Genomic DNA, 57671 nt, shown 5'->3' with positions numbered 1-57671 from the left:
TAAAGCAGGAATTTTCATTTGGTGTAAATTGCCCAAAGGGATTCATGCTTCAAAGCTTTCACAATTATGCTTAAAACAAAGCATCATTCTTGCACCTGGTAATGCTTTTAGCCAATCTGAAGGTGCAGAATGTTATATGCGTTTTAACGTTGCACAATGTATAGATCAAAAAATATTTGATGTACTTGAAAATGCTATTGATGAATTGAAGCAAGAAAATACAAGAGTAAATTAATTATCATATTCAACATAATCCCAAAGGTTTAATCGCGCTTTAATTTCTTTACGTAAATTTGGAAGCATTGCTAAAAGTGTTCCATCAAGCCATAAAATTAAGGCTTGTGTTGAAAGTTTTTGTTCTGCTTCATCAACTAACTGAGCACCTTTAACAATAACTAATGTTTCATTATTCGCAGGAGTTTCTATACCTTTAAAGAGTACTTGTAATTCATGACCAGTATCTTGAATTAACCATTCCAATTCAATTTGAATATTATGATTAGACTTTAAGATGACTTGTCCTTCGAGTATTTCATTATCACTTTCACAATCATGATCTACTCGAACTTTAGATAAAAACCATTCTTGCCGGCTTAAATCATTTAAAGTTTGGAAGGGGGTTAAGATATTACTTAAATTGAATTGGCGACTTAAATCAAAAAATTGCATTACAGATAAACAAATGGGGAGATATAAAATGTGAATTTTAAATTATTTCTACTTTCAACGAAATACAAAAATAAAATTTGCTTATATTTTAACTAAAACACTTATAAAGAATAAAAATGTGTATTTGTTGTCATTACATTAGCCATTCAATAGGTAGGTATGAGACAGCTTTAAAGGCAAAACGCTGAAATTTAGTGGTTTCAGGTTCTGTTTGATAAATGACGGTAGAGCCATCTAATTTGTATTCTAACCAAATTAACTCACCATTTTTATCAAGTTTTAATTCGTATGCAATTTTAGGTAAGTATTCATTTAATTTGTGTTGGACTTCTTGTTGTAATGGATCAGATTCAATCACTAAACCAACTTCAGTATTTAAGTGAACGGATCTTGGGTCAAAATTAAATGAGCCAATAAAGACCATACCATCAATATCAAAAAATTTTGCATGCAAGCGAGATGCATTCTTATTTTTAGCTGGAATAACATTACCTGTCGCGACTTCATACCATGTACGCTTTTTTCGCTCTATATAAGGTTTAAACTCATATAATTGTACGCCAGATTGTAATAAGCTTTTTCGATACTTTTGATAAAAAGCATGAACAACAGGAACATCATTAGCCAAATAGGAGTTGGTTAAAACACGGGTAGCAATATTATTTTTCTGAAGATTTTGTAAATATTCCAAGCCTTTTTGCTGTGGAACAAAATAGGCTGAAACTAAGTCTAGATGCTTTTGAGGTTGTCCCATAATATTGAAAATTTGTGTAGAAATAAGTTCTTCTTTCTTTATTGTCCCTCTTATTTTATTGGGCGAGTCTGCGACTAAATGTACTTTAGCCCAGCGAATAGCACTACTTTTTAATGTGTTATGAATTAGTTTTTCAGCATTATAAATTTTTTGTTCTTGTTGTGTTTTTCTTAAACCATCTAACTCATATTTTTTACGTAAAACTTTTAAATCTTCAGATGAACTTTCACCCAATAATTGTTGAACAGAATAGCTTAAATGATCATTCCAAAAGCTGTTAAATAAAGAATTTGCTTCTAATACTGGTGTGCCATAAAACATAATATCAAGATCTGTGAATTGAAACTGATCGCTCGCATCGAAATATTCACGGCTAATGTTACGTCCACCTGTTACAGCAATAACACCATCACCAATAATCAATTTATTATGCATACGATGATTGATCTTTTTTAATCTAAATAAATAGTCTATTGCGCGTAATTTTCTAAACTTATATGGGTTGAATAATTTAATTTCAAAATTTGGATGTTGAGCAAGTTTCTGTAATGTCGAATCTAATTGTGTACCATTCTGATCATCAATTAACAGCCTTACTTTTACACCTCTATCCGCTGCTTTTAAAAGCTCTGAAAGTAATAGGCGTCCAATACTGTCATTTTCCCAAATGTAATATTGTAAATCTATGCTGTGTTTGGCTTTATTAATAATATGCAATCTAGATGCAATACTTAAAAAAGCATCATCTAAGGCTAAATATGCTGTTAAATTTTGCTCAAGTTTTGCATTAAAGTTTTCCCCATGTAGCCAATAATCGCTGTTTTCTTTTAAATCCATAGGCTGAATATGTTCTTTTTCGACCGCTTGATTCATGGGTACATCACATCCTGTAAGTAATATGAATAATATTTTAATTTTAAGCGTTTTTTTAATTTCCATAGAAAGTAGATTCATGTGAATCATTAAATCTCATTTCTCTTTAATATAACGTATGTTAAAGGTTGAAACTGAGAATAAAATAACGATACTGTAAATTATCTGTAAGTCAGTAACTCAATAAAGGAATGCATTACATGAAATCTCGTGCAGCTGTCGCATTTGCTCCAGGTCAACCATTACAAATTGTTGAAATTGATGTAGCACCACCTAAAGCTGGTGAGGTATTGGTCAAAATCACCCATACAGGGGTTTGTCATACGGATGCTTTCACTTTATCTGGTGATGATCCTGAGGGTATTTTCCCTGCAGTTCTTGGTCATGAAGGAGCGGGTATTGTTGTCGAAGTTGGAGAAGGTGTCACAAGCGTTCAAGTTGGTGATCACGTTATTCCACTTTATACCGCAGAGTGTGGTGAATGTTTATTCTGTAAGTCTGGTAAAACGAACTTATGTACATCTGTTCGTGCAACACAAGGTAAAGGTGTAATGCCTGATGGCACAACACGTTTCTCTTATAATGGTGAACCTATCTATCATTATATGGGCTGTTCGACATTCTCTGAATATACAGTTGTTGCGGAAGTTTCTTTGGCAAAGATTAATCCTGAAGCAAATCCAGAACATGTGTGTTTATTGGGTTGTGGGGTAACGACAGGTTTAGGCGCTGTTAAAAATACAGCCAAAGTTCAAGAAGGTGACACAGTTGCAGTCTTTGGTTTAGGTGGTATTGGTCTTGCTGTTGTACAAGGTGCTCAAAAAGCTAAGGCAAGTCGTATTATTGCGGTCGATACAAACCCAGAAAAATTCAAACTAGCTGAAGAGTTTGGAGCAACTGATTTTGTAAATCCAAAAGATTTTGACAAGCCTGTTCAAGAAGTTATTGTTGAAATGACAGGTTGGGGTGTAGATCATTCATTTGAATGTATTGGTAATGTGAATGTGATGCGTTCTGCACTTGAATGTGCTCACCGTGGTTGGGGGCAATCTGTCATTATTGGTGTTGCAGGTTCTGGACAAGAAATTTCAACCCGTCCATTTCAACTTGTTACAGGTCGTACTTGGAAAGGTACTGCATTTGGTGGTGTAAAAGGTCGTTCACAACTTCCGGGTATGGTTGAAGAAGCAATGAAAGGTGATATTAAACTTGAACCTTTTGTTACGCATACAATGGGTCTAGATAAAATTAATGAAGCATTTGATTTAATGCATGAAGGTAAATCCATTCGCTCTGTTGTACATTTTTAAAATAAGTATTGATTGTAAAAAAGCCTAATTTATTAGGCTTTTTTACTTTTATGAAAGGTATATTTAAAAAATGTAATGGTTGAACGCAATCATCGAAGATTTGTCTTAATTTTAAGATTAAACAAAAAATAGCTTGTCAAAGCCTTTAACTACAGGTATTTTGTTGGAAAGCTTATTTTTAATTGATGAAAAGATGTTAAAGCAACCTGTAATTTCAAACGCAACTTATTATTTTTGGCAATTTAGATAATTGCCTGAACGCGTTTGGGCTAACAAAATAGGTTGCCCACAAGTTTATACCTGATTGGGGCAACCCAATCGGGTTTTTTTATATCTTTTGATTTATATTTTGGAGAATTTTAATGAATACATTTACTTTGTCATATTTTAGCAACTCTTATTGGTTTTACTTTAGTCAACTTATGACGCAATCCACAAGACCCAATATGCTCAAATAAATGATCGGACTGAAAAATGCAGTCCAAAGGAATGAAGAATGAATGCTTTAGTAACGACATTAGAAAAAGAAATAAAGAAAGAAACGACTTTAAGTTTACCAACAGCACTAAAGGCTGCTTTACCACTATCTGCAAAATTAGCACAGCAAATTTTAGAACATCGTCAAACTGTGCAAAACATCTTAGATGGGAAAGATAAACGCTTAATGGTAATTACAGGACCATGTTCAATTCATGATCCTATTGCAGTGCTTGAATATGCTGAAAAACTATTTGAATTACAAGCACAAGTATCTGATCAAATTTTCCTGGTTATGCGTGCATATATTGAAAAACCACGTACCACTGTGGGATGGAAAGGCTTTTTATATGATCCAAACTTAGATGGATCTGCAAATATGCAATTGGGCTTAGAAAAATCTCGTCAACTATATTTGCAGCTTATTGAGATGGGGCTACCTATTGCTTCAGAGATATTAAGTCCAATGGCAACAGCATATTTTGATGATTTATTGGCTTGGGGTGCAATTGGTGCAAGAACAAGTGAGTCACAAATTCACCGTGAAATTTCAAGTCACATGCCATTTAGCATTGGTTTCAAAAATGGTACAGATGGTTCAATTCAAATTGCATTAGATGCCATTCAATCTGCATCAAATGAACATCAATTTTTAGGCATGAGTCAATCTGGATTACCTTCATTAATTGAATCTAAAGGTAACCCACATGCACATTTAATTTTACGTGGTTCAAATACAGGCGTTAACTTCACACTTGCTGAAATTGAGAAAATTAAACAAAAAGCAAAAGGTGAATTACCCGCATTAGTCATTGATTGTAGCCATGGTAATAGTGCTAAAAATCCGTTAAATCAACCTGAAGTGTTAAAAACAATTGTAGCGGAAAGATTACAAAGCAATGTACGTGGTGTAATGCTTGAAAGTCATTTAGTTGATGGTAATCAAAAAATTTCATGTGATATGACTTATGGACAATCGGTTACAGATGGTTGTTTAGGCTGGGAAAAAACAGCACAACTTCTAAACGAGGTTGCTGAAAATTTAAGATGTAATGAAATTAAATTAAGTGCTTAAATTATTGTTTGTCCAAAAAAACCTCTAAAATTTAGAGGTTTTTTTAATTTTAAGATAAAAAACAATGCAAAATATAAAATAATTATCATTTATATGAATAAATGTGAATTAATTCAATTAATAACATATTGTAACATGATGAAAATTATAAGAATATGATTTCAGATAAAAGTTAAAATGTTGTTTATTAAGGCAATATTTAAAAATACTTCATATATTTTAAAGTGAAACTACTTAATGTACACCACAGAATTGCTCGACGAAGCGCGTAAATTTATGTTTCATATGCTCACAAAAGTTGTTGAGTATGGTGGATCTGATTTATTTATTACCGCAGATTTCCCACCTAGCATTAAACATCAAGGTTTAATGAAAGCATTTGGTCAGCAAGAGTTAACGGCGGAAAAAACAAAGTTATTTGCTTACAGTTTAATGAATGAACGTCAGCGAGCAGAGTTCGAATCTGAGCTTGAGTGTAATTTTGCGATTAGTATTCCCAATGTTTCTCGTTTTCGTGTAAATATTTTTCAACAGCAACTTAATGTTGGTATGGTAATTCGTACGATTACCGCAGAAATTCCAAATTTTGAAAAACTAAAGCTTCCTGAAACCTTAAAAAGCGTAATTATGGAAAAGCGCGGTTTGGTCTTGGTGGTAGGTGGTACTGGTTCAGGTAAATCTACATCTTTAGCTGCAATGATTGACTATCGAAATGAAAATTCGGCAGGGCATATTATTACTGTAGAAGATCCTGTTGAGTATGTACATAAGCATAAAAAATCGATGATTACGCATCGTGAAGTAGGTGTAGATTGCCACTCTTGGCACAATGCTTTAAAAAATACATTACGCCAAGCGCCAGATGTAATTTTAATTGGTGAGATTCGTGATACAGAAACCATGGAACATGCAATTGCTTTCGCGGAAACAGGGCATTTATGTTTAGGTACACTTCACTCAAATAACGCCAACCAAACACTTGACCGTATTATTAACTTCTTCCCAGAAGAACGCCGTAATCAATTGCTTATGGATTTATCAAGTAATTTAAAAGGCATTATTTCGCAGCGTTTAATCCGAACTCAGGATGGTAAGGGACGTCGAGCTGCTGTTGAAATTATGCTGAATACGCCATTAGTTTCAGATTTAATTCATAAAGGCAATTTCCATGAATTAAAAGAAGTGATGTCTCGTTCACGTGAATTGGGTATGCAAACCTTTGACCAAGCATTATTTGATTTATATAACTATGGCGAAATATCATATGAAGAAGCATTACGTAATGCAGATTCATTGAATGAATTACGCCTACAGATTAAATTGAAATCTACACGTCAAGATTCAGCTATTCCTGCAGAATCCTCATCATTCACAATGAATAAATCTGATGATGCTTAATTTTTATAATTTTAAGTAGTATTTGAATAAAAAAGGCATCTAAATAGATGCCTTTTTTATTGAGTATTCACTTATATTTTAATTATAAGCCAGCTTCATATTGTTCAGCAGAAAGTAAGTTTTCAATATCTGCAATATTGTCAGGTTTGATTTTATAAATCCAACCTTTGCTATATGGTGCATCATTTACAAAATCGGGATCATCTTCTAAGTCAGCATTCACTTCTACAACTGTACCTGAAATAGGCGCATGAATATCTGAAGCAGTTTTTACAGATTCCACTACACCTGCTTGTTCACCCGCAGTAATATGCTGACCTACTTCAGGTGCTTCAACATAAACTAAATCGCCTAATGCATCTTGTGCATGGTCTGAGATACCAGTAACAACAAGATCACCTTCAATACGAACCCATTCATGCGTAGTCGCATATTTTAATTCAGCAGGGTGATTCATTGTGGTAACTCCTTAAAAGACGGCAAAATAACATGTGCTATGATTTATACATGTTTTTACAACAAAACAAAAGATGAATTGGTAAAGAGATATAGATCAATTGCTTAGACTTCATCCACTTCTATAATTTATTGAAAATACAGTATAAGCTTATGCAAGATGTCGTGCTCATTCGACTTGAGTGCTAAAAGACTATATTCATACTCTATTTTAGATGAATGATCTCTATAAATTTCCCTCTATTATTTTATATAGAGGGTATTTTTATTCAAGAATAAAGCCACCTGTTTGACGTTGCCAAAGTTGAGCGTAAATTCCATTTAGAGCGACTAATTCATCATGTGTACCTTGTTCAACGATATGACCTTGATCAAGTACAATTAAGCGATCCATTTGTGCAATTGTTGAAAGACGATGTGCAATTGCGATAACTGTTTTACCTTTCATTAATTCATCTAAGCTACTTTGAATAGCAGCTTCAACCTCAGAATCTAATGCGCTTGTTGCTTCATCTAAAATAAGAATAGGCGCATCTTTTAGAAATACTCGAGCAATGGCAATACGTTGACGCTGACCACCTGAAAGTTTAACACCACGTTCTCCTACATAAGCGTCATAACCTTTTTTGCCACGCAAGTCAGTTAAATGTGGAATAAATTCTTCAGCTTTTGCTTTACGTACAGCTTCAAACATTTCTTCATCTGTTGCATTTGGACGACCATATTTAATATTTTCAGAAACAGTTCGATGCAATAAAGAAGTATCTTGCGTTACAAGGGCAATATTTTTTCTTAATGTATCTTGAGTTACATCTTCAATATTTTGACCATCGATTAGAATTTTGCCTTCATTTAATGTGTAAAAGCGAAGAAGAAGTTGAATAAGTGTGGATTTACCTGCACCTGAACGTCCTACAATTCCAATTTTTTCACCAGGTTTAATGGTTAAATTAAGGTGATCAATCACATTTTTATCGTTATATGCAAAAGTGATATTTTCAAAGCTAATTTCACCATTTTTAATGCTAAGTTCATGGGCATTTTCTTTATCTTGAATGCTAATAGGGCGACCAAGTGTTTTCATACCATCTTGAATCGTCCCGACATTTTCAAATAATGCAGATGTTTGCCACATAATAAACTCAGCAATACTATTTAATTTTAGGATCATTGCCGTTGCAGCAGCAATAACACCTAATTCAGCTTTACCAATTGTCCAAAGCCAAATAGCAGTTCCAAGTACACCAACATATAAAACAATACTGAGTAAGTTAATGCTTATTTCATACATTGTGCCTAAACGCATTTGCTTATAAACCGTAACCATGAACTCTTTCATAGAGGCTTTTGCATACTGACTTTCACGTCCAGCATGCGCGAAAAGTTTGACAGTTTGAATATTTGTATAGGCATCTGTTACACGACCAGTCATGACTGCTCGAGCATCTGCTTGTGCATGTGAAACTTTGCTTAATCGTGGAATAAAATAAAGTGCAGCACAAATGAAAAGTATAAACCAAACTAAAAGTGGCACAATTAATAACGGTGAGATTGAACCTAAAACAATGATCATGGTGAAGAAATAGATAAATACATAGGCAAGTATATCGCCCAAAATAACCCAGAACTCACGTACTGCTAATGCAGTTTGCATAACTTTTGAGGACAACCGTCCAGCAAAATCATTGTGAAAAAAATCTAAACTTTGTTGCAGAAGTAAATTGTGAAATTTCCAGCGTAAACGCATTGGAAAAGTACTATATAAAATTTGATGTTTAATAATTGATTGGAAATTTGCAAAGAATATATTGGCAAATAAAATAAAGGTTAAAATAGTTAAATTAGCTTGATGATTAGCAAGAAAGGTATCAGGCTGACTTTTACTTAGCCAATTCACTAAGTCGCCAATTTTTGCATAAAATAAAGCTTCAAAACTGGCAGCGCCAGCAGTACAAATAATTAATATAAATAAATAAGGACGTACACCTTTAGATGCCTGCCAGACAAAAGGGAAAAACTTTGTGGGAAGTGGCTTATTAAGTCCTTCATTTGGATAAGGATTCAATAGTTTTTCAAACCACTTCAACATATTTAAACTCACTTAGTTATGGAATCTTGTAAATCATGCTATTAGAAAACATGATCTAAGCTTATGAATGTCATTTTAGCATGAAAACAATAGCAACTATGGGATGTGAGAATATCTAGCATTTCATGTGAAATTTATTGTGTACACATGAATGTAACAATAAAAAAATATAAATTATTTAGAATTACTAATAATAAAAATTAAGTTTTATTCCTAATGAGAGATATTTATGAAAACTATAATTTCATTTTTTGTGATAAATGTATTGGCTATTACATCCGTAGTTTATGCGGATACAAATGTTAAAAGTAAGCTTTTTATTCAGAAAGATCATCAGAATACAATGCCAGATACCAATTCATCCAAAGAGAAAGTTGATTTTTTTGAGCTAGCTAAAAAAAATGAAGTACCGACGCCTACACCCAATTGGGATGCTTCTTCAACAGTTAATATGAGCGCTTATGACCGTGCACAATATTATATTGGTCAAAATGATATTGTAGGTTTAAATCAGGAAGTGAACTCTCAAAGAGCGCAAACATTAAATAACGCACTTAAACGAGGAGAGATTACAAAAAAAGAATATGATGCCCAAAGAAACAGTAATACTAATTTCATGATCCCTGGGCGAAAATCAAATAGTGCAGGTTTTACAATAGATTTTGATTAATTCTTTGAATAAGTTTGCCCTAAATTTAGAGCAAACTTATTACCACATTAAATCATCTGGAATAACATAAGCAGCATACGGATCTTCTTCATCGGTTGTTGCTTCGTTTGTTTCAGAATTATTTACAATGATAAAACCTTCTAATTTGCTATTGATACGATCTGCAAGTGCTTTAGGTAAAAATGCATAACTTTCACCATCTTTAGCAATGACAAGGCTACCTGTAACCAAAGCATTATAAATTTGCTGGTTGATATATACTTTTTTAATCTTACTTTCATCAATAAATTGATAAACAACATCACCATCTGTATCACGGATTTTGTGCTGCTTAATCATTTGAACAATCGCGGCATGTAATTCTTTTTCTTGCAACGCTGCTTTTTTCTCTAGTTCAATTGCTTGATCTTTTGCAAATTTTGCTTGTTTATCTTGTTCAATTTTAGCTTTGATTTCCACATCTGTACTTTCACCTGTACGTTTTGCATGTACAGCTTGTTTAGATAGCTTTTTAGCTTTTTTATTATCGACTAAACCTGCTTTAAGTAGTTGAGCTTGAAGTGCATTTTTAACCATGAGAAATTAAGAACCTATAATTTATGTCGATAACGGAAATAAACGCCCCAGTAAATGATACTTAAAATAAAACTTAAGCATGCAGGTACAAGGAAAGCATCTAATTTTAATCGTGGATAAATCGCTGCTGCGAGAATCCCGCCAATTAAAAAACCAATGAGGATGAATAAATGTAGCGTAATACGCTTTTTATCAACATCTAAACCACGAAGGAAGTAGCCTAAAACCAGACCTAAATCTGTCAGTACGCCAGATAGGTGGGTAGTACGAATGATTGTGCCTTTATAATGGCTAATCATTGCATTTTGCATACCCATCGCTACGCTTGCCCACAATAGCGCATATTGAGGATAGTAGGGTAAAACTGCCCAACAGAAAAAAATAAATAATGCGACTAGGCTTAGTGGTAAACCATAACGGCGGCTTAAGCTAAAATAGCTGTTTGCTAAAATAAGCCCACTATAAAATGAGCCTATTACATAACAAACAATAATTAAGAATAAATAGAAAAGCTGTGCGAAATTCCAATCAAGAAGGGCTAAAGCGAACATACTGACATTGCCTGTCATATGTGAAATAGATTGGTGAAGCACAGTCACAAGACCAAGTACATTCACCATTCCTGCATTAATCGCTAGAAAAAAAGTCCCAAATTGTAGCCAATATGGCAAAGTTTGAAATGGCATAGCTCTCTAATTAAGTTAGCTTTTTAATAGCTTATCTTAAACCACGATCTACAGCTGCTGTAAATAATACGTCAGTCGAAGAGTTAAGTGCAGTTTCAGTTGAGTCTTGTAACACACTAATGACCATACCTACTGCAACAACTTGCATTGCGATATCTGTACTAATCCCAAATAAGCCACAAGCAACAGGAATAAGAAGTAAGGATCCACCAGCAACGCCCGAAGCACCACAAGCAGAAACAGTTGCAACAACAGATAAAATTAGCATTGTTGTAAAGTCTACAGAAATACCTAAAGTATTTACTGTTGCTAATGTTAGAACGGTAATTGTTACAGATGCCCCAGCCATGTTAATTGCAGCACCTAAAGGAATTGCAACACTCGCAGTAGATTCTGGAACACCTAAACGTTTTGCTAAATCTAAGTTTACAGGAATGTTTGCAGCAGAGCTACGTGTAAAGAAAGCAGTAATACCACTTTCACGTAAGCATTGAAAAACCAATGGGTACGGATTAGATCGAGTCATAATCGCAACCATAAAAGGGTTAATGACCAATGCAACAAAGAACATAGTTCCAATTAATACAGCAAGAAGATGTACATAATTTGATAATGTTTTTAAACCTGCATCTGCAAACGTTACAGCAACTAAACCAAAAATACCTACAGGTGCAAATGAAATTACTAAGCGAATAACGCGGTTTACAGCATCGGCAGCATCTTTAAGCATTGTTTTTGTTGGATCTGAGGCATGGCGAAAAGCAATACCTAGAGCAACAGCCCAAGCTAAAATACCAATAAAGTTCGCTTCACTAATTGCTGTTACAGGGTTTGCTACAAAACTCAAAAGAAGGTTCTTTAAAATTTCAGCCAAGCTCCCTGGAGGTGCCATATCTGTTGCAGCAACTTTTAAGAATAATTCACTTGGGAATAGAATACTCACAATAACTGCACTTAATGCAGCCAAGAACATACCAACAGCATACATAACCATAATTGGCTTAATGTAAGCGTTACTGCTTCCGATTTTAAAGTTTGCAATAGATGCTAAAACCAAAACAAATACTAAAATCGGGGCAACCGATTTAAGTGCTTTAATGAATAAATCACCAAGTAGACTTAAATAATGTGCAGAAGTTGGGAAAACGATTGCAACGGCAACACCAAGAATAATGGCTAGAATAATTCTTTGTACTAAACTTAATCGCGTAAAAGCAGAAAACATAAGGGGGCCTTGTCAGAAACTACGAGGACATATATAAAATTAGTTGCGTATTTTATACCGAAAATAGATTTAGCTAAAAAAAAATTTCGATATAAAATATAAGCTCTTATTTTTACAGTCAAATTTTATTGTTTTACATCATATTTAAAAAAAATATAACACCATTTTTTACTCTATTAAAAAAATAAAGCTTTTTTTATGAGCAGTAATTTACTCGATATTTACATCCTTGGAAAGTACTTGCATTGCTTTATAGTGAGTCAGGAAAACTTGTCCCTTCAAATATGTTAAAAGCTTAGAGTTTTCTAATTTATCCATAACAGGTCCTTTGATTTCGGATAGATTTAAGCAGATATTGAGTTTTGCCAATTCTAGATTTAAGTCTTCTAGCATTTCTAATGCACTTAAGTCGATAGAACTAATACTTGAGCAATTCAAAACAACATGTTTTAAATTGTGATTTTTACTTACTTCATTAATTAGAAAGCCTTTAAGTGCATTTGCATTTAAAAAAGTTAAATTTTCATCTACACGTATAGATAAGATATGCGGGTTTGTTACCACATCATATCTTTGGATATTTCTAAAGTGATGTGTACCTTCAATTAAACCAATTACAGCAATATGGGGACGGCTAATACGCCACAGCATTAAAATAAATGTTGAAATAATCCCAATAATAAGACCGGTTGAAATATCAATACAAATTACACCAAAGAAAGTTACCCACATTGCAATACCATCGGCTTTGGAGTATTTCCATGTTTCAAAAAAAGGTTTGAATTCAACCAGTTTCCAAATTGACACGATAATTGTTGCGGCAAGAACAGCTAAAGGTAAATCACTAAAAAAGCCCGTAAAATATAAACTCACAACAATAATAAATAAAGATGAAAACACACCTGCCATTGATGTTTTTGCACCTGCATCGGCATTGACAACCGTTCTAGACAAACTACCTGTTACAGGAAATGAAGATGTTATACCTGCTCCAATATTTGCAAAACCTAAAGCAATTAATTCTTGATTACTATTAAGTTGGCTACGTTGTTGTAATGCTGTTGCTTGAGCAATAGCCAATGACTCGATAAAGCTGATCATTGCAATCATTGCCGCACCTGGAAGTAGTTTTAGAACTAAATCCCATGTCCAATAGGGCATATTTAATGGGGGAAAACCTGACGGAATAACTCCGACCGTTTTAATGCCATAATTTTGCAGGTTTAGGAAATAAACCAAAGCAATAGAGAGAACAACCAAAAATAAAGGAACAGCACGTGATAAAAATTTTGAAGAACTAAAAAACTTACGCACTGTTTGAAGATTAAAAACTTTCGGTACAAAGATTAAAAATAAGATTGCACATGTACCAAAGACAAGGCTTTGTATATGAATATAAGAGTAGTAATTGAAAAGACTGCTCAGAAATTCAGGAATGTTGTTTGCATTTAACGGAACATTAAATAGGAATTTAAGTTGCCCCAAGGCAATTAAAAGTGCAGATGCAATAATAAAACTTTTGATTACAGGGTGGCTAATTAACTGAATTAAAAAACCGAAACGAAATAAACCTAGAAATAAAGAGATAATACCAACAAGCAAAGCAAGGAGGCATGCTGCTTGAATATAGACTGGAGAACCAACTTCAAATAATGGATTTAGAGTGGCAAAAGTCATCATTGAAATAATTGCGACAGGACCAATGGACAAGGTTGGGCTACTACCAACCATGGCATAAATGATCATTGGAGCAATACTGGCATAAAGCCCCATAACGGGCGGTAGACCCGCAAGCATGGCATAAGCCATTCCTTGTGGTACTAACATTGCAATGACAATGAGTGAAGATAACAAGTCCGACTTAAAGGCATCTTGATTGTAATGACGCAACCATGACCAAGCAGGTATTTTTTCAAGAAGTGTAGACTTGATATTTCGCATAATTTTTTTTAAATCACAAATTCATATATATTATGCACAAAAAAAGCTAAGAAATCTTTTAAAGATTTTCTTAGCTTTTTTTATTGAGAAAAATAAATAACTTAAGCGCAATATAAGTGATCGAGGTTTTTCAATAATTCCACTATTTTATGATCTTTTATACTATAAAAAATCTGTTTACCTTCTCTACGGGTTTGTACCGCATTACTTTTTCTTAAAACCATAAGCTGTTGAGATAAGGTGGGTTGGTTGATCTTTGTCACAAGCTCAATTTGAGAAACATTAAGTTCTGCTTTAGAAATATGACATAAAATGAGAAGGCGATCTGTATTCGCAATGGCTTTTAAAACACCGACTAAAATCTCGGAAGAGTTCTGTATAGAATGAATCTTTAACCCGCTGTTCATCACTATTCCCATGAAATAAAGGATTCTAGTATATGATGCTAGAACCCTTTATTCATGGGCATTTAGTCTAATTTTTAATGGGTATTTATTATATACTTACAAATTTTATTTATAAGTAAATGTGATAGCTTTATTAAAAAATAGTAAATAATATTATATGGAAACCTATTTTTTAGTAGCTTCTTTAAACTGTTTTAACTCTTTGTCTGAAAACTGATTGGATATATAAATGAGTTCTGTGAGTTGAGGGTTGTACCAAGAAAAGTAGTTTGAAGTTTTCATTTCAAACTCAGCAATCGGTCGAATAATAGGATGGCTCGAGATAAGTAATTGATGCTGTTTTAAGGCATTTACAAAGCTACGTAATGTTGCGCTATCAAAATAATAACCAGACTTAAATTCTTCATGAGTTGATAAGTTTTTTAATGCAGATTTAGCCATTTTCTCTAAAGTTTTTAAATCCAAATCAATATTTGAGCTATATTTCGGAATGAGTTGAGAAATAAGAACCATATTATTCAAGCTTAATTCAGAAAGTGCTGCCAATGTCATTACAATATTGTGCGTATCACTTGAAGATGGCTTTATTTTTCCATTTTGAATGTGAATCGCATTTAGCTCAGAGAGTTTTTGTAATATTTTATCAATTTCACGATCTAATTCACTTTCATCCCACTTTAAGAAAAACTCCTCTTTGAAGAATGGATAAAGTTGAGTGATGCGATGTTTAATTATGTTTGTTGAATCTATATCTGACTGGATTAAGGCGCAAATAAGTGACGGTAAAATAAAGCAGTGTAAAATGTTATTACTAAAATAACTCAGTAGAATTTTTTGGCTTTCTGTAACACGAACAAGTGTTTCATTATTTTCCGTATATATTTCGACTTGCTTTAATTTATGTGCATATTCAATAATTTCATCATCAGATAAGTCTGTAATAATCATACGTGCATCATATTTTAAGGACTTCAACAAATCTCTGAATAGACCAATTTGTTGACTTAATTTGTTTTGAGAAAGCGTATGATTTTCTGTATTCAGCAGAATTAATGAAATAATAGAAATAGGATTAATAACAACTGCTTTATTGATATTCTCTAAAATTTCATTTGCTGTCTGATCAACTGTTTGGGCTACAGCCTCAGGTAGTTCATCGTTTAATTTGAGTTTGATTTCTTCAGCATTATTGTCTTTCAATACGTCATTTAGAAGAATAGGTTCTCCGAAGTTCACATAAACTTGTCCAAACACTTTTTCAATTTTACGAGCTGAATTTAAAATCCCCCATAAAGATTCTGCTTCTTTAGGTTTTCCATTTAGTTCATTTAAATAAGAAGTGCCTTCCATAAGCTTTTCATAACCAAAATACGTAGGTATAAAAGCAATAGGTTTAGTTGAACCGCGTAAATGACTTTCAATAGTCATTGCCAACATACCTTTTTTAGGTGGTAGCAATAAACCTGTACGTGAACGACCACCTTCAATAAAGTACTCAAGAGGAGTATTACGTAATAAAAGGCTATGTAAATACTCTTTGAACACTGATGAATAAAGTGCATTACCACTAAATGTACGGCGAATAAAATAAGCGCCACCACCACGCATAATTTGCCCAACAACAGGTAAATTTAAATTAATACCTGCTGCAATATGTGGAACCATGAGACCACGGTTAAAAATCACATAAGACAAGAGTAAATAGTCAATATGACTACGATGACAAGGTGTGTAGACAATTTCATAGTCTTTAGCAAGTTCACGTACAGTATCGAAGTTATGAACTTCAATGCCATCATAAAGTTGCGTCCAAAGTTTAGTTAATGCAAGCTCAGCAAAACGTAATGTTGAATATGAAAAATCGGAGACAATTTCGGTTAAATAACCTTTTGCTCGGTTTTCTGCTTCAAACATACTGACTTTTTTATCAATACTTTCTTTACGAATTGCTGTTTGTACAGCTTCCGTTTTCATTAGTTTATTAATTAGATTACGGCGGTCAGACAAGTCTGGACCTAAAATGGCTTCTTTATGTTTATTAAAATTTTCATCTAGCTCTTGAACAATTAAATGAGCAGGAGAGAAGTTGGGGTGTTCAGTTTTTGCTTTTTCAATGAGTTCGCGCAAAGAAAGTGCTTTATGAAACTCGATATAGTTATCGCGCCCATATAAAGAAATATTAATAGTTTGTTTTAGTTTGTTGGGTTTTGCCCAAGCATCTGCAAATAGTGCTTTAAACCATGAATTTTCATATTCAGGTGCGCGCCCCCACAACACAGTCACAGGAATAAGTTGAATATCGTATTCTGTATTTTTTTCTAAAGTTTCTATTAAGCGTATAAGTTTTGCTGAATAGTGATAATTTTCATCTGTTTGTTCTGTTTCGTTTAACGCTAGAATTGAATCGGATTCATTCAGTTTTGCAATTTCTAATGGAGAGAATAAAGAAGGTAATCCTCGCTCTAAAGCTTCTTTGTCTATAAGTACAGTGTTGCTAACAGAAGGATCTTCAATTACATAACAAATTTTTGTTTTATCTGAGCTTTGTGCAACATTTTGTTCAAGCTCGGCAGTATTCCCTAATACTTGAGGCGTCACAATTTTATCTAGAATTTTTTTTGTTAGATTGCGATAAATCTTACTATAGCGCGTGTTAGACATTATGTTTCCTAAATATTATGACTACGTAGATGGTTATATCGCATTAAATTCACATGAAGCTTTTTTACTTATTTTTCTTATATCTATAAATGACATATACATGTGGTGAATAGATAAAGATACGATTTTAAAAGGCTTTAAGAAAAAATTTAATTATCATCTTGATATAACTACATAAGTTTAACCTTATATTGGGTTTTTATAGCGGTATTTCAATTTTAATAGCATAAAAAATCGAAGTCTTATTCATATTTAGTTGAAAGTTAATCACATTTTCTTGTAACTATTATGAGATAAATTTTAAGCTTCTATATTCATAAAGATGTATGATAATTTCATCTTATAGATTCAATAATGATATAGGAATTTAAAATGACAACAGATTCAGCATTCACAACTCCCGATAATCTTGGAATTGCAGTTTATAGCAATAACGCAGAAGCGATTGGTAACACGCCGTTAGTTCGTATTAATCGCTTAGCAAATGGTGCAACTGTTTTAGCAAAAATTGAAAGTAGAAATCCTGCATTTTCCGTAAAAGATCGTGTTGGTGCCGCACTGATTGCAGATGCTGAAAAACGTGGTGTTCTTAAAGCGGGTATGCATATTGTAGAACCAACAAGTGGAAACACGGGTATTGCTTTGGCTTTTGTTGCCGCAGCAAAAGGCTACGACATTACATTAACAATGCCAGCAAGTATGAGTGTTGAACGCCGTAAAGTATTAAAGGCTTTAGGTGCAAATTTAGTTCTTACAGAACCTGCTAAAGGTATGAAAGGTGCGGTAGAAGAAGCTGAGCGTCTTGTTGCTGAAAATCCTGAGCTATACTTCTTGCCACAACAGTTTGCAAACCCTGCAAACCCACAAATTCATGAAGAAACAACAGGTCCTGAAATTTGGGCAGCAACACAAGGTAAAGTAGATATTCTTGTGGCAGGTGTAGGTACAGGTGGAACTATTACAGGTATTTCACGCTACTTTGAAAAAGTAAAAGGACAGGCACTTTATTCTGTTGCTGTTGAACCTGCAGAATCTCCAATTATTGGTCAAGCGAAAAAAGGACAAGACTTAACACCTGGTCCTCATAAAATTCAAGGTATTGGTGCAAACTTCATTCCTAAAAACCTAGATTTAGACTTAGTAGATGAAGTGATTGCCATTGAAAGTGCTGAAGCAATTGACTTTGCGCGTAAATCTGCAACTTCTGAAGGTTTGTTTGTAGGTATTTCAAGTGGTGCGGCTTTGGCTGCTGCTGCAAAATTGGCTGCACGTCCTGAAAATGCAGGAAAAACTATTGTTGTGATTCTGCCTGATGCTGGTGAACGCTATTTATCTTCTGTTCTTTTTGAAGATATTTCAGCCGATTAATTCTACAAATAAGCTGTTTTAACTATAAGTAAGAACTTATCTTGTATAGGTTCTTACTTTTTTATAAGTATAAGATTAAAATAAAAAGTAAATTGTATATTTTTCACATTGAAAATAACGCTAAAAAGCAGATGATATAGGTCTGTGTTGTTATAAAAAAAAGGAATTGGCTTAAGTGTTTGAACTCGATTGTAAGGTGCTCAATATATTCTTATATGTTTATAAGCATAAGAGTGTGTCTGTTGCTGCTGAACATTTAGGTATGAATCAACCTACAGTAAGTAATATTCTAAACCGTATACGTCAACACTATAACGACCCTTTATTTTTACGTATTGGTAATGAAATGGTGCCAACTGAACTTTCTAAGCAGTTGTTCCCACTCATTAGTGAAGCACTCAATAAAGTTGAAACGATTAATAATTTTAATGTTGCTTTTGATGAAACAACATCTCAACAGCAATTTACTTTAGCTATGACTGATGTTTCACATTTGGTGTTATTACCTAAAATTTCACAATATTTGAAACAATATGCACCCAATATTCGCTTAAATGTACGTCCAATCACAACTGAAACAACATATCAAATGGCCAATGGTGAAATTGATCTTGCACTAGGGTTCTTACCACATTTAGAAAATGGCTTTTATCAACAAAAGCTATTTGAACAATATTATGTCGTGATTGCATCAAAAAACCATCCAAGATTAAAAGATGTTGATATTACAACAGCACAATATTTAAAAGAGTCGCATATTGATATTGATGCAGGTATTGGGCACTACCATATTGAAAATGAACTTTTAAATTTAGATTTGAAACGTAATATTTTAATGCGATTGCCAAGTTATTTAGGTGTGGGGTTAGTTGTACAAGAAACGGATGCTATAGCCACTGTGCCTTATTATTTGAGCGAAGTGCTTTTATCGCGTGGTAATTTACAAATTTTTAATGCGCCAATTTCTTTTCCTACATACGCAGTAAAACAATATTGGCATATGTCATGTCATCATAAAACAAGCCACCAATGGCTCCGTAAAATGTTCCATGACATTTTAGTAAAATAGTCAGATGAACAACTTCTAAACATTTAAGTTTTTAACCAAAATATCTATTAGAAATGGCAATGTGAAAGGAGTACATTTGCCTGAATTTATAGGATAAGTCATCTTTCATGGCGATCAGCTGGATTCTCTTCACATTAATGGCTGCATTTATGCAGGCATGGCGTAATGCTTTTCAAAAACAGTTGAGCACTTCAGTAGATGGCTATGGCGTAACACTTGCACGATTTATTTTTGCATTTCCAATTGCAGGTTTATATTTAAATTTTCTTTATACAGAACAAACAGTCACGGCACATGTAAGTTTTCATGCAAAATTTTGGATATTTGTTTTTATTGCAGCAATGAGCCAAATTTTAGCGACTATTTTATTAGTTCGACTATTTCGTCAAAAAAATTATGCCATTGGTGTTGGATTAGCTAAAAGTGAGGCTATTCTTGCTGCAATTATTGGTGTGATTTTACTAGGTGAGCATTTAAGTTTATTGGCTTGGTTAGGTGTATTTTTAGGTGCTTTTGCTATCTTTTTATTAAGCAAAGGAGGTATTCAAAGCACTAAATTTTCTTGGAATACGCTCATTATTGGCACAGGTAGTGGTTTGTGCTTTGCGATCACATCTTTATTGGTACGCCAAGCCAGCTTACAACTTGATATGTTGCCTGTGTTACACCGTGCAGCTTGGATTTTATTTACAATTACAGGCATACAATGCGCGGTACTTCTTGTCTTTTTAATGATTTTTAAGCGCTCAACGCTATGGGCAATGTGGGATCGTATAGGTCTAGTTTTTAAAATCAGTTTTAGTAGTTGTATTGCATCTTTAGGATGGTTTACCGCTATGAGTGTGCAATCTGTTGCGATAGTTACAACATTGGGACAAATTGAAATTTTATTTAGCTTACTTATTTCTGTTTATTTATTTAAAGAAAAATTAGTCTCTACAGATCATTGGGGGCTTTTATGGGTTGTTGTTGCTGCAATGCTTGTGATTTGGGCATAAAACCATGTAAAAAAAGCCTCAAATATGAGACTTTTTTATGAGCATAATAATGAATGATTTAATTAACGCGTAACCAAGTTTGGTCACGACCTAGTGCTGAAATACCAATATAACCACGACCTGTTAAGGTTTTTCCATCTGGTGCTAACTGTGCATTAAAGCTATAAGTTTTACCGTTTTTAGGGTCTATAATTTTTCCATCTTCATATCTGTTGTTACCTTTATTTTTTAAACCCGTAACAATTTGGGCACCTTGAAGAGGTTTATTCTGAAATAAGCCAACACATGTTACGCATTTAGAAACATCTTCAGGCACTAAAATTTGAATAATTTTTGCAGAGAGTATGCCATTTGAGCTTTCATTAAATTGAACAATAGAAACCGATTTCTGAAGTTTATCATCAACAGTTTTCCATTTAGTTCCATGAAGTGGATCTGCTGCATTTGTTATATTAGACAAGATAAATATGCTTATTAATCCTAAAAATATTTTAATCATTTAAAAATCCCAATCCATTTGAGAAAGCTATTGTGTATACAAAATACACATAAAGTATGTGCTATAGAAGCTTAAATAAGTAGTTTTTTGAAATGAATTTTTAATTTACGTTTTATCTTACACAATCCCTTTTTCATGTGATATTGGTATATATAAATCGAGTGTATTTTTATTTATAGCCATTTTAGAAGATTAAAATTTTTGGAGAATACCTATGCCAATACAAGTCTTAGGATATGCAGCACAAACTTCATCTAGTCCACTCGCACCTTATACATTTGAGCGCCGTGATCCGCGTGAAGATGATGTTGTTATAGATATTGAATATTGTGGTGTTTGCCATTCTGACCTGCATCAAGCACGCAATGATTGGGGATTTAGTACTTATCCTATTGTACCTGGTCATGAGATTGTAGGTCGGGTCACGGCATTAGGTGCAAAGGCGACTAAATTTAAAGTAGGCGATTTAGTTGGTATAGGATGTATGGTGGATTCTTGCCGTACATGTTCATCTTGTGATGCAGGCTTAGAGCAATATTGTGAAAATGGAAATACAGGCACTTATGCCAGTATTGACCGTCATGATGGGCGTACAACGTATGGTGGATATTCAAAAACAATAGTCTGTAGCGAAGCATTTGTACTCAAAGTTCCTGAAAACTTAGATACTAAAGCTGTGCCGCCATTATTGTGTGCAGGTATTACGACATGGTCGCCATTACGTCATTGGAATATTGGTTCGGGTTCTAAAGTTGCCGTTATTGGTTTGGGTGGCTTAGGACATATGGCAATTAAATTGGCGCATGCTTTAGGTGCAGAAGTTACATTATTTACTAGATCTGCCGATAAAGAAAAAGATGCAAAAATCTTAGGCGCACATCATGTTGTTATTTCAACCGATAAAAATCAGATGAAAGAAGTACGTAATCAATTTGATTTAATTATTGATACTGTGCCTTATAACCATGATTTAAAACCTTATATCCCAACACTATCTTTAAATGGAACTATCGTTTTAGTTGGATATTTAGGTGAAATTAGTACAAATACCATTCCATTAATTATGGGACGTAAAGCTGTGGCTGGTTCTGTTATTGGTGGTATTGCGGAAACACAAGAATTACTTGATTTTTGTGGTAAGCATAATATTGTTTCAGATATTGAAATGATTGATATGCAAAGTATTAATGATGCATACGAACGTATGTTAAAAAGTGACGTTAAATATAGATTTGTGATTGATGTTAAAAGTTTTAACTAATAAATTATTTTAATTCAATAATTTAATGATATTAAAAACCATTAAGGAATCTACATTCGTAGGTTCCTTAATATTATAAAAAGTACAATTCATTGAAATTGTGAAATTAGCCAATCACGAACTTTAATCAAGCTTTCAGATTTTTTAGAATAGCGGGGTGATACCAAATAAAAGCCTGTTTCTAAACTCAATTCTTGTTCAATTACTTTTATTAATCTTCCATTATTAAGTTCGGTATCAATAAAAAGTTGATTTGTAAGAATAATTCCTTGTGCTGAAATTGCAGCATCAATTGCTAATGTTGTTTGATTAAATCTTAAGTTTTTAAGTGACCTAGGTCTAATCTTAGAATCTATGTGTTCTAAAAAAACACTCCATAAATTATGGGCATCGTGTAATAAAGGATATTCAAATAACTCATCTAAGTGCATATATTCGTGTTTGAGCTTAACTAAGTCGGGGCTCGCAACTGCAATAAAAGAATCTTGTATGAGTAATTCAACATTTAATCCTACGCTTGATGGCACATTCCCATAACGTATGGCTAAATCTACATGATCATTTTGAAAGTGAGATATTTTTTCTGTCGCTAAAATTTGCAACTCAATTTCTGGATGTATAGCTGTAAAGCTAGCAAGTCTTGGAATAAGCCATTTAGATGCAAAAGTTGGTGTTGTACTGATTGTAATATTCTGTTTTTCATCAATAAACGACTGTGTAGCTTCATGAATGATATTAAAAGCAAGCTGAATGCTATTTGCATAGTGATGACCATTTACGGTTAAGGAAACACCTTTCGAATGCCGATCAAAAAGTTGAACCGATAATTCTTGTTCTAGGCTTCGTATTTGTTGAGCGACAGCACTTTGTGTGACATTAAGCTCATTTGCTGCCAGTTTAAAATTTAGATGTCTACTTACGGCTTCAAATGCTTTCAAAGCATTGAGTGAGGGTAGTTTTTTTAATGATTTCATACAGTAGTTTTTCTACAGTTAATACACAGAAAAGCTCGGGGCAAATACAAAAAAATGCATGTTATTCTGTTTTAAATCTTAATAAATAGATATAAATCGAATTTGAGGATAGCACAAATGACTGTAGAAAAAGTAGCTTTAATTATGGCTGGTGGTAGCGGTATAGGTGCAGCAACAGCGTATCAATTACATGAAGATGGTTATCATATTGGTATTCTTTCATCTTCAGGTAAAGGTGAAGAAATTGCAAAAAGTCTAAATGGTATAGGTGTGACAGGTTCAAACCAATCTGTTGATGATATTCAAAAACTTGTAGATTTGGCTTACCAAAAATGGGGGCGCATAGATGTTTTAGTGAATAGCGCTGGTCACGGACCACGTGCACCTATTCTCGAAATTACCGATGAACAATGGCATCAAGGTTTAGATACTTATTTAATGAATGTTATTCGTGCAACACGATTCGTTACTCCTATTATGGAACAGCAAAAATCAGGGGTTATTATTAATATTTCGAGTGCTTGGACATTTGAGCCTAGTGAAATGTTTCCTACTTCAGCTATTTTCCGTGCAGGTTTGGCATCTTTTACTAAAATTTTTGCAGATCAATACGCATCTAAAAACGTGAGAATGAATAATGTTCTTCCGGGGTGGATTGATAGTCTTCCTGAAACAGATGATCGACGAGCGTCTGTACCTTTACAACGATACGGAACAAGTCAAGAAATTGCCTCAACTATTAGTTTTTTAGTATCAAATGGGGCGGGTTATATAACAGGACAAAATATTCGTGTTGATGGTGGTATTACACGTTCTATTTAAAGTGAATATTCGGCTAAATTACTAGGTTAGGTAAGCGACATAAATTGTCGCTTGCTGCTTTTAAATGATCAAGATACTTAACAAATCAATAATAAACGATATTCACCTTCATTTTCTAAAGGTGCTCGGTGAACACAGGGTAAAACTTGCTGTGTTGGATGATCAACCGCTAAACGCCATAAATGACCATGTCCTAAATTAATAGGTTTCGCATTTTCTTTAGGCTGATAATGCAAATCAAAGAAATATTCTTCAAGAAACTGAATAAATCCAGATTCATCACCATCATATAAAGTTTTAAGTTTTGTACGTATTTCAGGAATTAGAATTTTTTGCTCAACCTGATCATTCGCAATAATATCGCTTGATGCGCCGTGATAAGTACATAAAAAAGTATCGGTTGCTATGGGTGATCGATCAACATGAAATGAATAAACATCTGTAGAAATAAAATCGAGCTCATCATCACGCTCATAGCATTTCAATAGGTTTAATGAAGGTGATGCACCAAAATCGGTTAAGTGTTGAATATCTTCTAAAATAATTTTTCGTGCTAAATTTCCATGTTCAGACAAATTGAGCGCCATTAAATCTTCAATAGAAATTTCAGTCATATTTTCATTTAATGAGAGCTTATTTGTAATTTCCTTGAAATCTCCCATTAAATTTCGTTGCCAACAAATTGCATTGTTTAAGCCGTGAAAATCTATAGTCACCAACTCAGAGAAGTTATTTACGACGTTAATTTGAGGGTTATTCGCAAAAGAGTTGTTCATACAGAAAATAAGATGATTTTTAAATATGTGTGAATGATACATGTTGTTTTCGAATAGCGCATGTTTAGATGAAGATCAAAACTATTTTTTGTCTCTCCACACAATCTCCACATATCGTTAGCACTCCATAAACAATCGTTTTTCATAATGTGAGCATCTAAAACTCTCTCGTGAAAATCATGAAAAAAAGACTTCATTTGGTTGGTTCAGTTCTGGCAATGAGCATCCTTGTGACAGGATGTGGCAAATCAGAGAATCAAGGAACTACAGCTGAAATACCTCCAGCTGTAGTGAGTGCAATGACAGTTCAAGCACAATCATTAAATTTAATTGAAAATCTTCCTGCGCGTGTTGCTGCATATCGGGTGGCAGAAATTCGTCCGCAAGTGGGTGGAATTGTCGATCAAGTATTGTTTAAACAAGGTTCTTATGTGCAAGCAGGACAACCTTTGTTTAAATTAAATTCTGAAATATTTCAAGCAGATGTAAAAAGCAATATCGCAAGTTTAAATCGTGTACAAGCGGAAGTTGCTCGTTTACAAGTTTTATTCAATCGTTATGCCGAATTAGTGAAAGTAAATGCGATTAGTCAGCAAGAGTTCAATAATACTCAAGCAGAATTGAGCAAAGCAAAAGCGGATGTTGCTCAAATGCAAGCGACGCTTACTCGACAAAAACTGAATTTAAAATATGCAACGGTTACAGCACCAATCTCAGGCATTATTGGTGAAATTTTGGTGACAGAAGGTGCATTGGTGAGTCAAGGTGACACCAATGCTATGGCGGTCGTTCAGCAAATTAATAAAGTTTATGTTGATGTAAAACAATCAATTAGTGATTATGAAAAATTACAAGATGCCTTACAACAAGGTCATGCCACGAATGCAAATCATCAAGTTGAAATTTTAAATAGCCAAGGCAAGCCTTACAATGTAACGGGCGAAATATTATTTTCAGATACCAAAGTTGATCCCGATACAGGTGATGTCACTATTCGTATTGTGGCGAATAACACAGATCAAAAACTACTGCCAGGGATGTATGTGCGTGTCAACTTAAGCCGTGCCAAAATTGATAATGCAATCTTGGTGCCTGAACAAGCAATACAGCATGATATGAGTGGTCAGGCAAATGTTACAGTCATTAATCAAAAAGGCTTGGCTGAAAACAGAGCTGTGCAAATTGGTCAGCGTTTTAACAATAGTTATGTTGTTCAAACAGGTCTAAAAACAGGTGAACGTGTTGTAGTTGAAGGCATTGATCGTATTCAGCCGAATCAGACTTTAAAAATCAAACAATGGCAAGCACCTGTAACGTCTACAAAGGCGGGTAACAATGAAAATGGAGGGCAAAAATAATGTCTCAATTTTTCATTAGGCGCCCGATTTTTGCATGGGTGATTGCTTTATTTATCATTTTAGTTGGTGTACTGAGTATACCGAAACTGCCGATTGCGCGTTTTCCGAGTGTTGCACCACCGCAAATCAGTATTACTGCAATGTATCCAGGTGCAACGCCAAAAACACTGAATGATAGTGTCGTGACGTTGATTGAACGTGAAATGTCAGGGGTGAAAAACTTACTGTATTACAACTCAAGTTCAGACAGTTCAGGTAGTGCGACCGTAACGGCTACATTTAAACCAGGCACAGACATTGAAATGGCTCAGGTAGATGTACAAAACAAGATTAAAGCGATTGAACCAAGATTACCTCAACCTGTACGACAACAAGGTTTAATGGTTGATGCAGCATCATCAGGCTTTTTGATGATGGTGGGTTTAAATTCGCCGAATAATAAATTCACTGAAGTCGATTTGAGTGATTATATGACCCGTAATGTCATTGAAGAACTCAAACGTGTGGATGGTGTCGGTAAAGTCCAAAACTTTGGTGCTGAAAAAGCCATGCGTATTTGGGTCGATCCTACACGTTTAGTGTCTTATGGTTTAAGCATTAAAGATGTTACGACAGCCATTCAAAATCAAAACTTACCGATTTCACCCGGTCGTACAGGTGATGTCCCTGCATTGGGTGGGCAACAAATTACCATTCCATTAACTGCAAAAGGACAATTGGAAACGGTTGAGCAATTTGAAAATATCAGTTTGCGTTCAAACAGCAGTGGTGCCAATGTTCGATTGGCTGATGTCGCACGCGTTGAATTGGGTGCTCAGGCATATAACTTTGCGATTTTGGAAAATGGTAATCCATCGACTGCAGTCGCAATTCAAATGAGTCCGGGTGCAAATGCGGTCAAAACGGCTGAAGGTGTTAGAGCTAAAATCGAGCAATTAAGCCCCGCATTGCCTGAAGGTATGAATTTTTCGGTTCCTTACGATACAGCACCATTTGTTAAAGTATCGATTCAAAAAGTAATTGTGACTTTGCTTGAAGCCATGGCATTGGTGTTTATTGTCATGTTTATTTTCTTGCATAACGTACGATATACCTTAATTCCTGCCATTGTTGCACCGATTGCACTTTTGGGAACTTTTGCAGTCATGCTTTTGGCAGGCTTTTCGATCAACGTGTTGACCATGTTTGGTATGGTGCTGGCGATCGGTATTATTGTCGATGATGCCATTGTGGTGATTGAAAATGTCGAACGGATTATGGCAACAGAAGGGCTTTCACCTGTAGAAGCAACCTCTAAAGCCATGAAGGAAATTTCCAATCCAATTATTGGGATTACCTTGGTACTTGCAGCAGTTTTCTTACCTATGGCTATGGCAGCGGGTTCGGTGGGTATTATTTACCGCCAATTTACCATCACCATGTCGGTTTCAATTTTATTTTCTGCATTCCTTGCTTTAACACTGACGCCTGCACTTTGTGCCACCATGTTAAAGCTGATTGATAAAGATCATGTGAAAAAAGGTGTATTTGCTTGGTTTGATCGTGGTTTTGAAAAATTAAATCATCGCTATGAACGTGGTTTATTTAAAGTGATTCAGCATAAAACCATCGCTATGCTGTGCTTCCTCGGCATTATTGGTGCGCTTGTTTTAAGTTTCAAACTTGTACCGACAGCATTTTAAAGTGATTCAGCATAAAACCATCGCTATGCTGTGCTTCCTCGGCATTATTGGTGCGCTTGTTTTAAGTTTCAAACTTGTACCGACAGCATTTATGCCTGAAGAAGATCAAGGTTGGTTCATGACCTCGATTCAGCTTCCTGCAGATGCAACACAGGAACGTACACGTAAAGTAGTCGCTGAGTTTCAAGACCACTTAGATAAAGAAACAGGAATTAAAGACAATCTCTCGGTTTTAGGTTTTGGCTTTAGTGGTTCTGGGCAAAATACAGCAATGTACTTTACCAATCTTGTGCCATTTGAAGATCGTACTATCACCGCGCAAGAAGTTGTTGCGAATGCAAATAATGCAATGGCTGAAAGTTCAGAAGGACAGGTGATGTCTGTATTGCCTCCTGCCATTGATGAACTTGGTAATTCTTCTGGTTTCTCATTGCGCTTACAAGACCGTGGCAATATTGGTATGGCTGCATTACAACAAGCTCAAGATCAACTGCTTGCTTTGGCTGCAAAAAGTAGCAAAGTTATCGATGTTTATCCTGAAGGTTTACCAGAAGGCAGTTCTGTACAACTGAAAATTGACCGTGAAAAATTACAGTCGCTTGGTGTGAACTTTAGTGATGTGACCGATATTATTTCGACCTCAATGGGTTCGATGTATGTCAATGATTTTCCAAATCAAGATCGTATGCAACAAGTGATTGTACAGTTAGATGTTAAATCACGTATGAGTGTCGATGACATTTTACAAATTAAAGTGAATAGTCAAAGTGGTAAATTAGTTTCAATGTCTGAAATTGTGACACCTGTTTGGCAACATTCACCGCAGCAATATAACCGTTACAACGGTCGTCCATCATTAAGTATTACAGGTGCTCCTGCAACTGGCGTATCTTCTGGACAAGCGATGAAAGAAATGGAGTCTTTTATTCAGCAACTCCCGAAAGGTGTGGGTTATGAATGGACAGGTATTTCTTTACAAGAAAAGCAGTCAGAGTCACAAACAACTTTCTTACTTATTTTATCAATGTTGGTGGTGTTTCTTGTATTGGCGGCGCTGTATGAAAGCTGGTCAATTCCGCTTTCTGTAATGATGGTTGTACCCCTAGGACTGATTGGTGCCTTTCTTGCAGTGATGATTCGCGGTATGCCAAACGACATTTTCTTTAAAGTCGGCATGATCACCATTATTGGTTTGTCTGCAAAAAATGCCATTTTAATTGTGGAATTTGCTAAAGCGTTGAGAGAAGAAGGTATGGGCTTGGTTGAAGCCACCGTTGCTGCTGCAAAATTGCGTTTACGTCCAATTCTCATGACATCGTTGGCATTTACCTGTGGTGTGATTCCTTTAGTCATTGCTTCAGGTGCAAGTTCTGAAACGCAAAAAGCCATTGGTACAGGTGTATTTGGTGGAATGATCAGTGGAACCATCCTTGCTGTTATTTTTGTACCGATCTTCTTCATTGTTGTAATGGCAACAGTAGAGAAATTTTCTAAACGAAAAATTGCACATTAAGGAAATGATAAGGTGATCGGAAAGCATAAGCTTTTCGTTCACTTTACAGTCCAACAATGAATAAAGAGAGATTAAAGATGAATATTGACCTAGAAACTCCTCGATTAATATTAAAAAGTTTTACAGAAAGTGATGCTTCTGGATTATTAGATTATTTATCACAGCCTCCAAAGTGATGCGGCATTCTATATTTAATATTTTTATCTAGGATTTTAAAAATTTTATTAATACTAGAATAACTCAAAGAATAATAGGGTGGTTTTAATGATGTGAATAAAATATTGGATTTAATATCACTACGAATTTCTTTTATATAAATATTTATAAACCTATAATCTCTTTCGTGTAATTCTATTACTCGGCATGAAAATTCATTTTTAATATTAGGTTTTCTACGTCTAGCATCATATTCATCATCAGTATTGGTAATAATTAAACTATAAGAGTCATTATTCGATAGAGTCTTTTTGATAGAATTTACTGTTAGCAACATCAGCTCACCAACTCGAAGTCCATAATTGAGCATTAAGTGAATGATTAGAAAATTTCTAAATTGAGTTAGTCTATTTTTAAATGGATTAAAAGAATTAATATTGTTAGAACTGCTAGGCGTTATAGTCTCATAAAGTACTTCAACCATTTCACTTGTCATACTTTTAAATAGATACTTTTTTTCACTATGTATGGTTTTCGTAGATTTTCTAATAATCTTCTTCTTAAACTCGATATGTTTCTTAATATTTGATTTAATTTTTTCTATTTCTTTTCTATCTAGATGAGGGTGCTTCTTTACAGTCAGATAATCATCCATAAGATAAGTATAAAATTTCAAAAAAGAGCTGATCTTGTTGCTAATATTTATATAACTTACTTTACGATTTCCTCCTAAGTATGTGACATGGCTTAAGTCATTATTATTTTCGAGGTAGATAATAAAATTATCAATTTCTTCATAAATCAGTTCAAAATTATAATTTGAAGAATAGAAAAAATTGCAGAAAGAAATAGAGTATTTTTTATACCAAAATATGTACCAATCTTTTAGTGCCATCAAATCAGAATATTGCGTAGATAAACTTTGAAAACGTATCACTTTCAAGCTAAACAATAATGGGAATAAGCATGGAAATGTTGATTCAGTATCAAACAATAATTTAATTTCGTTCTCATTAGATATCTTTTGTTCTAAATGGATACTTTTGACTTCAAACATAGTGAACTTTATGAACTAAAATTTAGGTCAACATATCATATTTTTGCTTCGGAGTTTTATTTGTATAAGTTATTGATATTATGTAGAGGAAGTATAAATATGAAGTTATTATTAGGTGTTCATGATTTAACATAATATACATTATACGAAATGTTTGTAGTTTAAAAAAATGCACCTATATATGTAGCTCCAGATGCATTGTTATTTAGAATATTAAATGAAACTTTGTATATGCTCTAAAACTTCATTTGTTTTTTCTGCATGTAACCAATGACCAGCACCATCTACAGTATGAATGACGGCATTTGGAAATTGCATATAAACAGCTTGTTGCTGAGCATCGTGTGCTAAATATGGTGAAACGCCACCACGAATAAAAATGGCAGAAACTTCACTATGCATCGCATCCCAATCTAAAATATTTGAATAATTATCATAAAGTGCTTTTACATAAAAAAGCCAATGACCCTTATTAAATGATTTCATTAAAAATTGAATCACCATTTCTTCATTTAAATATTCACGCATAATATGTAGTGCATCTTGTCTAGATTCAATCTCCGCATTTTCTACAGCAAATAAAGCTTCAAAGACTTTATCGTGGTTACGCTGTGTCGATGCATACGGTGCCATATCTAATACAACAAGCTTCTCTAAACGCTTTTGTGCAAGCTCAGCCAATTTCATGGAAATTTTTCCACCCATTGAATGACCTATAGCAATAAATTTATCAATATTTAAATGATCTAGCGTTTCAATAACATCTTGAGCCATCACTTTATAATTTACTTCATAGGAATGACTTGATTTGCCGTGGTTACGCACGTCAATTTGTAAGACATGATGTGTAGCCGTAAATGCCCTCGCCAGCATGCCTAAATTACTTAAGCTTCCAAACAAACCATGAATAAATACGATTGTCTGAGCTTCAGGATTTTCTTTATTTTCTTGATATTCAAAATTAAGGATCATGTGCTGCTGTTTGCTTTTGAGATGTATAGGATTATAGGTTTTTCTTTTAAAAATAGAAATTTCCTTAGGCTATTTTGATGCGATAAGCTAATTCCTTCCACATTACGCTTAAATACTTATTACAACAGTCATAAAATAGCTGTTATGTATCCACGTTTTTGTGAGTTAACGCTTAGATTGCTTAGGCTATTTTTAAATTGATCGCGATGTTGCCTATATCTCGATATTACATTTATTAAAAAAAACTAATCATTTTAGGTTTTTATGCAGATATATCCCCGAGGATTTTTATAACATTGAGTTTTACTGTAAACTTCAACTAAATAAGGCTTATATTTTAAGCAAAAATATCTGTGCTTTTGTATTAGATATCAAGAATATCGAAAAAACTTGCTCCCAATACCTTTGCTAAATCTTTAGGGTTTACACCGATATCTAATCCTCGCTTTCCACCACTAACATATATTTTATTTAAGGTTTCTGCGGTTATATCAATAACTGTTTTTAAACGTTTTTTCTGACCTACAGGACTAATTCCACCCACTAGATATCCTGTTAGCCGTTCTGCATCTTTAGGATCTGCCATGTGTAATTTTTTACAACCTAAGGCACTCGCAACTTTCTTTAAATTTAGTTGATGATTCACAGGCAATACAGCAATAAAGTAAGTCTTATCATCTGTGACCATTAAAGTTTTAAACACTTCATGAACATCTAAACCTAACTTTTCAGCAGCTTCTAAACCAAAACTTTTAGCATTTTGATTATGCTCATATTCATGAATACTGTATTCTATTTTATTTGATTTTAAAATTTTACATGCTGGTGTCATCGGTCTATCAATCAAAAATCACTATGATGTAAATTATATGCCTTTTAAATTTAGTTGTTAATTTTTAAAGTCATAATTTAAATCATTTCCTGTAAACAAATTCTATAAAATCATTGCGAATATACCCTTGACGATAAATACATGCTTTCCTTATATTCGGGTAAATATTTTGTTTGAGTTGGTTTATATTTTGTTTACTTTAAAACGCATTAACTTTATCCCTAAAATAAAAAGCTTAAATATGCTTAAAGTTATTGGAATTTCAATGACTACGCTTATTTTTACAGGTTGTTCTTCGTTAGGAATGGGTTCTGTAGAAAAACGTGCAACAAAATTATCTTCTGGCATTCAACGTGCCTACTCTGTAAACCCAACTACCGCAGATCGCGTATCTCCTATTATTGTTGCAACTGCAGATCGTTATAATATGGATCCCCTGCTGATTGCAGCACTAATTCGCCAAGAATCATCATACAGATCTACTGTTGTATCAAATGCTTCTGCTGTAGGATTAACACAAGTTATTCCACGTTATTGGCAAAATATTTGCCCTGGAGATTTGTTCGATGAAACTGCAAATGTGAATTGTGGAACTTATGTTTTAAAAAAATATGAAGCATCCGCAGGAAGCATGCCTAAAGCATTGGCATATTATAATGTTGGTCCAACGGGTTATAACACCAATCGTAAAATGAAAAAACAAGGTAAACGCTACGCAAAACAAGTTAAACAACATAGAAAAGAATTAAAACATGCTCTTTAATATCAATTAATTTATGTCAAAAAGGATGCCTACAAGCATCCTTTTTGAATATTCTATAACAACTGTAAATTGCTATATTTTAACGAATTAAACCTTGTGGTTGTAATATAATCAATGCAGCACCAATAACAACCACACATCCTCCAGCAATATCCCAACGGCTAAGACTCACTTGATCGACATATTTAAGCCACAGTAATGCGGTAAAAATATAAATACCGCCATAAGCAGCATAAATTCGTCCCGAGGCTGCAGGATGTAAAGTCAGCAACCAAACAAATACAGCAAGACTAATTGCAGTAGGAATCCATAACCAATGACTTTTCCCTTGATTTAAAATTAAATATGGGAAGTAGCATCCTAATATTTCAGCAATAGCCGTAATAAAAAATAAAAAGAATGTCGTGATTATTTTTGTAATTTGAAAATCCATAGCAATGCCTCACAACATGATCTTTAAAAAATTTAGATAAAAAATAACTCGTGTATACACGAGTTATTTTTAGCATGGAAGTTTATTAAGCAGGTTCTGCTGTTTGATCTTCGAAAATAGCAAGTTTTAAACCTACAGCTTTGCCTTTTTCCTTTTTAACAGTGACAGCAACATTACCGCCATTTTCTGCTAATTCACCAAAAAGAATCATTTCAGCTAAAGGCTTTTTCAAGTGTTCTTGAATTAAGCGTTGCATAGGTCTTGCACCCATTAAACGATCATAGCCATTTTCCGCCAACCATGTACGTGCTGCTTTACCAACTTCAAGAATAACTTTTTTCTCATCCAACTGTGCTTGCAGTTCAGTTAAGAACTTATCAACCACATTTTCAATCACTGTTGTTGGTAGTGCTTTAAATTGAATCACACTGTCTAAACGGTTACGGAATTCAGGTGAAAATGCTTTTTTCATTGCATCTTGGTTATCATTACTATTGTCTTGTTCCATGAAACCAATATTGGTACGTGAAATACTTTCTGCGCCAATATTTGTCGTAAGAACAAGAACCACATTGCGGAAATCTGACTTACGACCATTATTATCAGTCAATGAGCCATGATCCATAATTTGCAGTAATAGATTAAACACATCTGGATGTGCTTTCTCAATTTCATCTAGCAATAGAACACAATGTGGGTTTTTATGAATTGCATCGGTTAATAAGCCACCTTGGTCAAAACCAACATAACCCGGAGGTGCACCAATTAAACGTGATACAGCGTGACGCTCCATATATTCAGACATATCGAAACGAACAAGCTCTACACCGAGTAATTTGGCAAGCTGTTTAGTAACTTCGGTTTTACCTACACCTGTTGGGCCGGCAAATACAAAACTACCAACAGGCTTATCTGGAGATTTTAATCCTGCACGTGAAAGCTTGATTGCTGATGCTAATGCAACAATGGCATCGTCTTGACCAAACACAACACGCTTAAGATCACGCTCAAGATTTGCTAGCACAGTTTTATCGTCTTTAGATACTGTTTTTGCAGGAATGCGTGCAATTTTAGAAACAATATCTTCTACATTTTCAACCGTAATAACGGTGTCATCTTGCTCCGCTTTTAAACGGCGCTGAGCACCTGCTTCATCAATAACATCAATGGCTTTGTCTGGTAAGAAACGATCATTAATAAATTTAGCAGAAAGCTCTACTGCGGTAATAATCGCTTGATCGTCATATTTCACATGATGGAATTCTTCAAATTTAGATTTCAAACCACGTAAAATATCAATTGTTTCTGAAATAGAAGGCTCATTTACATCAATTTTTTGGAAACGGCGTGATAAAGCATGATCTTTCTCAAAAACTTGGCGATATTCTTGGAATGTTGTAGAACCAATACAACGCAAAGTACCATTTGAAAGTGCTGGTTTAATTAAATTTGATGCATCCATTGTGCTGCCCATACTTGAGCCTGCACCAATAATCATGTGAATTTCATCAATAAATAAAATCGCTTCTGGTTTTTTCTTTAAAACATTTAAAAGCTGTTTTAAGCGTTTTTCAAAATCACCACGGTATTTTGTACCTGCAACCAATGCACCAATATCTAAGCTATAAACTTCTGCATTCGCTAAAGGCTTAGGTGCTTTACCATTCACAATGAGCCAAGCTAAACCTTCAGCAATTGAAGTTTTACCCACACCAGGATCGCCGACCAATAAAGGATTGTTTTTACGGCGACGACATAAAATTTGTGCTGCACGCTCAATTTCTTTTTCACGACCAATGAGAGGATCTGTTTTCCCTTTTTGCGCCTCAGCATTTAGATTCAGCGTATACAGCTCTAAAGGACCTGCATTTGAAGATGATAGTTGCTCACCATCAAGATCTTCTACTTCTTCCTCTGTATGCTCTTCTTGTTTACGCGCACCATGTGATAGGTACTGCGTTAAAGTAAGACGATTAATTTGATGGCGCTTTAATAGATATACAGCAAATGTATCGCGCTCTGAATACATAGCAACAAGAACATCTGCACCTTCAACAGTACGATCCCCGCCACTAGACTGAACATGAAAAATTGCACGCTGTAAAATACGATCAAAACTTTCTGTAGGATGAGGTGCTAAATCACTATCTTCAGCTAATTTAGGTGTATTTTGTTCTGCAAATTCTTCTAGTTCTTTACGCAGTACAATAATATCTGCGCCACATGCTTTTAAAGCATTAACCGCAGAGTCGTTATCTAATAATGCCAATAACAAATGTTCAACTGTCAGAAACTCATGTCTCTTTTGACGAGCCATGCTAACAGCCAAACGTAATGATACTTCTAATTGTCGACTTAGCATGTGATCCCCTTAATCTTTAGGCTCTATCTGACAAAGTAAAGGATGACCTTGTGATCGAGCGTAATTATTGACTAGGTTTGCTTTTGTTTCCGCTATATCTCTTGGATAGACGCCAGCAATACCCTTTCCTTCATAATGTACAGTTAGCATTACTTGAGTAGCTTGGTCAAGATTCATTGCGAACTTTTCTTGTAAAATTTCAATAACAAAGTCCATTGGTGTGTAATCGTCATTTAATAGAACGACGGCGTACATAGGCGGACGTTTAAATTCGGGAGGTGCAGTCTGAACAACTGTATCACCATCCTCTTCATGATTCTCGTCTTGCATGTTAGTGCGAATATTTAAATGCCAATCCACAAAACCTGATTGAGAAAATCCATTTTTTATATCAGCCAAACAAATTTGACGTTTTAAATTACTCATATTTAATTCAAACACACACTATTGAACTGTTGCTTTTACTTGAGGAATGTCTGCAACAGTTGTTGAAACAGCATCTACAGGTTTTCCTCTTGCCCAACTAAAACGCTTAACAATTGGAGATGATCCTGTTACACGCACTTCCATATATTGAGGCGAGAAACCTTTAGGCATAGTCCAACGTCCAGTTAAACGCTGAAAATCTTCAAAATCAAAACGGGTACTTTCCATAGGTACCACAAGAACTTCAGAACCTTGGATTAAACGTAGTTCTACATTACCTGATGCTTTAGTTCTAGATGGACTAACTTGTATTAAATCAATTTGATATTCATAGGCATTATCAACAAGTGGCTTAACTCCTAAGTTTTGAACTGTCAAACTTAAGCCACCACGTTGTCTAAGTACTTCCCGATAAATTGTAAGCATACTATCGGTTTGTGTTTTATCTGCTTTGGCTTGTGTCACCTGTGCAAATAAATCATTTGAATTACTAATAGCAACATCACGCTCTTGAACAGCAGCGTTTAAAGATTTGTTGAGCGTTTCTAATCGATTTTTTTGTACACCAACAACTTCTACAAGTTGCTGTGCATCGGCATCATAACCAGCGACCGTTAAACCTTGACGATGTCCAACACTATAGCCTAACAAGCCACTACCTAAAATCAAAACTGCTGCACCAACTACAAGTGGCATATTGCCTTGTAAATGTAGCTTTTTCGACTTTATTTGTTTTTCTTCAGCATTAGATTCAATGTTGCTCATCGTCATCTCTTCTTCAATATTTTTCAAAACACAGATTTAATTCGAAAACATTCTCTCTGTGTAGTTGAAAAGCGTTACTTATGGTAATAACCCAATCACATCTAACCCTGCATTTTCAGCAAAATTAAACATCAAATTCATATTTTGAACTGCTTGACCCGCAGCGCCTTTCACTAAGTTATCTTGTACAACCAAAATCACTAATTTTTGCGGCTGAGGTTTATATAGTGCAATACGTAATTGATTTGCACCACGTACAGAACGAGTTTCAGGCGAACTTCCTGCAGGCATTACATCTACGAATTGTTCATTCGCATAGAATTGCTCATAAATACTTTGTAAATCTGCTGTTTGACCCGCTTCTGTTAAATCAATATAAATTGTACTAAACATGCCACGAATCATCGGAACTAAGTGTGGTACAAACAAAATATGATCAAACACGCCTTTTTGACCCGAAATATTTTCTAGTGCTTCTACAATTTCAGGATGATGACGATGCCCTGCAACACCATAGGCTTTAAAGTTATCTGCATTCTCAGAGTAAATCATGCCTAAGCTTGCTTTACGCCCTGCACCAGATACACCAGATTTTGCATCGATAATAATACTTTCTGGTTTCACTAATGCTTCAACAGCTTTCAATACAGGCGCTAAACCTAATTGAACTGTTGTTGGATAACAGCCAGGGTTACCAATCACGCTCGCTTGCTTAATTTTTTCACGATTTAATTCAGACAAACCGTATGCCGAAGCTTTTAATACATCTGGGCAAGCATGTTCTAAGCCATACCATTTTTCAAATTGAGCCAAATCTTGCAATCTAAAATCTGCAGCAAGGTCAACAACCTTAGTATTTGCAGCTACAAGCTCGGCAGCATGTTTCATTGCGACACCATGAGGCGTTGCAAAGAATACAACATCACATTTCTTTAATTCTTGAATGTCTAAATCTGAATATTTAAGATCTGTTTGCCCACGTAAACTTGGGAACATATCATCTACACGACGACCAGCTTCAGTTCGAGAAGTTAAAACAGTGACTTGCACATTTGGATGACGCAATAAAAGACGTAATAATTCAACGCCTGTATAACCTGTTCCACCAACAATCCCGACAGAAATCACGCTAGTTACCTCAATTTAAAAAATTTATTGATATATTCCTTGCTTAGTATGGCAGGGTTTAAAAACTTTCTGAACAATTTTGATCGAGTTTGTTGATTTTTTAACTTCTTTATTTAGTCTACTCATTATTTTCACTTAAGTAGTCATAAAAACATTGCATCTAAAATAATAAATTTGTGTATATTTATTTAAGTTTATCTATATGATAGCGAATACATAGCGGAAAAAGTCGCATGTTGAAAAATGCGTGTTTTAACTATAAATTTACTTAGTCAAAACACAAATAGATCAAGTGATTTTTTTAAATCCACTGCTACTTTAAACAAGGTCAAAAAAGTGCGGAAAACAACGATAAAGTCAAAACATGATCTTACAGACCTAAAGAAGCCTGTAGCGACAGCACATTCCCTAATTTCAAAACAAAATAAAACACTATTAAATCAAATTCCAAATTTTGCTTTCATACTACGTTCAGACAACATTTATATTAATAAAGATTTTCAGCATTATCTCAATCCATCTAAAACCAACTTACAATTACAAGATATTTTCGATGCAATTCACCATAAAGATTTAGAGAACTTTAAAGAATTATTAAATCTTGAAACGACTAACCCACATAATGTGCAACATCCTTTTAGAATTAAAAATAGTAACAACGAGTACCATTGGTTTCTTGCCTTTGCTAAACCAAACATTCATGCGCTAAAAACAGTCGAATGGTTTGTAAGTCTTATTAATGTACAAAAACACTATCAAGCGCATAAAAATGTTCTAACCCAATTGCAAACTCAAGAAGAAATAAACCATCAAGTTAAAAATGCCTTATGCATATCCAATGAAACTGATGAACTAACAGGTTTACTCAACCGTTATGGATTAAAAAATACCGTACAAAATCTATTAAAATCGGATAAAAAATATAGACATATTGGTGTATTTATCATTGGTTTAGATCATTTTAAGAATATTAATGATACGCAAGGCTATACCGCTGGAGATTTTGTTCTTAAACATCTCGCCAAAAGACTACAAAAAGAATTCTCAAGTTCAAGTTTAATTGCTCGACTTGGAAGCGATGAATTTGCTGTCGTTTATTACGATATACAGAGTATTGATGATATCAATGCAATAAGCCAAAGAATCCTAGATCTCACCCATAAGCCATTTGAATATCATGGAAAGCTATTAAATAGCAGTATGAGTGTAGGTTGTTCTTTATATCCTCAAGATGCTGACAATTTTTCTAACTTATTACAATGCGCTGATACCGCCTTAAAGAATTTAAAAATACGTGGTCGTGGTGGCATTCAATATTTCAATGAAAATATGTTTAATGAGCCTCGAAATAAAGCAATTCAAATAGAAACAGCACGGCGTATTCTGCGTGAAAAATCCATTACACCGTATTATCAAGTCAAAGTTGACCTTTCAACATTAGAAATTATCGGTTTAGAAGCACTACTTAGATGGATCTGCCCTCAATCCAATACTGTCTTTACCCCTGAAACCATTACTGAAGCTTTTGATGACTTTGAACTTTCCACTAAAATTAGTGCAGATATGCAAAGTAAAATTTTTGCAGATATCAAAACTTGGCAATCAAAAGGTAAAAAAATAATCCCTGTTGCAATTAATGCTTCACCTGTTGAGTTTTTCCGTGATAACTACGCAGAAATCTTATTACAGCGTATACACGATGCTGGTATTTCACCCCAACATATAGAAATAGAAATTACAGAACATTTATTTGCCGATCACGGCGTAGATTATGTAACACGTGCTTTAAATAAACTTCATGATGCTGGCATTAAAATTTCGCTCGATGATTTTGGTACAGGACATTCATCTTTAACACATCTAAGAGATTTACCTGTTAACTGTATAAAAATCGACTATAGCTTTATTGAGAAAATAACCGAAGAACACTCTAGTGCTGCTATTGTGGAGGGCATTATCAAATTAGGACATTTGCTAAACATGAATGTCATTGCCGAAGGTATTGAAAACCAAGAGCAACTCAATATACTTAAAAAAATGGGTTGCCCACAAGGACAAGGCTTTTTATTTAAAGATGCTATTACACAAAGTGAAGTTCAAAAATTACTTGAAGCTCAATCATAAGCTTGGATTAATTTTATAAAGCTATAGCCGATATTTTTAAGTTACAGTCCACCACCACGGCGTAGCTACAGTCTTCAATTGCTTTTGATTTATTTGATACACGTGATCATGCTGATGAACCAACTGCCAAAACTGTGCGCTATGGTTAAAATGAACAGTATGCACTAACTCATGCACACAAACATATCTTACAACGGCTGTTGGATATAACACCAAAGCACTATTTAGCATAATCTTTTGTTGAGCAGAACAACTTCCCCAACGTGTTTTAGGTTGTCGAATACTACATTCTGTATATTTTAGACCGATTTCTCGACTTACCTCATTTAAATACATCGGCAAGTGTTCTTTTGCATATTCCACAACAAAAGCTTTTAAATATTTTTCAGGTGTGCGATCACTTACTTTTAAAATCAAATTTTCAGCATCAAAAACAAAATTATTTTTCTGTGTTAAATATTCAATACAAATAGGCTGAGATAAATTAAACAACTGAATTTCTATTGGTAATGTTCTATCAATTTCTACAATTTTATTTTGCTGTGCTTGCCATGTATTAATCAGCCATGTTTCAGACTGATCTATAAAGTTTTGAATTTGTCGTTTTGTACAAAATATTGGGGCTGTTAAACGTATACGTGTTGGCTCTACACGAAGTCTTAAACGTGTAGATCGAATATTTCGAGTAATTTGAATTTCAGGTAAATCACTTAAAGTCATTTTTATTCTTTTCTAATTTGAAATCCCCCTAAACCTGTAAAGTCCCTCTTAATAAAGATGGATTTAGGGAGATTATCTCTTCAAGAAGTTACTTAAAGTCTCCCTTCTTGCGCTTGTTTTAAAGCAGTGCTTTAAAACTACGCTCAGGGAGATTTAGAGGGATTTTTGCTTAAAAAATTTATTAAACCGCAGTACGTTCTTCAATACCGTTATCAGTTGCTACAACAGCAACATCAGCTTTGTTTAATGCAAAGATACCGTTACATACAACACCTGGAATATCATTCAAGGTTTTTTCTAACTCAAGTGCATTTAAGATATTTAGGTTATAAACATCTAAAATTACATTGCCATTATCTGTTACAACACCTTCGCGATATACAGGATCACCACCTAAAGCAACGATTTTACGTGCTACAGCAGAACGTGCCATAGGAATAACTTCTACAGGAAGTGGGAATTCACGGCTTAATTGTTCCACCCATTTAGAATCATCTACAATGCAAACGAATTTTTTTGCAATAGATGCCACAATTTTTTCACGTGTAAGCGCAGCACCGCCACCTTTAATCATGTGCATGTGACGATCAATTTCATCCGCACCATCAACATAAGCATCTAAACCACCTACGCTGTTCATATCTACAACTTCGATACCTAATTTTTTAAGACGTTCCGCAGTCGCTTCTGAACTTGCAACAGCTGCTTCCAATTGAAGCTCAGGTAAAAGCTCAATTAAGAAATTTACAGTACTACCTGTACCAACGCCTAAAATGCCCCCTTTTGGTAAGTGTTTTAAAGCAGCTTTTGCTGCTGCTTGCTTCTTCTCATCTTGGGTTGCATATAGACTCATGACATTACTCAACTATTTTTCACATTTGTTGCTGATTTTACAGCCCAAATGTATGGGGTTTTGTTACAATAAGCACCTATTTTAAACTGTTAGATGGAAAATTAACATGCTGTCTCGTTTGGTTCGACAAATATTACAAGCAACCGTATACGATGTTGCAATCGAAACCCCACTCGAAGCAGCGCCACGAATTAGTGAAAAACTAAAAAACAACATTCGCTTCAAACGCGAAGACTTACAACCTGTCTTTTCCTTCAAACTACGCGGTGCTTATAACCGTATTAGTCAATTACCGAAATCTCAGTTGGAACGTGGCGTTATTACTGCTTCAGCAGGTAACCATGCTCAAGGTGTGGCATTATCTGGTCAAAAGCTCGGTATTCGCGCCATTATTGTTATGCCAAAAACAACACCAGACATTAAAGTTCAAGCGGTTAAACGCTTAGGCGGTGAAGTTGTATTGCATGGTGATTCTTTTGATGTAGCCAATAAATATGCAATTGCTCGTGCCCAAGAAGACGGTATGACTTTTATTCCCCCTTATGACGATGAACTTGTTATGGCGGGACAAGGTACAATTGGTAATGAAATTTTACGTCAATGGCGTGATGTCGACTATGTATTTGTGGCTGTTGGCGGTGGCGGTCTAATTGCGGGTGTTGCGGCGTACTTAGGTGATGTTGCACCACATGTTAAAGTTATTCCTGTTGAATATGACGAATCTGCGTGTCTGAAAGCTGCACTTGAAACAAATGAACGCGTAATCCTTCCTACAGTTGGTTTATTTGCTGATGGTACGGCTGTTGCACAAATTGGTGAAAAACCATTTGATGTGATTCGCCTACAAAAATCTGATAACTCAGGACCAATTGTTGAACCTAATGTTGTATTGGTCAATACAGATGAAATTTGTGCTGCCATTAAAGATACTTATGATGAATGTCGCAGTATTGTTGAACCATCTGGTGCAATGGCATTGGCAGGTATTAAAAAATACGTGGCTGAACATGGTCTAGAAGATAAAAACATGGTGTCGATTGTTTGTGGTGCAAACATGAACTTTGACCGCCTACGTTATATTGCAGAACGCACAGAACTTGGCGAACGTAAAGAAGCTATTTTTGCAGTGACTATTCCAGAAGAAAAAGGTTCATTCCTTAACTTCTGTCGTGCACTACAAGGTCGTAACATTACAGAATTTAACTACCGTGCAAGTCATGCTTCTGCGGCACAAGTTTTTGTTGGTATTAGCCTTAAAGCTGGCGAAAAAGAACGCCAAGATATTTTTGAAGCATTAAAAATTCAATTTGATGTAGACGATTTATCTGATGATGAAGTTGCAAAACTACATATTCGTTACTTAATTGGCGGTCATGCCGATATTGAGAATGAGCGTTTATTCCGTGTTGAATTCCCTGAACGCCCAGGTGCATTACTCACTTTCTTAGAACGTCTTGGGCCAACTCACAATATTACGCTTTTCCATTACCGTAACCATGGTGCTGCCGAAGGTCGTGTATTGGTTGGTTTAGAAGCTGAAGATGCGCAACAAAACCCAGATGGTTTAATTGAAACATTAGAAAGTATTACTTATCCATACGAAGAAATTACCAATAACTTAGGTTATCAACGTTTCTTGAAATAAGTTTTCTAGCTTTAAATAAAGAAGCCTCTATATAGAGGCTTCTTTATCATCGATATACAATTTATTAGAAAGCATATTTTAGATGTAACAATGCGCTTCCACCGTCTCTCTTACCAAAATAACCACTCGCTTTCAAATCCATACTAAAATTTTTAAACATTTCAGGATCATATCGAATACCTAATGTAACTATCCCTGTACTACCTTTAACACTTGGTTCCGCGATATTATATGTGCCTAGTGCGGTTCCTTTTGCAGTACCATCAAATTCATATTCATATCCTAAACCAGCAAGTAATTGAATATCTTTATTCCACTGATAATTATTTTCGCCAGTTAATCTAACTCGATGTGAGTTGAGTTTATTAAACTCCACTTGCTCACCTGCAATTTCAATATCATGCCCCTCAATTCCAGACCATAGATATTTCAAATTAACATCTAAATCATTATTTTCATTTAATTGATACCCATATCCACCTGTCAAATGTACGCTGTAATAATTACCACTTACTTCATATTCTGCTCTTTGTTTTGTGTCTGAATGAATGATGTCATCAGAAACATAATTTGTTTTTAACTTACCACCACGTACAGAACCATCTAAATACCAATTATTAATAAAATCATAATGACCATACACACCAAGCCCGTTAAATCTATTATGACCTCTACCATGTACGTTTTTAACATCCTCAAAGTCATTAAACGTTTTATAGCTATCCCAGCCATTTTCCATAAACAATCCGCCAGTTAATTGGCTATTTTGATAACTCACACCAGTGGTAACAGAACCACCATCCGACTTAATGTAGGAGCCAGTATTATAGTGAGTGCGATTTCCATTAAAAATTATAAATGGAACCAAACCCCGTTGATTATTTTGTTCGCCGATCGCCTTGAGCATATTATCGGCAATATTGTCAGCGTTCCTTGTAAGTAACATTAAGCCTGATAGATTTCCTTCCAATAAGGATTTAAGTTGAGGGTTTGTCTCTGGCCCCACATCATCAGGACCACCTTCTACCAACGCAATTACCTGATTATTTCTAATAAAAGTATCAACATCATAAACTAAGGAAACACCTTGCTGTGCAACACCTCTTGTAGTAGAACCTTGGCCATTACCAACCAAATTTTTTGTTGCATTCATTAAAATAAATTCACTATGATTCTTCACAAGCGATCCAGCTGATATATATGAAACAGAAATATCAGATTTTAAATTTGCTTGCGGTGTACTCATATTTGAAGCATGGCTTCCTAAAACAATAGTTTCAGCAGTAATCAAAGACGTCGGTAAATTTGCAAAATCAGGTCTAATTGTAAAATCATATGTTTGGAAATTTGCCACCTCCTTAATGGAAATAGGCGTTTTATTCGCATAAATTAAAGTATTACCTGTAAAAACATCAAAACTTGCAGGTTTTGTTGTGCTATCACTATAATGTAAATAGCCGCCATAAAGTGTGCTGTTAGGGTTAGTAAAAGTATGACTTCCTTCAATGCTAATTGTATTTTTTGTAGCATTGACATTTGTTTGTCTTAAATCAATATAACTATCAGCAGTATTCGGTGCCGAATTTGTGTATATGGTTGGTGTTATCAATGTTCCATCGTTCTTTTTTACCAAGCCATAATCAATATTAAAATTGATATAGCCAGTATTGATACTGCCATCAATTGTAGAAGTACCACTTAAATTTATTTTATTATCTGTTGCATAAATATTTAAACCACTCGCGTTAATTCTTAACTGTGCGTTACTTATCTCGGTATCACCATTAACGATATATTTACCACCAATTGTCTCGCCAACCGATAAATTAAAATCTGCATAACCGGACATTATATTATTAAGTTTGTTATTATTTCCTTTAACTGTAATGGTATTATTCTTTTGAACTAATGTATTCCCATTGACATTTATCGTTGAAGTCGCATGAGCCCTATCGTCTGTCTGAAGTGTAGATGTTGATTCAGAACCAATCGCATCTCCAGCTTTTATATCAAACGTACTATAACCTGCAACTATATCGTTTAAGACATTATTATCCCCAGCAATTTCCACCGAATTATAGTTAGCATTTAACTTATTTTTTTCTAAATTACTGAAATATTCTACATAAGAATATGCGGAACCATGAGAATTTGATGTATTTGCAATCATATTGCCATTATGTACGCTTATCGTATTATGTCCGACTTTAATATTGCCTGCGTTATTATCATTTCCTGTAATTGTGAGCTTATTTTCATTTGAATCTAATACACTTGATGTCACAAAGTTAGAACTACTCACTGAGGAATTAGCAGCTACTGAGATAAAAATATTCGTCGACTCTGAAGTACCCGCTTTAAGATTTCCACTCTCTATAAGAATCGTATTTGCCCCTGCATTAATATCTAAAAACTTGTTATTACTCCCACTTACATTCATTTCATTCTTATTCGTATACAGCTTATTTGTTCTCACGTTTGATTGAGCATTTACATAAGCTTTTGCGTTACCTGGATCTACCGAGGTACCACCTGTAATATCCCCTAATTTCACACCAATGATATTGTTACCAATATTCACGTTTTCTGTTTGATGCTGATCACCACTCACCACAACTTTATTCGTATTTGTTTGCATTGTATTTGTATTAATAGTATCTATTTGAATCACTGTAGCATTCGCATAAACACCATTAATAACATCACCATTATCAATATTAAACTGTGTGGTTCCTGAATTAATTGTGCCTGCTACATTAATTGCATTTTTATTTGAAATACTGACTGTATTATTACTTGTAGACAATGATTTATTATTTTGTGTAGATAAAAAGGTTTTTCCAGAACAATCACTCACAGGATTTGTTACACAATTTACAGATGGTGACTTTTTAGTTGAATGCAACAATCCAGCATATATATCTCCAATTTGACTACCTTTATCTAACGTAATCACATTACCATTGACCTGAGTACCACTATCAATTGTTGAATATCCAGCTAAAATAAAATTATTTGCAAGTGCTGTTGGAGCATAATCCACAACAACAGGTGCACTATTACTCAACTCAACCATTCCTTTAACAGTATCACTTCCAATTAATATATTAAAATTCCCACCAACATCAGTACTAGACTTCGAATGTGCTAATGTTCCGTCATAAGTAACTGCTAATGACTCTTGACTGATAAGGGATGTCGTTGAAAATAGAATAGCAAAAGATAAAACAGTTTTCTGTAAATCAAATATAAAATCATGCTCTGAACGCTCTCCAATTACTCTATTTTTAGCCTTGTCTAATATCACAACAAAGTTGCCATTTTTCGTATCAAAAACAATTTTAAATTTATTATTCATACAATCACCATTTAGTTTTCGGAGTAATGGAAGTATTTTTTGTTTTTTTCAATATTAAACATATATTTGATGATATTGATTATTTTTTGTAAAAAATTTGTGATCATTTTGTAATTTTTATTAACAATTAAATATTTTTTACTTAGTACAGCTCTTAGTGCCTTTACCAGTAATACAGTTTTCAAATAAATAAGCCCTCCCCCTTAAGACTGATTCTTAATGAGTTTGTATTCATGAAAAAACTATGAGAAGGTAGTATTTAAATTTGGTTTAATTTAAATCATAAGTAACATTACTTATTTTTAGTGTTTAATTTCCAGTAATTTCGACTATTGATGTTTTAATCATTCTATTTTGAATTAATGAAGAAAGAAAAAATAAGATAAGTAAAACAATCGTCCCAATAAGCGGCTTATCCCAACTATTAGAAATAAGAATGTATCTGTACACAACACCATAAATAAGAATTGCAAAAGCAAAAAGTAAAATGGATTTGCAGAATACTTCTATATCGAATTTTATCTCCACAGCATTTTTAGTAAAAATCTTAGTTATCAAGCCTAAAATGCAACCTGCTATTACACTTACAACAAAAAAGACACTTAAAGAACCAAATGCTGGAGATTTATATTCAATCCACCTTAAAATTGAGAAAAATACAAAAAATGGTAAGCCCCAGCCTAAACCACCATACAAAAATACTTCTTTAAATTTTTTATTTATATTCATTTTATAAAACTCATTACAAACCCAATAACAAGAAAGAAAAATCCTATTCTCCCTAAAACATGAGCAAATACACCAATACCTGTTACTTCAATTTTTTCAGGTTCAGGCACGATTAAAGATTTTAAAGTTACTTTCTTTTTAAGTTGATCAGTTGTCATAAGAACACCATATTCAATGGCGATAAGTAGCAATCCTATTTTCGTGAGATAACCGTCAACTTCTATATCCCCCGAAGAAATACTCGAATAAATAGTGAATAATAAAAAAGCTGCCATACCAAAACAGAAAAACTTAAAATACCGCTCAAGCTTCAAAACAGAATCCTAAAAATAGACTTACTTAATATGTTGATGTAATAAAAAACTTCTTATAAGAGTCAATTGACTACCTTTTTCTTTTTTTTAATTGCCATCTCGTTAAGCTTATTGCAACAACTATGCTTGGTGCCGTTAACATTAATAAATCATTAATTACTCCATTAAAAATCACACCTAATAATTGATCTAAGCCTATAGCATAAATAGCTATTGAATATGCAATACACAATAAAATTATAAAAGAAAAAATAAACCATTTTAGAAATATTCTATACATACCAATTATTGTAATTAAGAGCTACTACTCATAATAACACAGAGCAAATTTCAATTTTCTATAGATAGAAAGTTCACATGAGAACGCCCCATTGCATCGACCTTTGTAACCAAAATTACATTTCGTTTCACAAACAACATATAAGCGCCACTCAATTATTACAGAGCGTAATTTTAAATTTGTGCTTGAATCAGCGACTTGCAAAAAATGCATAAAAATTCATCTTGGATAGATGATTCTTTTAGGACTGACAAAGGATGGCAAAATGATGAGCCAACTGAATCCCACATTAGTAACATTCATGTTCTATATCGTGGCTATGATTGGTATTGGGCTATATGCCTACAAAGCCACAACAAATTTTGATGATTATATTCTCGGTGGACGAAGCCTTGGTAGCGTAGTAACTGCATTGTCTGCTGGTGCATCCGACATGAGCGGATGGCTATTGATGGGCTTACCTGGTGCAATCTATCTTTCAGGTTTGTCTGAAGCATGGATTGCAATTGGTTTGGTTATTGGTGCTTGGCTCAACTGGCTACTTGTTGCTGGACGTCTACGTACACATACAGAAGTTCAAAATAATGCCTTAACACTCCCAGACTATTTCACTAGTCGTTTTGGCGATACAAAAAAAGTTTTACGCTTAATTTCTGCTGTCGTTATTCTTATTTTCTTCGCGATTTACTGTGCTTCAGGCATGGTTGCAGGCGCGCGATTATTTGAAAGCCTCTTTGGTTGGGACTACACCACTGCATTATGGATTGGCGCGATCGCAACAATCAGCTATGTATGTATTGGTGGCTTCCTTGCAATTAGTTGGACTGATACATTCCAAGCAGGTTTAATGATTTTTGCATTATTACTTGCACCTATCGTAACTTATCTTGCAATTGGCGATCATGCACAAAGTGTGACTGTACTTATTGAAAATGCACGTCCACACGCAAACAGCTTAATTGGCGATTTGAGTGTTGTTGCAATTTTATCGTCAATGGCATGGGGCTTAGGCTACTTTGGTCAACCACACATTCTAGTACGTTTCATGGCTGCGGATTCTGTAAAAGTAATTCCTGCTGCACGTCGTATTGGTATGACTTGGATGATTCTTTGCTTAGGCGGTGCTGTAGCCGTTGGTTATATCGGTATTGCATATTTCCATGCAAATCCACAATTCGGTGCTGTAGTTGATGCAAACCCTGAAATTGTGTTCATGGAAGTCACAAAAGTATTATTTAATCCATGGGTCGCAGGTGTAATTTTAGCTGCAATTCTTGCTGCTGTAATGAGTACGTTAAGCTGTCAGTTATTAGTATGTTCTACAACTTTAACTGAAGATTTGTACAAAGGATTTTTCCGCAAAAATGCTTCTCAAAACGAATTAGTTTGGATTGGTCGTTTAATGGTAATCCTCATTGCAATTGTTGCAATTTGCCTAGGTATGAACCCTGACAGTAAAGTTTTAGGCTTAGTTGCTTACGCTTGGGCTGGCTTCGGTGCTGCTTTTGGTCCACTTATTATTCTTTCATTGTTCTGGAAACGTATGACATTGAATGGCGCAATTATGGGGATGATTGTAGGTGCTGTAACTGTAATTGTATGGAAAACTTACTTTGCCGATACAGGTTTATACGAAATTGTTCCTGGCTTTATTCTTTCTACGCTTTCAATTGTTGTTGTAAGTTTAATGGGCAAAGCACCGTCTAAAGACGTTGAAGATCGTTTTGACCGCGCTGAAGCACTTTATGCTCAAGCAATGGAAGAAATGAAACACGATAAGAAATAATATTATTTCTTTACAGTTAGTATGATTAAGGGGCATATAGCCCCTTAATCATTTTAAACATTATCAGTACTACATTTATTAAACAGCAGGTTTAACTGGCATTTTAAGCTTAATTTGGCTCGATTCCTTAATCACTTCCATAACAGGATAACTACGTGTTTCTTTTACACCAGGTAACTGCCACAAAATCTGTCCTGAAATTTTTCTAAACTCTTCCATATTTGAACATCGAATTTTCACAACAAAATCAAATCCACCGCTAATCATGTGGCATTCGACAATTTCTGGACAATGCACCACAGCTTCGGAAAACTCATCCAATACATTTGGTGTGGTTTTATCGAGTAATATTTCGACAAAAACAACAAAACTACAATTTAATTTATCTGGATTTAATCGTGCTCCATAGCCTAAAATATAACCTTCCTTGCTCAACTTCTGCACACGTGCTAAAGCTGCGGTTGGTGATAAGTTAACAGCCTCAGCAAGTTTAATATTTGAAATTTTTCCATCGTTCTGCAGAATATCTAAAATTCTAATATCTATACGATCGAGGGTTGTTACATGATTGGTCATCAGAATTATTCTCTAAAAAACAGAAAAATTATAGTGAGTTGTTCATCAAATTTTCTGTAATCATAAATTATATCTGGTTTTTTACCTATTAATTTTTGTAGTCACAGGATGCTGACATGAATATCACTGAAAACGAATTTCAAATTGATGATTCAAAACCTCATTTAGAATATATCTCCCAATTTCGTGAAAAAAATGAGTATGAAGAAAAAATTAATGCGGCATGGCGCATTGATGAAAGTGAGTGTGTAGAAAATTTACTTGCTCACAGCGAACTTTCAGATGAACTTAATGGCAACATTCAAGATTTAGCATTCCAACTTGCACATGCTTTACGTGAACGTAAAGGCTCAAGTGGTAAAGCTGGTATTGTTCAAGGTCTACTTCAAGAATTCTCTCTTTCTTCTCAAGAAGGCATTGCATTAATGTGCCTTGCAGAAGCATTGTTACGTATTCCAGATACAGCAACTCGTGACTTACTTATCCGTGATAAAATTAATCAAGGTAGTTGGAAAGATCATTTAGGTAATAGTAACCTAATGTTCGTAAACGCTGCTGCTTGGGGCTTAATGCTTACAGGCAAGTTAATGGAAACACCAAAGCAAAAAAGCTTAAGCACCGTATTAACAGGTCTTCTTGCACGTTCTAGCCGTGGCATTATTCGCAAAGCTGTAGACGTTGCTATGCGTATGATGGGTGAACAGTTCGTTACAGGCGAAACCATTGGTGAAGCACTACAAAATGCTGAATCACTAGAAGCAAAAGGTTTCCGTTATTCATACGACATGCTTGGTGAAGCTGCATTAACAGATCATGATGCAGAACGTTATTACCAAGACTACACCAATGCAATTCATGCAATTGGTAAAGCTGCTGCCGATAAAGATGTTTACGATGGTGCAGGTATCTCAATTAAGCTTTCTGCTTTACACCCTCGCTATGTACGTGCGCAAATTGACCGTGTACATGATGAGCTTTACAGTAAAGTTTACAACCTTGCATTACTTGCAAAACAATACAACATCGGTTTAAACATCGATGCTGAAGAAACAGACCGTTTAGAAATTTCTTTAGAGTTATTAGAACGTCTTTGCTTCGAACCAAAACTAAAAGATTGGAAAGGCATTGGTTTTGTTATCCAAGCTTACCAAAAGCGTTGTTTCTACGTGGTTGATTATATTATTGACCTTGCAAAACGTAGTGAAAAACGCTTAATGATTCGTTTGGTAAAAGGTGCATACTGGGACAGCGAAATTAAAAAAGCGCAAATTGAAGGTATGACGGACTACCCTGTATTTACTCGTAAAGTACATACAGACTTATCTTATATTGCTTGTGCACGTAAACTACTTGCAGCACCTGAACAAGTTTACCCGCAATTCGCAACACACAACGCACAGTCTTTAGCAACCATCTACCAAATGGCAGATCCTGCTAAATACTACCCAGGTCAATACGAATTCCAATGTTTACATGGCATGGGTGAACCACTTTACGAACAAGTTGTTGGTCCTAAATCTGAAAATAAATTAGGCGTACCTTGCCGTATTTATGCACCTGTAGGTAACCACGAAACTTTATTGGCTTACTTAGTACGCCGTTTACTTGAAAATGGTGCAAATACATCATTCGTAAATCGCATTGCAGATAAAAACCTTAAAGTTGAAGACTTAATTGAAAACCCACGTTTAACAATTAATGCTGCTGCAAATAAAGAAGGTAAAGTAGGTCAAAAACATCTTAGCATTCCATTCCCTAAAGATTTATACGGCTTTAACCGCAAAAATTCTGATGGTATAGACCTTGCGAACGATAAAGATCTACTTGCATTAAATGCAACAGCAACAAAACTGATCTCTCACCAATGGACTTCTCTACCTTTAGGGAAAGAAATTCCTGCGGATACAACAGTTGAAGCTATTACCATTATCAACCCTGCAAATCATAAAGATGTTGTAGGTCATGTATTTGAAGCGACTTCTGAACAAGTTGATGCTGCTTTAAATACTGCTGCAAATGCACAAAACGATTGGATTAACACAGACAAAGATGTACGTGCAGGATGCTTACTTCGTGCAGCAGACATCATGGAATCTCGCTTACAAGAACTAATGGTTCTTCTTAGCCGTGAAAGTGGTAAAACTTATGCCAATGCAATTGCAGAAGTTCGTGAAGCTGTAGATTTCCTGCGTTACTATGCTTCTCAAATGGTTGATCTTGACAAAAATACTAATATTGAAGCTTTGGGCACAGTATTATGTATTAGTCCGTGGAACTTCCCGCTTGCAATTTTCTCAGGTCAAATTGCAGCAGCTCTTGTTGCAGGTAATGCCGTTATTGCAAAACCAGCTGAACAAACGCCATTAATTGCCGCTGAAGCCATTCGTATTCTTTGGTTAGCTGGTGTTCCACAATCTGTGGTTCAGCTTGTACCAGGTCGTGGTGAAACTGTTGGTTCACAACTTAGCCAAGATGACCGCATTAAAGGCATTATGTTTACGGGTTCTACAGAAGTTGCAAAAATTTTGCAAAAAACTGTAGCAAGCCGTTTAAGCAACAAAGGCACACCAATTCCTCTTATTGCGGAAACAGGTGGTCAAAATGCCATGATTGTTGACTCATCTGCTTTAACTGAACAAGTTATTTTAGATGTTGTGAACTCGGCTTATGACAGTGCTGGTCAGCGTTGTTCAGCTTTACGTATTTTGTGTGTTCAAGAAGATAATGCTGAAAGCGTAATTACAATGTTAAAAGGCGCAATGCAACAATTACGCGTAGGCAATCCAAGTTTATTAAAAACTGATATTGGTCCTGTAATTGATGCAGAGGCACAAGGTATTATCCGAAACCATATTGAAAAAATGACTGCAAAAGGTCATAAAGTTCATCAACTTATGCGTAATGCAAATAGCGATGATTTAGTAAATGGTACCTTTGTTCCGCCAACTTTAATCGAACTTCCAAACCTTAACGACTTAGAACGTGAAGTATTTGGTCCTGTTCTACACGTAATTACGTACCAATATGGGGAATTAGATCAGTTACTTGATCAAATTAATTCTAAAGGTTACGGTCTAACAATGGGTTTACACACACGTATTGATGAAACCATTCAAACTGTTATAGCAAAAGCTCAAGTGGGTAACTTATACATTAACCGTAACATTGTTGGTGCTGTTGTTGGTGTACAACCATTTGGTGGTGAAGGTTTATCTGGTACTGGTCCTAAAGCTGGTGGTCCAATTTACTTATACCGCTTAATGGAAAACTGTGACCGTAAAAAGTTAGCTACGCCATACGCAACAGGTGAAATTACACCTCTAACAGACAATACATCTGTCTTGGAACAATTCAAAACTTGGGCACAAAAAACGTTCCCACAATATACCTTGCAAATTCCACCTGCATTCTGTGTAGGCAGTAGCTATGAGTTACACGGTCCTACGGGCGAAAGTAACCAATACGTTGTTGTTCCACGTGAACGTGTATTGTCTTTAGCAACAAATGAACAAGATCAAATTCAACAGCTTCTTTCAATCTTTGCTGTTGGTAGCCATGCTGTTGTATTAGCTGATAATACTTTTGTGCTTAAACACTTGTCTAGCATGCCTAAAGCTGTAGCTGATCAAATTAAAGTTGTGAATGATATTGAAACTGGCGATTTTGAAGCTGTTTTACATCACAACAACTCTTCTGAACTTCTCGAACTTCAGAAGAAAATTGCGAGCCGTAAAGGTGCAATTGTAGGTATTACCCACCTAAACTCTGGTGACTACAACATTCCACTTGAGCGTTTTGTCATTGAGCGTGCAATTAGTATTAACACTGCTGCGGCTGGTGGTAATGCAAGCTTAATGACAATGAACTAATTATTCATTTCATATAAAAGCGAAAAGCCCATAACTTAATTGTTATGGGCTTTTTTAATGAATCTTATTTTTAGGATTTACAAATAAATCACCATTATTTTTAAATGGTTAAAATACAATATTTTCTTGAGACATTTCTTCATATTATTAATTCGGATGATCCAAATACCATTGTAAATTCGACTTTGCTTTTTCATCGCCTAATTCAGCCAATGGCTTTAGCAACATCTTTTTCTACACCTTTTCCACTAAAATACATTTCTGCTAACTGTATTTGAGCTAGACTATAATCTTGATCTGCTGATTTTATATACCATTCATAAGCCATTATATAATCTTGTGTTTTTCCTTCGCCATAGTAATAAACTTGCCCAATATTAAATTGTGCATCTCGATTATTTTGCTTAGCTGCTTGGTGAAAATATTCTAATGCCTTGTTATAATCTTGTTTAAATACTATACCTTCAGAGTAATATACACCTAACATATTTATAGAATCGGGATAGTTCAATCTAGCGGCTTTTTGAAAATATGATAAAGCTTTTTTATGTTGATTTTTTAAAAATATAATTGTTCCTAAATTGTGAATTCCTATAATATTATTCTGTTGAGACGATTTGCCATACCAAAACTCAGCTTGAGCTAAATCGACTTCTCCCCAATACCCATATTCATATCCATTACCTAAAGAATTCTGAGATTTCGCATCACCTTGTTCTGCAAGTTGTTTTAAAATTTTATATGCTTCTTTTGGCTTATCTTCATCAAATAAAACCTCTGCTTTTTTAAATAAAGTATTAACTTCCTGTTGGCTATAGCTATTTTTCAGTTTTGCGGTATTTGCAGAATTACTGCACGCCACCAAAGTACAAGTGAATAACGTGAGTACTAAAATTCTTAATATTTTATAAATTCGCACCGTAATACTTACCTATTTTTATAGTTCTTCATATTATTAATTCGGATGATCCAAGTACCATTGCAAATTCGATTTTGCTTTTTCATCCCCTAATTCAGCCAATGGCTTTATAATTTCAATAGCTTTAGCAACATCTTTTTCTACACCTTTGCCACTAAAGTACATATTAGCTAATTGCATTTGAGCTAAACTATAATCTTGATCTGCTGATTTTATATACCATTCGTATGCTTGTTTATAATCTTGCTTAACACTTTGTCCATAATAATAGGCTTGGCCAATATTAAATTGTGCTGATGCATCATTAAATTTTTCAGCCTGATAAAAATATTCTAATGCCTTGTTATAATTTTGTTGAAAAACAATTCCTTCAGAATAATATACACCTAAGATATTTAATGATTCAGGATTGTGTAATTTAGCTGCTTTTTCAAAGAAGCCTAAAGCTTGTTTATATTCTCCTGCTCTAAATTTAAACATTCCTAAATTGTGTATACTTCCTGCATAGCCTTGATCTGCTGCCTTTTCATACCATAATTTAGCTTGCTCTAAATCAACTTCTCCCCAATAACCATATTGATACCCATTACCAAACGCATTTTGCGATTGAGCATCCCCCAACTCTGCAAGTTCTTTATAAATTTTAAATGCTTCATCATATTGTTCATTATTAAATAAAGTTTGCGCTTGCTTAAATTGAGCGTATATATTTGTCTGACTTTCTTGCGTTTCTTTAATTGGCTGAGCAGAGTTTCCACATGCTGTTATACCCAAAATAAGAAAACAAAATAATACACTTTTTAAAATTTGATTAATCCACATATTCAATACCTTTACCCTGCATTTTCATCAATTTTTCATTCCTATCATATAAAAAAATAGGAATGGTATAAGAAGCATGAACACTATGCGTAATAAATACTGGTTTACCTTTTGCAATTTTATCTATTTTTTGAATACCCATATTCATATTATCTGCAACCCCCTTTCCTTTTATATCAATATCTATAGTATTCCCATTAGCATCTATATCTTGTACAGTTGCGAATGTATGCACTCTACTTATGGAATATGCACCCACATTTACAGTATTTGTTACGGTTAAACCTCTTCCTATTAAATCAGAAACATGCTTAACCTCTACATTCACAGCGGAACTTCCTATAGAAGCACTAGGGGCTGTTGACATTTCATAATGGTAACCAAATAAAGATGCAAGCTAAGGCAACAGAATTTTCATAGCTTTGCTTTAGCTTATCATAGCGTGTGGCAATGCCTCTAAAGTGCTTTAATCTAGCAAAGGCATTCTCAACTAAATGCCTGATTTTATATAAATACCAATCCATATGATCATGATTTGATAGTGTATTGGATTTCTTAGGAATATTGGCTTGAGTACCCGTATTTTCTATCTGTTCTCTCAAGGATTCAGAGTCATAACCCTTATCTGCACATAGAGTTTCTGTCTCGTTTAGGTAGAGGCTATCAACTAATTTAGGTGCCACTTTTACATCGTGGGTCGTGCCATCCTCTATTAGAAACTGAACAGGGTTCCCATGAGCATCAACAGCCAAATGAATTTTAGAACTGTTTCCACCGATACTTTTTGAAATAGCCTGATTTTTAATTCCTGTAGCATGTTGATGAGCTCTCACATGACTAGCATCAATAAATATCCACTCTAGGTCAGCATCAGATGAAATTAACTTAAATATTTTTAATAGCTTATTATCTTTCGACCATCTAGAAAATTTCTTGAATATGGAGTTTGGCTTTCCAAAAGTGGCGGGTAAATCCCGCCATGGGCAACCTGTACGGATTCTATAAAGAATAGCTTCAATAAAATTACGAAGATTTTGTTTGAGATAAATACGAAAATTACGGAAAATAGTTTCTAACTTAGACCAGTGTTGATCAGTCAACATTGTACGAGGCATAGCGAGGAGTAGATTTGGTTTGGCGATTAAATTTTACTTTCTCGCTATTTTTTTTGCACAGCAAATGTCAACAGACCCTA

General features: G+C 34.6%; 47 protein-coding genes and 2 pseudogenes (1 of these 49 running past the window's edge). 18 read left to right on the top strand and 31 right to left on the bottom strand.

The annotated features are described in order from the left end of the window. Positions 1-235, top strand: partial view of an aminotransferase-like domain-containing protein gene (locus AC5YDH_RS06835; RefSeq protein WP_496117967.1) — the 3' portion only. Its footprint begins 1166 nt before the window's first position; only the last 235 of its 1401 coding nucleotides appear in the window; its start codon lies off the left edge, out of view; the stop codon is at positions 233-235. On the opposite strand, the gene AC5YDH_RS06830 is transcribed toward AC5YDH_RS06835, so the two are convergent. Then, positions 232-669: a hypothetical protein gene (locus tag AC5YDH_RS06830; protein ID WP_496117965.1), complete on the bottom strand. Its 438-nt coding sequence runs from the start codon at positions 667-669 to the stop codon at positions 232-234. The two genes, AC5YDH_RS06835 and AC5YDH_RS06830, sit on opposite strands and share 4 nt — an antisense overlap. A gap of 133 nt (positions 670-802) precedes the next feature. Next, on the bottom strand, positions 803-2377 hold the full coding sequence (locus tag AC5YDH_RS06825; protein ID WP_496118045.1) for a phospholipase D family protein: 1575 nt from the start codon (positions 2375-2377) through the stop codon (positions 803-805). Between the two features lie 119 nt (positions 2378-2496). On the opposite strand from AC5YDH_RS06825, the gene AC5YDH_RS06820 reads away from it, so the two are divergent. From AC5YDH_RS06820 to AC5YDH_RS06810, 3 genes are all read left to right on the top strand, one after another. Beyond that, positions 2497-3606, top strand: a complete 1110-nt coding sequence (locus tag AC5YDH_RS06820; RefSeq protein ID WP_496117963.1) for an S-(hydroxymethyl)glutathione dehydrogenase/class III alcohol dehydrogenase — start codon at positions 2497-2499, stop codon at positions 3604-3606. A gap of 496 nt (positions 3607-4102) precedes the next feature. Further along, the gene (locus AC5YDH_RS06815; protein WP_496117961.1) at positions 4103-5158 is read left to right on the top strand and encodes a 3-deoxy-7-phosphoheptulonate synthase; all 1056 of its coding nucleotides are present in this window, start codon (positions 4103-4105) and stop codon (positions 5156-5158) included. A 237-nt stretch (positions 5159-5395) separates the two neighbouring features. After that, positions 5396-6556, top strand: a complete 1161-nt coding sequence (locus AC5YDH_RS06810) for a PilT/PilU family type 4a pilus ATPase (protein WP_496117959.1) — start codon at positions 5396-5398, stop codon at positions 6554-6556. An 82-nt stretch (positions 6557-6638) separates the two neighbouring features. Here the strand turns inward: AC5YDH_RS06810 and gcvH are convergent, their stop codons facing one another. Together gcvH and AC5YDH_RS06800 are read right to left on the bottom strand one after the other, a co-directional pair. Beyond that, on the bottom strand, positions 6639-7013 hold the full coding sequence (gene gcvH, locus AC5YDH_RS06805) for a glycine cleavage system protein GcvH (RefSeq protein ID WP_496117957.1): 375 nt from the start codon (positions 7011-7013) through the stop codon (positions 6639-6641). A gap of 264 nt (positions 7014-7277) precedes the next feature. Then, entirely contained in the window at positions 7278-9101 is a 1824-nt protein-coding gene (locus AC5YDH_RS06800) for an ABC transporter ATP-binding protein (RefSeq protein WP_496117955.1), read from the bottom strand. A 229-nt stretch (positions 9102-9330) separates the two neighbouring features. Between AC5YDH_RS06800 and AC5YDH_RS06795 the strand changes: the two genes are divergently transcribed. Further along, positions 9331-9771, top strand: coding sequence for a hypothetical protein (locus AC5YDH_RS06795; protein ID WP_496117953.1), 441 nt, complete (start codon positions 9331-9333; stop codon positions 9769-9771). Positions 9772-9810: 39 nt separating this feature from the next. Here the strand turns inward: AC5YDH_RS06795 and AC5YDH_RS06790 are convergent, their stop codons facing one another. The 6 genes from AC5YDH_RS06790 to plsB form a co-directional block, all read right to left on the bottom strand. Next, complete coding sequence (locus AC5YDH_RS06790) at positions 9811-10347, bottom strand: DUF2058 domain-containing protein (protein WP_496117952.1); 537 nt, start codon at positions 10345-10347, stop codon at positions 9811-9813. A 14-nt stretch (positions 10348-10361) separates the two neighbouring features. Beyond that, on the bottom strand, positions 10362-11033 hold the full coding sequence (locus AC5YDH_RS06785; protein WP_496117950.1) for a YoaK family protein: 672 nt from the start codon (positions 11031-11033) through the stop codon (positions 10362-10364). Between the two features lie 31 nt (positions 11034-11064). Then, a complete protein-coding gene (gene sstT, locus AC5YDH_RS06780) occupies positions 11065-12258 on the bottom strand; it encodes a serine/threonine transporter SstT (protein WP_496117948.1) in 1194 nt (397 codons plus the stop codon). Between the two features lie 210 nt (positions 12259-12468). Further along, complete coding sequence (locus AC5YDH_RS06775) at positions 12469-14199, bottom strand: SulP family inorganic anion transporter (RefSeq protein ID WP_496117946.1); 1731 nt, start codon at positions 14197-14199, stop codon at positions 12469-12471. A 101-nt stretch (positions 14200-14300) separates the two neighbouring features. Further along, entirely contained in the window at positions 14301-14606 is a 306-nt protein-coding gene (locus AC5YDH_RS06770) for an ArsR/SmtB family transcription factor (protein WP_496118043.1), read from the bottom strand. Positions 14607-14771: 165 nt separating this feature from the next. Then, complete coding sequence (gene plsB, locus AC5YDH_RS06765) at positions 14772-17267, bottom strand: glycerol-3-phosphate 1-O-acyltransferase PlsB (protein ID WP_496117944.1); 2496 nt, start codon at positions 17265-17267, stop codon at positions 14772-14774. 372 nt (positions 17268-17639) lie between these two features. Between plsB and cysK the strand changes: the two genes are divergently transcribed. From cysK to AC5YDH_RS06750, 3 genes are all read left to right on the top strand, one after another. Further along, a complete protein-coding gene (cysK, locus tag AC5YDH_RS06760) occupies positions 17640-18635 on the top strand; it encodes a cysteine synthase A (protein WP_496117943.1) in 996 nt (331 codons plus the stop codon). A gap of 175 nt (positions 18636-18810) precedes the next feature. After that, complete coding sequence (locus AC5YDH_RS06755) at positions 18811-19704, top strand: LysR family transcriptional regulator (RefSeq protein ID WP_496117942.1); 894 nt, start codon at positions 18811-18813, stop codon at positions 19702-19704. 107 nt (positions 19705-19811) lie between these two features. Further along, positions 19812-20702 (top strand): DMT family transporter, encoded by an 891-nt coding sequence (locus AC5YDH_RS06750; protein WP_496117940.1) that lies wholly within the window; start codon positions 19812-19814, stop codon positions 20700-20702. Positions 20703-20760: 58 nt separating this feature from the next. On the opposite strand, the gene AC5YDH_RS06745 is transcribed toward AC5YDH_RS06750, so the two are convergent. After that, positions 20761-21201 carry a DUF2147 domain-containing protein gene (locus tag AC5YDH_RS06745; protein ID WP_496117938.1) on the bottom strand — a complete coding sequence of 147 codons (441 nt, stop codon included), beginning with the start codon at positions 21199-21201 and terminating at the stop codon, positions 20761-20763. Positions 21202-21415: 214 nt separating this feature from the next. Here AC5YDH_RS06745 and AC5YDH_RS06740 point away from each other — a divergent pair, with 214 nt between their 5' ends. Beyond that, positions 21416-22462, top strand: coding sequence for an NAD(P)-dependent alcohol dehydrogenase (locus tag AC5YDH_RS06740; RefSeq protein WP_496117937.1), 1047 nt, complete (start codon positions 21416-21418; stop codon positions 22460-22462). An 89-nt stretch (positions 22463-22551) separates the two neighbouring features. Here the strand turns inward: AC5YDH_RS06740 and AC5YDH_RS06735 are convergent, their stop codons facing one another. Beyond that, positions 22552-23436 carry a LysR substrate-binding domain-containing protein gene (locus AC5YDH_RS06735; RefSeq protein WP_496117935.1) on the bottom strand — a complete coding sequence of 295 codons (885 nt, stop codon included), beginning with the start codon at positions 23434-23436 and terminating at the stop codon, positions 22552-22554. A gap of 117 nt (positions 23437-23553) precedes the next feature. Here AC5YDH_RS06735 and AC5YDH_RS06730 point away from each other — a divergent pair, with 117 nt between their 5' ends. Continuing rightward, positions 23554-24258, top strand: a complete 705-nt coding sequence (locus AC5YDH_RS06730) for an SDR family oxidoreductase (protein ID WP_496117933.1) — start codon at positions 23554-23556, stop codon at positions 24256-24258. A gap of 77 nt (positions 24259-24335) precedes the next feature. On the opposite strand, the gene AC5YDH_RS06725 is transcribed toward AC5YDH_RS06730, so the two are convergent. Continuing rightward, positions 24336-25034: a DUF1826 domain-containing protein gene (locus AC5YDH_RS06725; RefSeq protein WP_496117932.1), complete on the bottom strand. Its 699-nt coding sequence runs from the start codon at positions 25032-25034 to the stop codon at positions 24336-24338. Positions 25035-25213: 179 nt separating this feature from the next. Between AC5YDH_RS06725 and AC5YDH_RS06720 the strand changes: the two genes are divergently transcribed. The 3 genes and pseudogenes from AC5YDH_RS06720 to AC5YDH_RS06710 form a co-directional block, all read left to right on the top strand. Next, entirely contained in the window at positions 25214-26392 is a 1179-nt protein-coding gene (locus AC5YDH_RS06720; protein WP_496117930.1) for an efflux RND transporter periplasmic adaptor subunit, read from the top strand. Then, positions 26389-28033: pseudogene (locus AC5YDH_RS06715) on the top strand (efflux RND transporter permease subunit); the annotation flags it as partial. The gene AC5YDH_RS06720 and the pseudogene AC5YDH_RS06715, both read left to right, overlap by 4 nt. A gap of 120 nt (positions 28034-28153) precedes the next feature. Beyond that, positions 28154-29587, top strand: a pseudogene (locus tag AC5YDH_RS06710) (efflux RND transporter permease subunit); the annotation flags it as partial. Between the two features lie 151 nt (positions 29588-29738). On the opposite strand, the gene AC5YDH_RS06705 reads toward AC5YDH_RS06710, so the two are convergent. The 3 genes from AC5YDH_RS06705 to ybaK all read right to left on the bottom strand — a co-directional run bounded on the left by AC5YDH_RS06705 (position 29739) and on the right by ybaK (position 32604). Further along, the gene (locus AC5YDH_RS06705; RefSeq protein WP_496117929.1) at positions 29739-30800 is read right to left on the bottom strand and encodes a site-specific integrase; all 1062 of its coding nucleotides are present in this window, start codon (positions 30798-30800) and stop codon (positions 29739-29741) included. A gap of 213 nt (positions 30801-31013) precedes the next feature. Continuing rightward, a complete protein-coding gene (locus tag AC5YDH_RS06700; RefSeq protein ID WP_496117928.1) occupies positions 31014-31772 on the bottom strand; it encodes an alpha/beta fold hydrolase in 759 nt (252 codons plus the stop codon). Positions 31773-32136: 364 nt separating this feature from the next. After that, positions 32137-32604, bottom strand: a complete 468-nt coding sequence (gene ybaK / locus AC5YDH_RS06695) for a Cys-tRNA(Pro) deacylase (RefSeq protein WP_496117926.1) — start codon at positions 32602-32604, stop codon at positions 32137-32139. A gap of 265 nt (positions 32605-32869) precedes the next feature. Between ybaK and AC5YDH_RS06690 the strand changes: the two genes are divergently transcribed. Next, complete coding sequence (locus tag AC5YDH_RS06690) at positions 32870-33367, top strand: lytic transglycosylase domain-containing protein (protein ID WP_496117924.1); 498 nt, start codon at positions 32870-32872, stop codon at positions 33365-33367. Between the two features lie 79 nt (positions 33368-33446). Here the strand turns inward: AC5YDH_RS06690 and AC5YDH_RS06685 are convergent, their stop codons facing one another. From AC5YDH_RS06685 to argC, 5 genes are all read right to left on the bottom strand, one after another. Beyond that, complete coding sequence (locus tag AC5YDH_RS06685; protein ID WP_496117923.1) at positions 33447-33800, bottom strand: YnfA family protein; 354 nt, start codon at positions 33798-33800, stop codon at positions 33447-33449. A gap of 85 nt (positions 33801-33885) precedes the next feature. Then, positions 33886-36162: an ATP-dependent Clp protease ATP-binding subunit ClpA gene (clpA, locus tag AC5YDH_RS06680; RefSeq protein ID WP_496117921.1), complete on the bottom strand. Its 2277-nt coding sequence runs from the start codon at positions 36160-36162 to the stop codon at positions 33886-33888. Between the two features lie 9 nt (positions 36163-36171). After that, entirely contained in the window at positions 36172-36588 is a 417-nt protein-coding gene (gene clpS, locus AC5YDH_RS06675; protein WP_496117919.1) for an ATP-dependent Clp protease adapter ClpS, read from the bottom strand. Between the two features lie 18 nt (positions 36589-36606). Further along, positions 36607-37353, bottom strand: coding sequence for a DUF6776 family protein (locus AC5YDH_RS06670; RefSeq protein ID WP_496117918.1), 747 nt, complete (start codon positions 37351-37353; stop codon positions 36607-36609). A 78-nt stretch (positions 37354-37431) separates the two neighbouring features. Next, positions 37432-38481, bottom strand: coding sequence for an N-acetyl-gamma-glutamyl-phosphate reductase (gene argC, locus AC5YDH_RS06665; RefSeq protein WP_496117916.1), 1050 nt, complete (start codon positions 38479-38481; stop codon positions 37432-37434). Positions 38482-38817: 336 nt separating this feature from the next. Here argC and AC5YDH_RS06660 point away from each other — a divergent pair, with 336 nt between their 5' ends. Beyond that, positions 38818-40605, top strand: coding sequence for a putative bifunctional diguanylate cyclase/phosphodiesterase (locus tag AC5YDH_RS06660; protein ID WP_496117914.1), 1788 nt, complete (start codon positions 38818-38820; stop codon positions 40603-40605). A 36-nt stretch (positions 40606-40641) separates the two neighbouring features. Here AC5YDH_RS06660 and AC5YDH_RS06655 read toward each other — a convergent pair whose 3' ends face one another. Continuing rightward, positions 40642-41325, bottom strand: a complete 684-nt coding sequence (locus tag AC5YDH_RS06655; RefSeq protein ID WP_496117912.1) for a M48 family metallopeptidase — start codon at positions 41323-41325, stop codon at positions 40642-40644. Between the two features lie 181 nt (positions 41326-41506). Then, positions 41507-42178 carry a ribose-5-phosphate isomerase RpiA gene (gene rpiA / locus AC5YDH_RS06650; protein WP_496117910.1) on the bottom strand — a complete coding sequence of 224 codons (672 nt, stop codon included), beginning with the start codon at positions 42176-42178 and terminating at the stop codon, positions 41507-41509. A 106-nt stretch (positions 42179-42284) separates the two neighbouring features. Here rpiA and ilvA point away from each other — a divergent pair, with 106 nt between their 5' ends. Further along, the gene (ilvA, locus tag AC5YDH_RS06645) at positions 42285-43823 is read left to right on the top strand and encodes a threonine ammonia-lyase, biosynthetic (RefSeq protein WP_496117908.1); all 1539 of its coding nucleotides are present in this window, start codon (positions 42285-42287) and stop codon (positions 43821-43823) included. A 64-nt stretch (positions 43824-43887) separates the two neighbouring features. Here the strand turns inward: ilvA and AC5YDH_RS06640 are convergent, their stop codons facing one another. The 3 genes from AC5YDH_RS06640 to AC5YDH_RS06630 all read right to left on the bottom strand — a co-directional run bounded on the left by AC5YDH_RS06640 (position 43888) and on the right by AC5YDH_RS06630 (position 48224). After that, the gene (locus AC5YDH_RS06640) at positions 43888-47181 is read right to left on the bottom strand and encodes an autotransporter domain-containing protein (protein ID WP_496117907.1); all 3294 of its coding nucleotides are present in this window, start codon (positions 47179-47181) and stop codon (positions 43888-43890) included. Positions 47182-47490: 309 nt separating this feature from the next. Beyond that, the gene (locus AC5YDH_RS06635; RefSeq protein WP_496117905.1) at positions 47491-47910 is read right to left on the bottom strand and encodes a hypothetical protein; all 420 of its coding nucleotides are present in this window, start codon (positions 47908-47910) and stop codon (positions 47491-47493) included. Further along, the gene (locus AC5YDH_RS06630; protein WP_496117903.1) at positions 47907-48224 is read right to left on the bottom strand and encodes a hypothetical protein; all 318 of its coding nucleotides are present in this window, start codon (positions 48222-48224) and stop codon (positions 47907-47909) included. The genes AC5YDH_RS06635 and AC5YDH_RS06630 overlap by 4 nt, the downstream gene beginning before the upstream one ends. 548 nt (positions 48225-48772) lie before the next feature. Between AC5YDH_RS06630 and putP the strand changes: the two genes are divergently transcribed. Further along, complete coding sequence (gene putP / locus AC5YDH_RS06625) at positions 48773-50290, top strand: sodium/proline symporter PutP (RefSeq protein ID WP_496118041.1); 1518 nt, start codon at positions 48773-48775, stop codon at positions 50288-50290. A gap of 78 nt (positions 50291-50368) precedes the next feature. Here the strand turns inward: putP and AC5YDH_RS06620 are convergent, their stop codons facing one another. Then, positions 50369-50866, bottom strand: a complete 498-nt coding sequence (locus tag AC5YDH_RS06620; protein WP_496117901.1) for an Lrp/AsnC ligand binding domain-containing protein — start codon at positions 50864-50866, stop codon at positions 50369-50371. 116 nt (positions 50867-50982) lie between these two features. Between AC5YDH_RS06620 and putA the strand changes: the two genes are divergently transcribed. Next, positions 50983-54735: a trifunctional transcriptional regulator/proline dehydrogenase/L-glutamate gamma-semialdehyde dehydrogenase gene (gene putA, locus AC5YDH_RS06615; protein ID WP_496117900.1), complete on the top strand. Its 3753-nt coding sequence runs from the start codon at positions 50983-50985 to the stop codon at positions 54733-54735. A 205-nt stretch (positions 54736-54940) separates the two neighbouring features. Here putA and AC5YDH_RS06610 read toward each other — a convergent pair whose 3' ends face one another. Genes AC5YDH_RS06610 through AC5YDH_RS06595 form a run of 4 tightly spaced genes read right to left on the bottom strand, consistent with a single transcriptional unit; the run spans position 54941 to position 57591 of the window. Then, positions 54941-55654, bottom strand: a complete 714-nt coding sequence (locus AC5YDH_RS06610; RefSeq protein ID WP_496117899.1) for a tetratricopeptide repeat protein — start codon at positions 55652-55654, stop codon at positions 54941-54943. Positions 55655-55690: 36 nt separating this feature from the next. Further along, positions 55691-56476: a tetratricopeptide repeat protein gene (locus AC5YDH_RS06605; protein ID WP_496117898.1), complete on the bottom strand. Its 786-nt coding sequence runs from the start codon at positions 56474-56476 to the stop codon at positions 55691-55693. Continuing rightward, positions 56466-56843, bottom strand: coding sequence for a hypothetical protein (locus AC5YDH_RS06600; protein WP_496117897.1), 378 nt, complete (start codon positions 56841-56843; stop codon positions 56466-56468). The genes AC5YDH_RS06605 and AC5YDH_RS06600 overlap by 11 nt, the downstream gene beginning before the upstream one ends. 1 nt (position 56844) lies before the next feature. Continuing rightward, the gene (locus AC5YDH_RS06595; RefSeq protein WP_496116939.1) at positions 56845-57591 is read right to left on the bottom strand and encodes an IS5 family transposase; all 747 of its coding nucleotides are present in this window, start codon (positions 57589-57591) and stop codon (positions 56845-56847) included. Between the last annotated feature and the right edge of the window lie 80 nt (positions 57592-57671).

Source organism: Acinetobacter sp. FY683 (assembly GCF_059515885.1).
Note: the sequence above shows the minus strand (reverse complement) of the source record. Positions and strands in the feature narration are given on the sequence as shown.

What these genes read in the sequence shown, in the direction of transcription:
- AC5YDH_RS06830 (WP_496117965.1), bottom strand. Translation starts at nt 669, where the DNA reads ATGCAATTTTTTGATTTAAGTCGCCAATTCAATTTAAGTAATATCTTA.
- AC5YDH_RS06825 (WP_496118045.1), bottom strand. Translation starts at nt 2,377, where the DNA reads ATGAATCTACTTTCTATGGAAATTAAAAAAACGCTTAAAATTAAAATA.
- AC5YDH_RS06820 (WP_496117963.1), top strand. Translation starts at nt 2,497, where the DNA reads ATGAAATCTCGTGCAGCTGTCGCATTTGCTCCAGGTCAACCATTACAA.
- AC5YDH_RS06815 (WP_496117961.1), top strand. Translation starts at nt 4,103, where the DNA reads ATGAATGCTTTAGTAACGACATTAGAAAAAGAAATAAAGAAAGAAACG.
- AC5YDH_RS06810 (WP_496117959.1), top strand. Translation starts at nt 5,396, where the DNA reads ATGTACACCACAGAATTGCTCGACGAAGCGCGTAAATTTATGTTTCAT.
- gcvH (WP_496117957.1), bottom strand. Translation starts at nt 7,013, where the DNA reads ATGAATCACCCTGCTGAATTAAAATATGCGACTACGCATGAATGGGTT.
- AC5YDH_RS06800 (WP_496117955.1), bottom strand. Translation starts at nt 9,101, where the DNA reads ATGTTGAAGTGGTTTGAAAAACTATTGAATCCTTATCCAAATGAAGGA.
- AC5YDH_RS06795 (WP_496117953.1), top strand. Translation starts at nt 9,331, where the DNA reads ATGAAAACTATAATTTCATTTTTTGTGATAAATGTATTGGCTATTACA.
- AC5YDH_RS06790 (WP_496117952.1), bottom strand. Translation starts at nt 10,347, where the DNA reads ATGGTTAAAAATGCACTTCAAGCTCAACTACTTAAAGCAGGTTTAGTC.
- AC5YDH_RS06785 (WP_496117950.1), bottom strand. Translation starts at nt 11,033, where the DNA reads ATGCCATTTCAAACTTTGCCATATTGGCTACAATTTGGGACTTTTTTT.
- sstT (WP_496117948.1), bottom strand. Translation starts at nt 12,258, where the DNA reads ATGTTTTCTGCTTTTACGCGATTAAGTTTAGTACAAAGAATTATTCTA.
- AC5YDH_RS06775 (WP_496117946.1), bottom strand. Translation starts at nt 14,199, where the DNA reads ATGCGAAATATCAAGTCTACACTTCTTGAAAAAATACCTGCTTGGTCA.
- AC5YDH_RS06770 (WP_496118043.1), bottom strand. Translation starts at nt 14,606, where the DNA reads ATGAACAGCGGGTTAAAGATTCATTCTATACAGAACTCTTCCGAGATT.
- plsB (WP_496117944.1), bottom strand. Translation starts at nt 17,267, where the DNA reads ATGTCTAACACGCGCTATAGTAAGATTTATCGCAATCTAACAAAAAAA.
- cysK (WP_496117943.1), top strand. Translation starts at nt 17,640, where the DNA reads ATGACAACAGATTCAGCATTCACAACTCCCGATAATCTTGGAATTGCA.
- AC5YDH_RS06750 (WP_496117940.1), top strand. Translation starts at nt 19,812, where the DNA reads ATGGCGATCAGCTGGATTCTCTTCACATTAATGGCTGCATTTATGCAG.
- AC5YDH_RS06745 (WP_496117938.1), bottom strand. Translation starts at nt 21,201, where the DNA reads ATGATTAAAATATTTTTAGGATTAATAAGCATATTTATCTTGTCTAAT.
- AC5YDH_RS06740 (WP_496117937.1), top strand. Translation starts at nt 21,416, where the DNA reads ATGCCAATACAAGTCTTAGGATATGCAGCACAAACTTCATCTAGTCCA.
- AC5YDH_RS06735 (WP_496117935.1), bottom strand. Translation starts at nt 23,436, where the DNA reads ATGAAATCATTAAAAAAACTACCCTCACTCAATGCTTTGAAAGCATTT.
- AC5YDH_RS06730 (WP_496117933.1), top strand. Translation starts at nt 23,554, where the DNA reads ATGACTGTAGAAAAAGTAGCTTTAATTATGGCTGGTGGTAGCGGTATA.
- AC5YDH_RS06725 (WP_496117932.1), bottom strand. Translation starts at nt 25,034, where the DNA reads ATGAACAACTCTTTTGCGAATAACCCTCAAATTAACGTCGTAAATAAC.
- AC5YDH_RS06720 (WP_496117930.1), top strand. Translation starts at nt 25,214, where the DNA reads ATGAAAAAAAGACTTCATTTGGTTGGTTCAGTTCTGGCAATGAGCATC.
- AC5YDH_RS06705 (WP_496117929.1), bottom strand. Translation starts at nt 30,800, where the DNA reads ATGTTTGAAGTCAAAAGTATCCATTTAGAACAAAAGATATCTAATGAG.
- AC5YDH_RS06700 (WP_496117928.1), bottom strand. Translation starts at nt 31,772, where the DNA reads ATGATCCTTAATTTTGAATATCAAGAAAATAAAGAAAATCCTGAAGCT.
- ybaK (WP_496117926.1), bottom strand. Translation starts at nt 32,604, where the DNA reads ATGACACCAGCATGTAAAATTTTAAAATCAAATAAAATAGAATACAGT.
- AC5YDH_RS06690 (WP_496117924.1), top strand. Translation starts at nt 32,870, where the DNA reads ATGACTACGCTTATTTTTACAGGTTGTTCTTCGTTAGGAATGGGTTCT.
- AC5YDH_RS06685 (WP_496117923.1), bottom strand. Translation starts at nt 33,800, where the DNA reads ATGGATTTTCAAATTACAAAAATAATCACGACATTCTTTTTATTTTTT.
- clpA (WP_496117921.1), bottom strand. Translation starts at nt 36,162, where the DNA reads ATGCTAAGTCGACAATTAGAAGTATCATTACGTTTGGCTGTTAGCATG.
- clpS (WP_496117919.1), bottom strand. Translation starts at nt 36,588, where the DNA reads ATGAGTAATTTAAAACGTCAAATTTGTTTGGCTGATATAAAAAATGGA.
- AC5YDH_RS06670 (WP_496117918.1), bottom strand. Translation starts at nt 37,353, where the DNA reads ATGAGCAACATTGAATCTAATGCTGAAGAAAAACAAATAAAGTCGAAA.
- AC5YDH_RS06655 (WP_496117912.1), bottom strand. Translation starts at nt 41,325, where the DNA reads ATGACTTTAAGTGATTTACCTGAAATTCAAATTACTCGAAATATTCGA.
- rpiA (WP_496117910.1), bottom strand. Translation starts at nt 42,178, where the DNA reads ATGAGTCTATATGCAACCCAAGATGAGAAGAAGCAAGCAGCAGCAAAA.
- ilvA (WP_496117908.1), top strand. Translation starts at nt 42,285, where the DNA reads ATGCTGTCTCGTTTGGTTCGACAAATATTACAAGCAACCGTATACGAT.
- AC5YDH_RS06640 (WP_496117907.1), bottom strand. Translation starts at nt 47,181, where the DNA reads ATGAATAATAAATTTAAAATTGTTTTTGATACGAAAAATGGCAACTTT.
- AC5YDH_RS06635 (WP_496117905.1), bottom strand. Translation starts at nt 47,910, where the DNA reads ATGAATATAAATAAAAAATTTAAAGAAGTATTTTTGTATGGTGGTTTA.
- putP (WP_496118041.1), top strand. Translation starts at nt 48,773, where the DNA reads ATGAGCCAACTGAATCCCACATTAGTAACATTCATGTTCTATATCGTG.
- AC5YDH_RS06620 (WP_496117901.1), bottom strand. Translation starts at nt 50,866, where the DNA reads ATGACCAATCATGTAACAACCCTCGATCGTATAGATATTAGAATTTTA.
- putA (WP_496117900.1), top strand. Translation starts at nt 50,983, where the DNA reads ATGAATATCACTGAAAACGAATTTCAAATTGATGATTCAAAACCTCAT.
- AC5YDH_RS06605 (WP_496117898.1), bottom strand. Translation starts at nt 56,476, where the DNA reads ATGTGGATTAATCAAATTTTAAAAAGTGTATTATTTTGTTTTCTTATT.
- AC5YDH_RS06600 (WP_496117897.1), bottom strand. Translation starts at nt 56,843, where the DNA reads ATGTCAACAGCCCCTAGTGCTTCTATAGGAAGTTCCGCTGTGAATGTA.
- AC5YDH_RS06595 (WP_496116939.1), bottom strand. Translation starts at nt 57,591, where the DNA reads ATGCCTCGTACAATGTTGACTGATCAACACTGGTCTAAGTTAGAAACT.